The following is a 56,240-nucleotide window of genomic DNA, read 5'->3' on the forward strand; positions in this document are numbered from 1 at the left end:
GGGATGGTCATGCGCAGCTTTTCCAGCCCGCCGAAGAAGCGGTCGAGATGCAAATCGAGGCGGAAGAAGCGGCCGTTCCAGACATGCACGGTGTCGTAGGTTGCGTCGGAATGCAGAAAACCCCAGTCCAGCACCGAGATCTTGGCCTGCGACATCGGCAGGTATTGGCCGTCGAGGAAGGCGACGCCCTCGGGATAGGAGTGCGGGTCGACATGGCGGTCGCCAACCACGGGCGGTCGCTTCTCGTCCTGTGTTGCCATCGTCCGGCTCATCGGGGCCTCCTGTCACGCAGGCGAGAGGCTAGCGGCGCCGGGCAGAAGGCATAGAGCCACCCGCCCGGCGCTGTTCGGCCTCCATGACGATCTGGCCGATACATTCGATCGCGATTGCCCTATCGTTCCGGGTCTGAACGGGAGGGGAAAATGGGCAGGTTTGGGGCCGTCACAGCGGCAATGATGATGTTCGCCGCTGCGGGCGACGCCCGCGCCCAGTGCGCGCGCGAAGGCGAGGAATTGTGCCAGGGCGGGCAGACCTATCGCTGCGAGAAAACCGGCGGCGAATTGACTCCGATCTTCCAGAACCTGCCTTGCGCGGTGAACGTGCTGTCGCTGAGCGGCACCTGGGTAGGCAATGGCCACCAGAGCCCGGCGGGTGACGCCGGCGCCGACTGGGCGATCGCCATGACCATCAACGATGGCAGCGCGTCGATCGACTATCCGTCACTCGGCTGCGGCGGATCGCTGTCACAGACGTCAAGGGACGACATTTCGGCGGAATACCACGAGAACATCACCTACGGTCAGGACAAGTGCATCGACGGCGGCAACATCACCGTCAGGTTTTACAAGGGCAATCTGTCCTGGATTTGGGTCGGCCACGCCGATGGCCAGCCCTACAATGCGGTCGCCGTGCTAAAGCGGAAGTAGCCGTGGTCATTCCTCCTCGTCGTCGGCGTCGAGCAGGCGGGTTGCGCGCCAGCGGGTGAGCACGATGTTGGTCTGCTCGATGACGAAGAAACGCGCCGAGTCGCGGTCATAGCCTTCGCTCAGCAGTTTTTCGTAATCGGTGTGCATGTGGCGGATATGGGCAATCGTCGCCAGCCATACGGCGATGCCCGGCGGCAAGGTCTTCATGTGGACCGCGCCGGCGTCGGTGCGGATCTTCTCCATGTCGGCATAGGGAGCCAGCGGCAGAAGAGCGGTCAGCGCCTTGGCGATGGCGCGGCGGCGGCCGGTCGGCGCTGTCATCGCCGGGTCCGATCGGGCTCGTCGCGCCCTTCGATGGTCGCCTCGGCAATAGCGTCGGTCGAGGCGAAATAAGGTTTGATGTCGATGACCGGCGTGCCGTCGAGCACATCGATGGCGTCGAGGTCGATGCGGCCGGTGCGTTGGTCGAGCGCGACGAGCCGGACCACATGCAGCCCGATGGGGTTGGGGCGGGCAGGGGAGCGCAGCGAAAATACACCTTTCGCTTCAGCGGCATGGCGCGGTTTCTGCACAATCAGGTCCCGCGGCGCATGATGCAGCCAGGACAGGATGATGACGTGGCTGGCGCGCTCCAGCCCCTGCAGGCCACTTCGGTAGGCTGTGTCGATGGTCAGCACCGCCTTCTGCCCGGTCTCGCGCGCGGCGCGCATGTTCTTCGGGCAGGTTTCGCGCGTCGTCCATGGCGAGGCAATGCGGCCGATGAAGACGATCCCGCCATCAGGCGGCATCAAGGCCGGATCGTTCTCCAGCCTCTGCTCGCCTTCGCGCGCCTCGAACATCTCACGCGTTTCAGTCATGGTCCACGTCTCTTAAAACGCCACACAAGCGGCATTTTCTTGTCCGGAAGCGACATAGCGCTTGCAAGGTCGCTAAAATCGACATAAACATATGTTTATATCTTTTCAAAGAGAATACGCTGATGCATGTCTCGCTCGACACTATGGTGGATACGTTAAAGGCGGCGGCCGAATCCAGCCGATTGCGCATACTGGCACTTCTGTCGCGCGGTGACCTCACGGTTTCCGATCTTACCGAAATTCTCGGCCAGTCGCAGCCGCGCGTTTCGCGGCACCTGAAGCTGCTTCTGGAGGCCGGACTGATCGGCCGCTACCAGGAGGGGTCGTGGGCCTTCTTCCGCCTGTCGGATGCGGATTCCGCGCGGGACTTCGTCATGGGGCTGGTTTCCGGCATTCGCGGCGCCGATCCGCAGGTCGAGCGCGATCTTGAGCGCCTGGCCTCGGTCAAGCGCAAGCGGCAGGACCGCGCGGTCGCGTATTTTTCGGTGAATGCGGCAAGCTGGGACCATATCCGCTCGCTGCATGTGCCGGACCGCGCCGTCGAGGCCGCGATGCTGAAGCTGGTCGGTAAGCGGCCGTTCCAGTCGATGCTCGATCTCGGCACCGGCACCGGGCGGCTGCTCGAAATCTTCTCGCCGCTCTATCGGCGCGGTGTCGGCATCGACATGTCGCGCGAGATGCTGACCGTGGCACGCGCCAATCTCGACAAGGCCGGCGTTTCGAATGCGCAGGTTCGGCAGGGCGACATCTTCGCGCCGCCGGTCGAGCGCGATGCCTTCGATCTCGTCACCATCCATCAGGTGCTGCACTATCTCGACGATCCCGCCCGTGCCATCCACGAGGCGGCGCGGCTTTTGCGTCCGGCCGGACGCCTGGTCATCGTCGATTTCGCGCCGCATGCGCTGGAATTCCTGCGTGAGGAGCACGCGCATATGCGGCTCGGCTTTTCCGACCGGCAGATCGCCGACTGGTTTTCGGAAGCCGGCCTCGATCTTGAAGACAGTCAGGAATTCGAGCCGCGCGGCGGCAACGAGGCCAGGCTCACCGTAAAACTCTGGCTCGGCCGCGATCGGCGCCTGCTGATTGCCGATCCTTCCAACGACCCAAGGCAGATAAGGGAAACCGCCTGATGAACCAGTTCCGCTTTTCCCGCCGCCCCGACATCGGCGACAAGGTCCGGGTTTCCTTCGAATTCTTCCCGCCGAAGACCGACGAGATGGAAGCGAGGCTGTGGGAGACGGTGACAAGGCTGGAGCCGCTGAAGCCGAAATTCGTCTCGGTGACCTACGGCGCCGGCGGCTCGACGCGAGAGCGCACCGCGCGCACTGTAAAGCGCATCCTGACGGAAACCGCCATTCCTGCCGCGGCGCATCTGACCTGCGTCGGTGCAACACGCGACGAGGTCGACGCGGTCATCCAGGATTACAAATCGATCGGTATCAACCGGTTCGTGGCGCTGCGCGGCGACCCGGCCTCCGGCGTCGGCGGACCGTATCGGCCGCATCCCGGTGGCTACGAGAACGGCGCGGAGCTGGTCGCCGGGCTCAAGGCGATTGCTGATTTCGACATCTCCGTCGCGGCCTATCCGGAAAAACATCCGCAAAGCCCCGATTTCGCCACCGACATCGAGATGCTGAAGCGCAAAGTCGACAATGGCGCGACGCGTGCCATCACGCAGTTCTTTTTCGACAACGATCTCTACGAGCGCTATGTCGAGCGCGTCCGCCGCGCCGGCATCTACATCCCGATCGTGCCGGGTATCCAGCCGGTTCACAGTTTCAAGCAGGTCGCGAACTTTTCCGCGAGGGCGGGCGCGCATGTGCCCGGCTGGCTGGCGGAGCGTTTCGAAGGCCTCGACCGGGACCCGCAGACGCATGCGCTGGTGGCGTCGGCGGTGGCGGCCGAACAGGTGATGGACCTGGTCGAGCGCGGTGTCGGCGATTTCCACTTCTACACCATGAACCGCGCCGATCTGGTCTTTGCCATCTGTCATATGATCGGCATCCGCTCGCACGAGGCGGCGGCCGCCGGATCAGCTGCGGCATGAGAGTGGGTTGAACGACAAAAGGCCGGGAAAAACCCGGCCTTTTGAATTGGTTGGACTATTTGGGTGCTGGTCTTCCCCGCTTTGGCGGTCAGGGAAGGAAGCCCATAATAAGGGCTCCGATAAAGGCGAACGCAGCACAGATCATCAATGCGTTGATAGGCCTCGTAAGTCCCATGACATAGCCTCCTCTTAAAGAGCTATGTCACGGAGTCTAGGTTCATTTGTGCCACAGGCAAGCGGAAAATGTGCTGCATTGCGACGTGATTGTGAAATCCGCGACATGTCTTTTGCCGTTAGGCTTTGAAACTCCTAGGCAAAAACCGGCTTCAGGCCTGTGAATAAAATGTGGCCGACTCGTGTCGCTGCCGTGTCATGGCAGCGCTACCGCTGCGAAAGTCGATTCGACTTTCGCGATGCGGGGCAATTGGGTGGTTAGAGCATCCTTTGCGCGTCCAGTGAACGCGCGGCGCTCTAACGTCGGCCGAACAACCGCCCGTCAATGGTGACGAGGCCGAGCGCGATCAGCACCACGCCGCCGATTTCGAACAGTTCCAGCCGCTCGCCAAGGAACAGGAAGCCGAGCAGCATCGCGCTGGCCGGTACGACAAGCGTGACCAGCGAGGCATTGGTGGCGCCGGCCGAGGCGACGAGGTTGAAATAGAGGATGTAGGCGAAGGCGGTCGACAGCAGCGCCAGTGCCAGCACCGCCGCCCAGACCGGCGGCGAGGCCGAGAACAGGCCGGATGGACCGTAGGTGAAGAGCACGATCGGGATCATGATGATGGTCGATGCCGTCAACTGTCCGGTGGCGATGATCGGCGAGGGCACGCCCCTGAAGCGGCGGGCAACCATCAGCGCGACGGCATAGGACAGCGAAGCCCCGATCAGCGCGAATTTGGCCCAGACCGGGCCGCCGAGCCCGGCAAGCAGGCCGGGGCCGATCATGACAGCCGTGCCGGCGATGCCGAGCGCAATGCCGGCGAGCTTGTTCCAGGACAGCTTTTCGTCCGATGTCAGCGCGTTGGCGAGGATCAACGTCCAGAACGGCGTTGTCGCGTTGAGCACCGAGGCGATGCCGGCTCCGAGCTCCGTCTGGCCGGCGAAGATCAGCGAGAAGGGCACGACATTGTTGGTGAGCGCCAGCAGGAAGAACAGGCCGGCATGCGGAAGCGCGAGGCGAAAGGACGGGCCACGCAGACCGAGATAGATCTGCAGCGCAATCGCGGCAATGGCGACGCGAAACAGCACCAGCGCCAGCGGGGGGAGTTCCGCCACCGCGATGCGCGCAAAGAAGAACGAGCCGCCCCAGATCGCGCCGAGCAACAGGAGTTGCCCCCAATCCTTGAGCACCATCGGCCCGCGTGGTGCGGATGTCGCGGCCATTGCCATGTGAGTCGCCCTCCCAGACGTATGCCAGTCAGGCAGAAGCCATATCCGGTTCGGAGACAAGGGCCACCCGAAACGTGATTGATGGCAAACGCCTGCCGCCAAGACCTATCGCCCCAGCGTCAGCCGTACGAGACACAGAATTGTTTTCATTAGCCGCTAGCTTGGATTAATTGTGCGCAGGCTAGATCAAGGATTCGTCGATGCAGCGATTCGAGAATGCCCGCGAGGCGGCACTGGCGCTTCGCCCGGACGATCCGGTCTATTGCTTCCGCCCGCAGGTGCTGATGGCGGATGCCAGGCAGTTCATGGGCATGTTCCCGGGCAAGACCGCCTATGCGGTCAAGACCAATGGCGAGCAGATCGTGCTGAAGACGCTGGTCGAAGCCGGCGTCAAGGCTTTCGACGTCGCGTCGCCGGGCGAGTTCGCCGCCGTGCGTGCCGTCTCTCCCGATGCCGAGATGCTCTACATGCATCCGGTCAAGGCGCAGTCGGATATCAAGCTGGCGCTGGAGAAATACGCCATCCGCGTCATTTCGCTGGATCATGAGGACGAGATCACCAAGCTGACGCGAGTGGTGCGGGCGCTCGACATCGATCCGGGCTCGATCAGCGTGTTCGTGCGGGTGCAGACCAAGGGCCATGCCGCCTACGAACTGTCGAAGAAGTTCGGCGCCGGGCCGGCCTATGCCGTCGAACTGGCCGAGCGGCTGAACCGCACCGGCTACAAGGTTGGCCTGTGTTTCCATGTCGGCAGTCAGATCGAGGATCCCGACACCTATGAGCGGGCACTGGCTTCCGCCGATTGGGTGCGCAACCGGCTGACCTTCGATATTGCCGGGCTCGACGTCGGCGGCGGTTTCCCCGCCGAATACGGCCATGACCCCAACCGCAAGCAGATCGAGATGCCGTCGCTCGGCCAGATCATGTCGCGGCTTTCGGGCGATCTGAAAGAGTATCAGTTCGACCAGATGCCGCTGGTGGCCGAGCCGGGCCGCGTGATCGTGGCGCGCTGCCTGTCGCTGATCGTGCGGGTGCTGCTGCGCAAGGGCAAGCGGCTCTACATCAATGACGGCATCTGGGCGTCGCTGTCGGATTCATGGACCGGAAAGATCACGCTGCCGGCCCGCTTCATTCCTGATCCGGCGATCCGCTCGCGCAATGGCGAGGAAAAGAACATCGTGCCGTTCAAGGTCTGCGGCGCGACCTGCGATTCCGTCGACATCCTGTCGCGGCCATTCTGGCTGCCGGAAACGGTCGACACCGGCGACTGGATCGAGATCGGCCATATCGGCGCCTATTCGCTCTCGCTGAGGACCCGCTTCAACGGCTTTTACCCCGACACCTTCGTCGAGGTGACGACGCCGTTCGACGAGGGCGACGCGCCGCAGGGGTTTGCCAGTTTGGAGACGATGGCGGATTAGCGAATAGGGAATAGCCAGTAGCGAATAGGGAAGATTTGCCGAGACAGCAGCAAGGAAGGACTACCTTCTGTTCGCTATTCGCTATTCGCTATTCGCTAAAGCTTCCCCAAAAGCTCCGGTGTCGGCCAGCCGTCCACGGCCATGCCGAGGCGCATCTGTTCCTTGCGGATGGCTTCGCGGGTGTTGGTGCCCAGAATGCCGTCGACGGTGCCGACGTCGTAGCCCCTGGCTTCGAGCTTGGTCTGCAGAGCCTTCATCTGATCGTTGTTTAGACCGGTCTCGGGATTGCGCGGGTCGAACTGTTTTGCGCCCGCCAACCTGGCGGCGAGGTTGGCCGCGGTCAGCGCATAGGTGAAGGACTGGTTCCACTCGAGATAGACGTCGAAATTGTCATAAGCGAGGAAGGCGGGCCCCTTACGGCCCATGGGCAGCGCCAAGCCTGCCTTGAGGCCGTTGTCGACCAGCGGCGCGCCGCTGGGGTAGGTGACGCCCCATTGCGCCCACTGCGACAGCGGCAGCTTGTTGGTGCGACCGGTCTGGTCCCACGGCATGTCTTCGGGCACGCGGACTTCCTGGATCCAGGGCTGGTCGCGTTTCCAGCCGCGCGACAGCACTTTGTTGGCGGTGGTCATGATCACATCGGGCACGCTGCCGCGCAGGTCGATCTTGCCGTCGCCGTCGCCGTCGACGCCGCGTGCCAGATAGTCGGAGGGCAGGATCTGCGTCTGGCCGATCTCGCCGGCCCAGGCGCCCGTGACGTTGGCCGGCAGCACGCCGCGATCGATCAATTGCAGAAGCGGTATCAACTGAGGCCGAAACAGTTGCGGGCGGCGGCAATCATGCGACAGCGTCACCAGGGCGCTCAGCGTGTGGAAGTCGCCCTGCACGGCGCCGAAATCGGTCTCCAGCGCCCAGAAGGCGGCGATGATCGGCGCCTGAACGCCGAACTGCTGGTCGGCGCGGGCGAAGACATCCGCGTATTTCTTCATGTTCGCCGCACCTTGCTTCAGGCGATAGGCCGAGATCATGCGGTTGGAAAACTCGACAAAGGTTTGGGTGAAGACGCCCTGGGCGCGGTCGCGTGCCAACACCTTGTCGTCGAAGGTTGCCGCTTCAAGGGCGTCGAGACCGGCAGTGCCGACGCCGGCCGCCTTGGCTTCCGCGGCGACGCCCTGCTTCCACGTCTCGAAGTCGCCGCCGCATTCCTGCGCCATTGCCGGCAAGGCCGTGGCACACAGGGTCAGCGCAGCCGCGAGGACTTTGGAACGCAGTCGCATCAGCTTCCTCTCGAAACGAATAGCGGGCAGTTGTTGTGCTCCCCCGGAGGCCCAACGCCCTGAATTGCCGGCGGTTGCACTTTTCACCGCTGGCTGTGTCGAAAAGCAGGCGGCAGGCCCGGTGTCAACGGTTCTTGTGCCGCAGCCCCTTATTCCGCCGGCTTCTGTGCCGCTGCACCGGTTCAACGGAAGCTCTGCTGGAGTGATTTGGTGCAGGGCGGTGCTGCCGTTGAACCGGTGTCAACGGGTGTTCTGCCGCAGCCACTTGTTCCAGGTGGCTTCACTGCCGTTGAAGACGTTGATGTCGGCCTTGCCGGTCATGCCCGGAATGATCCCGGTTCCTGTGTACTGCCAGAATGTGAAGGGGTGGCTGCCGTATTTCTCACGTGGATGGCCGGCGACAGAACGCAGCCAGTACGGATAGCCGCGGAACCCCGCCAGGCCGTTGTCGTCGAAGAAGTCGACCGAGGTGTAGATGATCGGCTTCTTGCCGTAGTGGCGTTCGACGATCTCGAGGAAGGTGGTCATCTCTGCGCGCACCGTGGCGGCGTCGGGACGCAGCCTGCAGGTCGGCGATTGTGGGTTCCATTCCATGTCGAGGACCGGCGGCATCGCCGAGCGATCGACGGGGACGTTGCGGATGAACCAGCGCGCCTGCACGGCAGCCGGGGTGCAGAAATAGTAGAAGTGATAGGCGGCGCGGGGAACGCCCGCAGCTTTGGTCCGGGTCCAATGCTCGTTGAAGTATTCATCGAAGCGATCGCCGCCCTCGGTCGCCTTGATGAAGGCGAAGGAGATGCCGCTGGCCTTGGCCGCCGGCCAGTCGACCGAGGTCTGGTATTTGGAAACATCGGTGCCGTGGACGGCATAGTTCCAAGGCGCGCCGCTCTCCCATTCATGCGGCTTGGAATCGGCAAAGCGCGGCGCCCGGACAGTGACCGTCGGGCTGCTCGACGCCGACGGCGACAGCGGCGAGAGATCGTCTACTGTCGAGCACGCGCCAAGCAGCGCTAGCATAATGAAGCCCGCAAGACGGCGCATCGCAATTCCCGAGCCGGATTCAGCCGGTCGCTGATGGGTCTATACCTGATGGCCGGCTTGTGATTGGGCCCCCTCCGAGCGATCGCCCCACAGCATCGCTCAGCATATCCTGTGATCGCCGATCATGGTTGATAATCCGTTGATGGCGCTCGACAAGCTTTGTGATTTGCGGAAGCAATGGCGGCAAATCGATGACATAAGGGCTCGCGCAGGGCCCGGAGGAAATAAATGCGGATCGTCGTCAAGATCGTCAAATGGCTGCTTGGCCTGATCGTTTTGGCGATCGCCGCGCTTTTTGCCTGGCTTTATATCTCCCCGCCGGAGTTGATCAGGGTCGGCTCGGGTTACTCGGCCAAGATCGTCTGTTCGAACGTCTTCATTGCCGGCCGCGATCCCAATGAGGTGCTGGCCGTCGACGTGCAGGCGCCCGGGCATCCCCTGCTGCGGTTAATGCGTGTTTCGGTGGACAAGAACAGGGGAACGGTGTCTGCCGGTCTGTTCGGGTTCCTCGGCAAGAGCGTCGCCGTCGCCCGCGACGGGTTGGGCTGCGCTTCGGTTCCGGACGGCGATGTCGGCAAGGCGCGGCGGACCGCGATCCAGGCGGAGCCGTCGGCGGCCACCATGGGCGACCTGTGGCCGGAAGGCGAGCGGGTTGAGGCATCGCAGGATCCGGTTGTTGCCAAACTGCTCGACGATGCGGCGCTGACCGGCACCGGCATGCGGGCGGTGGTGGTGGTCAAGAATGGCCGCGTCGTCGCCGAGCGCTATGGCGACGGCTTTTCCGCCAAGACGCCGCTGCTCGGCTGGTCGATGACGAAGACGGTGAACGCCGCCATCGTCGGTACGTTGGTCAAGGACGGCAAGATGGCTTTCGACGACAAAAACCTGTTCGCGCCGTGGAAGGCGGACGGCCGCGCCGCCATCAGCCTTGCCGAGATGATGGCGATGTCGAGCGGGCTGGAGTTCAACGAGGATTATGGCGACGTCGCCGACGTCACGCGCATGCTCTATCTCGAACCTGACATGGCGAGCTTTGCCGAATCAAAGCCGCTGGCGGCCGAGGTCGGCAAAGTGTTTTCCTATTCGAGCGGTACGGCGGTGATGCTGTCGCGCCTCTGGCAGGACGCGGTCGGCGACAAGGCCAAGGCGCTGACATGGCCGCGCACCGCCCTGTTCGAGCCGCTTGGCATGCATAGCGCGGTGCTCGAGACGGACGAGCAGGGCACCTTCGTCGGCTCGTCCTATCTTTACGCGACCGCGCATGACTGGGCGCGCTTCGGCCAGTTCCTGCTGCAGGGCGGGGTGTGGAACGGCAACCAGATCCTGCCAACCGGTTTCGTCGACTGGATGCGCGAGCCGGCATCCGCCTCGAAGGTCTACGGCAAGGGTCAGTTGTGGATCGAGGCCCCGGGCGATGAGGAAAACCCCGGCGCCGGCGTCGCGGCAGGCCTGCCCAAGGACACGTATTGGATGGAAGGCCATGACGGGCAGACGGTCGCCATCATCCCTTCGGAGCAGTTGGTGGTGGTGCGGCTAGGGCTGACGCCTGCCAAGTTCGGCTACCGGCCGCAGACGATGGTGGGGGCGCTGATCAAGGCGCTGCATTAGCGCGGCGCAAACTCTTTGCTATGCAGCTGTCGCCAATGGCTTGGCGCGGTCAACTCGCGCCCGCTCGTCGGGCGAGTTCATGACCTGCCAAAGATCGCTGCGGCGCTGGACGTTCAACCAGAAGTCCGGGCTGTTGCCGAACACCCGCGCCAGAATAAGCGCGGTCGCCGCCGTCACGTTGCGGCGGTCGTTGCACAATTCGTTCACATGCTTGCGCTGGACCCCCATCGCCTCGGCCAAAGCCGCCTGCGTCAGGCCAAGCGGCTGCATGAATTCTTCCGTGAGAATTTCGCCAACCGTTGCCGGCTTGCGTGCGGTCATCAACATGTTCTCACCTCATCTATAGCTGTGGTCGTCGAGATAGATGTCCGACGCCTCACCGCGGCCGCCGTCCCAGCGGAAGATCAGCCGCCATTGCTTGTTGACGCGTATTGAATGGAAGCCTTCGAGAATGCCGCGCAGCTTCTCGAAATGATTGCTGGGCGGCACACGCAAATCCTGATCGATCATCGCGTCGTCAATCATCTGGAGCTTGCGGAACAAACGGCTTTCGAGATCGGACGGAATGTTGCGAGAATGGGTGTCTTCCACGAAGAAGGCCCGCAGCCATTCATCCCTGAAGCCGATGATCACCACATGCTTCCATGCATGTGAGATAGTGTACCGCTCTCGGGGTCATAAGGCAACGTTGATCCAACGGATCGTGGCTGCTTCGCCTTTATGTGCCTTTCCCACGGCAATATTCAGGAAGTGATCTTGATAACCGCCAGCCAGGCATAGCCGCGATAAAGCGTGCGGAAACGGAAGCTTGCACCGGTTCGCCGCGATTCTGATTCCAGCACCTCGCGCAACGATTCACGCGGCGTGACGTGGAACTTTTTCAGCCAGCCGCGCAGCAGCGCTCGGAACCAGCCAGGCAGGCCTTCCTGCTGGCCGAAATCGACGATGTGCAGCGAACCGTTCGGCGACAGGGCGGCAAGCGCTGCCGATACTGTTTTTTCCCAGCCGGGGATCATCGACAGTGAATAGGACACGAAGACACGGTCGAAGCTATTGCGTCCGAACAGCGCCCTGGCATCGAATGCCGTGGCGTCGCCCTGGGCGAGCGTGACACGATCGAGCAGGCCCTCGCGGGCAATCGCCGCGCTGGCCGTCTCCAGCATCTCGGCCGAAATGTCGAGGCCGAAGAAACGCGCGTCGGGATAGCGACGCGCGGCCAGGATGATGTTGCGGCCGGTGCCGCAGCCGAGTTCCAGCACGGTACCGCCGGCGGGCACATCGAGCCCCGCGATCAGCCGGTCGCGGCCGAGAAGATAGTATTTGCGTGTCAGGTCGTAGATGTGGCGCTGCCAGCGGTAGACGCCGTCCATCAGTTCGGCATGGTTGGCCTTGAATTCGGGGCTGGTCGGCAGCTCGCTGGTGCTCATGCCGCGCGCTTTAGGTAGAGGTGGAAGCCGCCATAGATGGCCGAGCGGTCGCGGGCCGAAAATTCGCGCGAAGCCTCGTCCTGATAATCCCACTGCTCAAGCAGCGAGTTGGAGACGCGGCCCGGCAACAGGCTGGGCTCGGCGGCGGTGCGGAAGATGACGCGGGCGCCGGCCGACGCGGTACGGGTGATCTCCGCCCACAGCGCGTTGAGCTGGTCATCGGTCATCCAGTCCTGTGCGTCGAGCAGGACGAAGCGGTCGACGGAGCCTGCATCCTTGCCGGCGAGGAATTCGATCAGATTGGCATGGTGGATGGCGACGCGGTCGACATTGCCGCGGATGGTCTCGTAATTCTGTTTTTCGAGATAGGCGGGCAGGGCGGCCTCGCCGGGGTTCGGATAGCGCCGGGCGAAGGCCTGCCAGGCGAAATAGTTGTTCTCCAGTGGAAAATCGCAAGCGAGCTTTTCCAGCCGGGCTTTCAGCACGCTGGCCATGGTGCCGTCGCCAGAAGTGATCAGCGAATCATACTGCGCCGGCGGGATGCCGAGGCCGAATAGCGAGGCCTTGCGCGACGTCGCCCATTTCAAAAGCTTCTTGTCGAAGACCGGCGCCAGCTCCTCGTTGAAGAATCGGCGCTGCTCGCCGATGTTCCTGGCCTGCATGATGCCGGAGGGGTCGACGCCGAAGAATTTTCCCGTGCGGTGGCCCATGGCGATGAACAGGCCGAGCAGGCCGGTCTGGTAGAAATTGCGGTCGAACACAGTGATGCGCCTGATGCCGCGCCAGTTGCGGCGCTCCCAGTAGTGACGGCTGACAGGATCGAGATGCGGCGCGATGAAACGATCATACGCTTTCGAATTGTGGCTGGTGTCGGCGGCGCCGAAGAAGCGGAACAGGTCGCCCTGCGATGGCAAATGGCGCACCGCCTCCAGCTTCATGCGGTTCAGCGCGATGTGCGCGGTGTTGAGGTCGACGGCGTCGACCCGGGCCGGCGAGCGGGTGAGGTAAGCCAGAATGTTGCAGCCGCCGGAGGCGATGGTGACGACGCGGTGGCCCTGGCCAAGCTGCATCGCCTCCATGTCGACCTCGGGGTCTTCCCAGATCTGCGGATAGACGAGGCCGGAGAACAGGAAGGCGAACAACCGCTCCGAAATGCCGGCCTTCGACAGCGGGCGGTTCTGGTAGACGGCCTTTCCAACTTCCTTGCCGCGGCGAAAAACCAGATCTGCGGAAACGTCCGTCATGGCAAGATGATTCCCCATTTGCTTTGCCGCAAGCGGGTAGCCCAGGGTCATGACAGGCCGGTGACAGCCTGTTGACGCCTCCTTACAACGGTAGCGCGTAAAATCAGTTGATACCTCCGCATCCGGCACCAACTTGCGCTGTCGAAGCCCATGAGACCGCCACGAACACGCCTCTTACCGCAAACCAGTTGCGCGCGCGTCATCCTCTCCAAGTGTGAAGCCCCATTGATACGGAGTGAGGCCGATCGGCACCTTGCTGTAGGATGGCATTGACGGGACGATCCCGGGCTTGAGTGACTGGTATCCCTCAAGATAGCCGTCGTTGAAGGTCTTGCTCGGGTAGGCAGGAATGTTCTTCACGATGGACATGGCGACTTCTCCTCAGAATGTTGCGGACATGCGCCTGCCTCTGGCTCGCCATGTCCGCGCCCGGCAAGCATCCTTCACCGCCGCCCGAATCCCCCCGGTGTCGGCGTCGTCAGGATGACGGCGTCGCCGGCCTGCAGCACGGTCTGGTCGCAGGCTTTCAGCACGTCGATTGTGCCGTCCTTGCGGCGGACTTTGGTCGAGCCGACCTCGCCATCGCCGCCGCCGTCCAGACCTTGCGGCGGGCGGTTTCGGTGCGAGGACAGGATCGCGCATTCCATCTTTTCGAGGAAGCGGATGGTGCGTTTGGTGCCGTCGCCGGCGCTCCATTTGCCCTTGCCGCCGGAATCTTCCCGAATGTGGAAATCCTCGAGCAGCACGGGAAAGCGCAGTTCCAGCACTTCGGGATCGGTGAGGCGCGAATTGGTCATGTGGGTGTGGACGCCTGAGGTGCCGGCAAAGCCGCGGCCCGAGTTCATCTGGCCGGCCGGCGAGCCGGAACAGATCGTCTCATAGTACTGGTAGATCTTGTTGCCGAAGGTCAGGTTGTTCATCGTGCCTTGCGCGTTGGCCATGGCGCCCATGGCGCCGAACAGCGCGTTGGTGACATGCTGCGAGGTCTCGACATTGCCGGCGACGACCGCGGCGGGGTAGGCGGGTTTCAGCATGCAGCCATCGGGAATGATGATGTTGATTGGCCGCAGGCACCCGGCATTCATCGGGATCATGTCCTCGACCATGACGCGGAAGGCATAGAGCACGGCCGCTCGGGCGACGGGTTCCGGCGCGTTGAAATTGTTCTTCATGACCGGTGATGTGCCGGTGAAGTCAACGGTCGCCTCGCGCTTTTGCCGGTCGACCGTGATCTTCACCTTGATGATTTGGCCGGTGTCGGTCGGGTATTCGTACTGCGAACTGTCGGGCAGCCGCTCCAGCACGCGGCGCACGCTTTCGGCCGCATTGTCCTGAACATGGCCCATATAGGCCTCGACGACATCGAGGCCGAAATGCGCGACCATCTTGCGCAGTTCCGCGACGCCCTTTTCGTTGGCGGCGATCTGCGCCTTGAGGTCGGCGATGTTCTGGTGCGGATTGCGGGCTGGATAGCGGTGGTCGGTGAGCAGCGTTTCCAGCTCCTTCTCGCGGAATTTTCCGCGGTCGACGATGCGGAAATTGTCGAACAGCACGCCTTCCTCGTCGACCGTGGTGGCGAGCGGCGTCATCGAGCCGGGTGCCGTGCCGCCGATATCGGCATGATGGCCGCGCGAGGCGGCCCAGAACAGGATTTCCTCCCCACTCGAGGGGGAGGTGGCGGCGAAGCCGCCGGAGGGGGTCGGATCGACCGGGTTCGACGCTCTTGCGGTGCCTTCTGAGAGGACCCCACCCGGCCGCTGCGCGGCCACCCTCCCCTCGAGGGGGAGGGAAAACACAGGCGTCACGACAGTGATGTCGGGCAGATGCGTGCCGCCATTGTAGGGCGCGTTGAGGGCAAAGACGTCGCCGGGGTGGATGTCGCCGGAATTCAGCCGGATGATGGTTTCGACCGACCGGTCCATCGAGCCCAGATGCACCGGCATGTGCGGCGCATTGGCGACCAGCGCGCCATGGCGGTCGAAGACGGCGCAGGAGAAATCCAGCCGTTCCTTGATGTTGACGGAATAGGCGGTGTTCTGCAGCGTCACGCCCATCTGCTCTGCGATCGACATGAAGAGGTTGTTGAAGACCTCCAGCATGACCGGATCGGCCTCGGTGCCGAGCGCTGCCTGCCGGCGCTTTTTCTCGACACGGCGCAGGAGCACGTGGTTCCTGGCGGTGATTTCGGCCTGCCAGCCCGGCTCGATGACGATCGTCTGGTTCGGCTCGATAATCAAGGCAGGTCCCGCAACCCTGTTTCCCGGCTTCAGCGCCTCGCGGCGGAAGATGGGTGAAGTGCGCCACTCTCCTTCGGTGAAGATTTCGCGGGTTTGCGAAGGGCTTACGGCAAGGTCTTCGGTTCGCGATTCAGTTTCGTCGCGCCCGGTGCCGCCGGTGTCCGCGCCTTCGACGCCGACGGTCTCGACGATCATCGGCTTGTGGTCATAAACGAAACCGAACTGCGCCTTATGGGCGATTTCAAAATCGCGCCTGGCCTGGAAAATCGAATCCGCCTCGAAATTCACCGGCAGTGTCGTGTCGGTGCCGTCATAGCGAATGTGCAGCACCGGCTTCGTGGCGACCGTATCCTCGCCGATGCCTTGCGCCGCGAGTTCGGCGATGACGGCTTCTCTCAAGATGGCAATGAGGCTGCCGATCTCCGTTCTGGACTCTTCGGCAAGCGGCTTCAGCAGCGCCTGCTGGCGCGAGGCAAAGACCGAGGACAGGCCGATACCATAGGCCGACAGCAGACCTGAGAAGGGATGGATCAGCACCGCTTCCATGCCGAGCGCATCGGCGACCAGGCAAGCGTGCTGGCCGCCCGCGCCGCCAAAACAGTTCAAAAGATATTCGGTGACGTCGTAGCCGCGCTGGACGGAGATCTTCTTGACGGCATTGGCCATGTTCTCCACGGCGATGGTGACGAACCCTTCGGCGACGGTCTCGGGCGACCGGCCATCGCCGATCTCGGCGGCGAGTGCGGAGAATTTTGCCCGCACCGTCTCGACGTCGAGCGGCTGGTCCTGGCCGGGTCCGAATATAGCCGGAAAGAAATCGGGCTGCAGCTTGCCAAGCATGACGTTGGCGTCGGTGACGGCGAGCGGGCCGCCGCGCCGGTAGGCTGCCGGGCCGGGATTGGCGCCAGCCGAATCCGGTCCGGCCCGGAAGCGGCCGGCCTCGTAATGCAGGATCGAGCCGCCGCCGGCGGCGACGGTATGAATGCGCATCATCGGCGCGCGGATGCGCACGCCGGCGACCTCGGTGTCGAAGGCGCGTTCGTATTCGCCGTCATAGTGGGCGACATCGGTGGAGGTGCCGCCCATATCGAAGCCGATGACCTTGTCGAAGCCGGCGAGCCTGGCTGTCTCGACCATGCCGACGACGCCGCCGGCCGGTCCTGACAGCAGCGCATCCTTGCCCTGGAACATGTCGGCGGCGGTGAGACCGCCCGACGACATCATGAACATGAGGCGAGGGCTTTCCCTCCCTCTCGAGGGGAGGATGGCGGCAAAGGCGCCGGGTGGGGTCGGATCGACCGGGCTCGACGTCGTGGCGGTGCCTTCCGAGAGGACCCCCTCTGGCCGCTTTGTCGACTGCCCTTCGCTATGGCTTCGGGCGTTCGTCGCTGAAAAAGCCAAATCGTTGGCTTTTTCTCGGCCTTCGGCCCATCGTTCCTCACCCCCCTCGAGGGGGGAGAGGACGCCGAGCTCTTGGCCAACCCTTTGCACATAGCGTGACAGGATCGGCGACAGATAGGCATCGACCACCGCGGTGTCGCCGCGGCCGACCAGCTTGATCAGCGGCGAGACCTCATGGCTGACGGAGACTTGGGCGAAACCAAGTTTGCGGCAGACTTTTGCCACCGCCTTCTCGTGGTCGGGGTATTTCCAGGCGTGCATGAAGACGATGGCGACCGCATCGATGCCATCGGCCCTGGCCTGTTCGATCGCCGGCCTGCAGGCGGCGATGTCGAGCAATTGTTCGACGCGGCCATCGGCGCGCACACGCTCGTTGATTTCGACGACGCGCTCGTAGAGCTGTTCGGGAAGGATGATCTCCTTGGCGAAGATGTCCGGACGCGCCTGGTAGGCGATCTTCAGCGCGTCGCGAAAGCCCTTGGTGATAAGCAAAAGCACGCGGTCGCCCTTGCGCTCCAGCAGCGCATTGGTTGCAACCGTGGTGCCCATCTTGATGTCGCCGATCAGGCCGCTCGGGATCGTGTCGCCGGCCGACAAGCCAAGAAGGTCGCGAATGCCCTGGATGGCAGCATCGTTGTAGGCTTCGGGATTTTCGGAGAGAAGCTTGCGCGGGTGCAGCCCGCCTTCCGGATCTCGGCCGATGATATCGGTGAATGTGCCGCCGCGGTCGATCCAGAAATCCCATTTTGCGGTCATGACAGCCCCTGGCGCTTTTCCGTTCGATCGGTGGTTCGGCACATTCTGTTAGTTCGCCACGGCCTGAGCGGCAATCGCAAATGAACCAGACGATGTTACATGTCGAAACGCAACGTTACGAAACTCATGGCCGTCTGACGCATTTGTCCTTCGACCGCTCACGGCAACGTGAGCGTGTGTTGAAGGAGAGACAAATGAAAAAGCTCATTCTCGCGTCCGTTTCCGCTCTGGCCTTGCTTGGCGTCGCCGCCTGCAGTGACAGCGGTACGGATAATACCACCACCCAGAGCACCAATCCGCCGGCCGCCGAGGAACCGATGAAGCCGGCTACTCCGGAAGCCACGCCGCCGGCCGCTACGCCTCCGGCAACGGATAATTCTACCACGAAGAGCATCACACCCGAGAAGCCTGCCGAGCCGGCTCCGGCAACACCAGCTCCTGCGCCCGCGCAGTAGTGAGCAAGCAGTACTTCGTGTGATGAATGAGAAAGGCCGGCTCACGCTGGCCTTTCTCATATTGTCCGAGCGCCGTGGCGTTGGAGTCCGATCGATTTGTCGCGCAAAGCCTGCGGCACTGTCCCGGCTTGATAGGAGCGGACGGTGGCTCTAAGAAGCAGGCCATGTCCATTTGGGATCGCCTCGGCGAATTCATCACCCGCGTTTCATCCTCAGCCTCGTCGGGTGTCGCCGACGTGGTCGAGGCCGTGCGCACGGTTTTCGCCGGCGATGCGGATTTGCGCCGGCGTGTCGCCTTTTCGGTGGCGATGATCGCGCTGTCGGCCAAGATGGCCAAGGCCGATGGTATCGTCACCCAGGACGAGGTGCGCGCCTTCCAGGAAATATTCGAAGTGCCGCCGAAGGAGACGCGCAATGTGGCGCGTCTGTTCGATCTCGCCCAGCGCGACGTGGCCGGTTTCGAGACCTATGCCGAGCGGATGGCGCAGATGTGCGGTTCCGGGCATTCCAATTGTGTGATGCTGGAAGACATACTCGACGGTCTGTTCCACATCGCCAAGGCCGACGGGCTGGTGCACGAGCGCGAAGGCCATTTCCTGCACCGCATCGCCGAGATTTTCCGCATCGACGAAGCGCATTACGAGACCATCATGGCGCGACATGTCAACCTGGGCGCCGGGGATCCTTATGTCGTGCTTGGCATCGAGCGCGGCAAGCCGTTCGAAGAGGTCAGGAAGCGCTATCGCAAGCTGGTTTCCGACAATCATCCGGACCGGCTGATTGCGCGCGGCCTGCCTCAGGAATTCATCAAGATCGCGACCACCAGGGTGGCGGCGATCAACGTTGCCTACGAGATGATCGAGCGGGGCCTGCGCCACGCATGAGCGGCTTTCTGCCCGACGAGCCACGTGCCGAAGTCAGGGTATCGCCGAATTTTGGCCCGCGGCGCGAGACGCCCAGGCCTGACATGATCGTGCTGCACTACACCGGTATGGCGACCGGCGCCGGGGCCGAGGCCTGGCTTTGCGATCCGGCCAGCGAGGTTTCGTCGCATTATCTCGTCCACGAGAATGGCCATATCGTGCAGATGGTCAGGGAAAGCGACCGCGCCTGGCATGCCGGCAAGAGTTCGTGGTTCGGACGGGCCGACATCAATTCCTGTTCGGTCGGCATAGAGATCGTCAATCCGGGGCATTCGCTGGGCTATCCCGGTTTCCCCCGGCGGCAGATCGATGCGGTGATCGGGCTGTGCCGCGGGATCGCCGGTCGGCATTCGATCGCCGCCGAGCGGGTACTCGCACATTCCGATGTTGCGCCTGGGCGCAAGATCGATCCCGGCGAGAAGTTTCCGTGGCGAACGCTGTTCGAGGCCGGTGTCGGCCATCTCGTGGCGGCCGCACCCGTCAGGCGAGGCGCCACTCTGACAACCGGCGATACCGGCGGCGACGTCGAAGCGTTGCAGTCGATGCTGGCCCTCTACGGCTATGGCGTTGAAATATCCGGCGTTTTCGACCGGCAGACGGAGGCGGTGGTCGAGGCCTTCCAGCGTCATTTCCGGCCGCGCAAGGTGGACGGCGTTGCCGACGGCTCGACGCTGCGGACGCTGCAAAGGCTGCTTGCTTCCGTGAGGCGCTGACCTCCGGAAAGCCTCTCCCAAGCAATTCTTTCCAATCCTTAAGTTACAAGCTGTCACTCAAAGTGACTTGCCTGGCCTTGTTTGACACCAATTCGGGCGTCAAACGGCTGACGTGTAGATGTCGGACCCCAAGCCCCCCCGGGTTGTTCCGACGTTGGTTAGGCGTTGCTGCGCGAACATCTTCGCGCGGTTCAGACAGAACAGGATCACATGCAGAAATTTACCGTTTTAACGGCAGCTCTTGCTGCCGGCGTAATGACTTTTGCCTTCAATGCCGCAGATGCCGCGCCTCTCAGCCCGCGAGCCGATCAAGGGCCTGTCGTGGTATCCGCGAAAAGCGGCAAGGCCCCACAGGCCAGAAGCGGCAAGGCAGGCCACGACGCCAAGGCGACGAAGCGGGCTTCCGCGAAAATGGAAAAAGCAAGCTGGTCCAAGCCGAAGAAGTCCGCCAGAAAGCAGACGAAGCGTGGCCGAAAAACCGTCGACATGACGGCAACGGCGTCGATCGGTGTCCGCAACGCGGCAGCCTCAGCGGCCGCGGTGGCCAGCAGCGGTCAGTATTCCGCTATCGTTGCCCGCTATGCGGCGATCGAAGGCGTTCCGGTATCGCTCGCCTCGGCGGTTATCCAGATCGAAAGCAACTACCGGCCCAACATCGTTGGCGGTGCCGGCGAGATCGGCCTGATGCAGATCAAGCCGGCCACGGCTCGGATGATGGGCTATAGCGGCTCCGCCAAGGGCCTGTTCGATCCCGACACCAACATCAAATACGGCATGAAATACCTTGCCATGGCGCGGAGCCTCGGCGGCGGCACGACCTGCGGCACCATCCTGAAATACAATGCCGGCCACGCCGCAACGCGGATGAACCCGGTGTCGGCCGCCTATTGCGGCAAGGTCAAGGTGCAGATGGCTGCGCTTGGATCGCCCGCATAAGTCTGCTTTTTCGTTTGCGTTTTCGGGCGCGAACCCCTTTATACGCTCTGCCAGCTGGCTGGGCGGCCGCACCCGCAAACGCCGAAAGGTCGTGGGTGAGGAAAGTCCGGGCTCCATGGAAACACGGTGCCGGTTAATGGCCGGCGGGGGCGACCCCAGGGAAAGTGCCACAGAAAGCAAACCGCCACGATCCGGCTTGCCGGATTCGGGGTAAGGGTGAAAGGGTGGGGTAAGAGCCCACCGCGCGACTGGCAACAGGAGCGGCACGGTAAACCCCACCGGGAGCAAGACCGAATAGGGACGGTGCGAGGGGAAACCCTCGAGGGCTGTTTCCGGCTCACCGTCCGGGTAGGTTGCGTGAGGCGCATGGCAACATGCGCCCAAGATGAATGGCCGCCACGTTCTCGCCCCGCAAGGGGCGAGGGCCATACAGAACCCGGCTTACAGGCCAGCTGGCAACTCTCTCCCCCGATATCAAGAGAAGTCTCTTGAATTCAGCAGGTTGCGCCCTCGGGCGCGCCTGTTGATTCAAGCCTGCCCGGCCGTTCATCCGTGCGAGCGAGAGTCGGCCATTGCTTGAAACCGGTGCGATTAAATCGTACCATGATCGGGAATGGTACCGGGAGCTTCTCATGGGACAGGTCGACAAACGCAGCATCACGCTGTCGCCGGAACTGGCGCAGGCGGTGGATGATGTCGTCGCCGCCGGCGAATATGCCTCCGCCAGCGAAGTGATCCGAGATGCGCTGCGGCAATGGAAGGATCGGCGCGATCTCTTCGGCTATACGCTCGATGAGTTGCGCAAGCTGGTGCAGGAAGGGATAGACAGCGGGCCGGGACGATTTGCGTCGATGGATGAAATCAAGGCCGAGGCGCGGAGGCGCTTGCGATCTGACGACGCAGCATGAATTCGCTATTCATCGTCCGGAACGCGCGCGCAGAAGACGATTTGATCGCGATCTGGCTTCATGTTGCACGCGATAGCGAGGTCGCAGCGGATAGGTTGCTCGATCGCATCGAGGCACGGTGGCAGCAACTGGAGACCTATCCCTTCTCCGGCCGCCGCGCGATGACATCGCGCCCGGCGTCCGTCATCTGCTCGTTGGCGACTATCTCACCTTGTATCGTGTAGGTGACGACGCGATCGAGATCATTCGTGTACTGCACGGCTATCGCAACATAGAAGCCGACGATCTCGGCCCGTGATCGGTCCGGTCAGCCGCCGATCTTGTCCAGCGACGTCTCGATTGCCTTCCAGAGCTCTTCCACCGGCTCGCAGCCGACCGAGAGGCGAACGAAGCCGGCGGCAACGGCATCGCCTCGCTTCAAGCGCCGCTCGGCGGAGGTGTGGACGCCGCCGAAGGATGTCGCGGCCTGCATCAAGGCGCAATTGTTGATGAAATCCTCGGCCTTGTCCTCCGAGGCGAGTTCGAAAGAGATCAGAAAGCCGAAGCGCTCCATCTGGGCACGGGCAAGGTTGTGCGACGGATCGCCTTCCAGTCCGGGATAACGCAGGCCGCTGATTGCCCGGTGGCCCTGCAGCCGCCGCGCGATGACTTCCGCCGAGGAACACATGCGATCGAAGCGCACATCCAGTGTCTCCAGGCCGCGATGCACCAGCCAGGCTTCGAATGGTCCGGGAATGCTGCCGGAAACTTCGCGCCAGCCGGTCACGGCGGCGATGATCTCGGCATTGCGGCTGGCGACATGGCCGAACAGCACATCTGAATGGCCGTTGGGTGCCTTGGTGTCGGCGGCAACGACGATATCGGCGCCATAGTCGAGCGGCCGCTGGCCGAAGGGTGTCATGGTCGTGTTGTCGACCACAAGGATCGCGCCGGCTTTGTGAACAGCATCGGCAACGGCGGCGATATCGCAGATATCCAACCCCGGATTGGCAGGGGTTTCGACAAAGGCGAGGCGATAGCCATCGAAGCCGCCGTCGAGGAAGGTCGAGGTAGGCCTGACATCGTAGGCGATGCCGAGCGGCTTGAGGAAGCGATCGGCCAGCGCTCTTGTCGTGTGGTAGCCGTCCGATGGCAGCAGGATACGGTCGCCAGTCTTGAGCACGGCAAAAAACGCCGCCGAGATTGCCGCCATTCCTGAAGGGAAGGCGACGCAAGGCGCGTCCTCCAGATGGGCCAGCATATGTTCGACCGCGTCCCAGGTCGGGTTGCTGAATCGCCCGTACTGGTTGAAACCGGTGGCGTCGCCGGGCGCATGAAAGATGGCGGCCATGGTCAGTGGCAGGGGAATGGAATCGCCCATGGCAAGCCCGCTGCGACGCAGGTGAGGAAGCGCTGCAGCGCGTGACTTTGCAGTTTCGGACATCGAATTCCAACCCTGTTTGCGACCGACGAGATGTGGCGAGACGCTATGCCCGGCAGCGGCGCTCGGCAAGGCGCGTCCGGTTGGGCCAGGCGGCTCTAAACGGTTCGTTAGGCTTAATAGACCATAAAGACGAGACGTGTCGGCGAGGCTGCTCTCATTGGTCGCGGCGCGCGTGTTTGTGAAGCCTAATCCCGTTGACGCCCATAGTGCCCCATGATATCCCATCTAGACATCAAAGCCTTCGTTCCGTGTCAGGGTAAAGCGTACGCCAATCGGGCAGCCGCGGCGGCTGCGCGTTTGCCGGTTTTTGCCCGTGCGGACGAGGCTGATACGGGGCAGGGAACGCGCCGCGGCGGCGCGGGCCACAAGATGGAGAGGGGTGCGGCGGCGCAAGCGGCTGTAGCGTTTAATGGACCGGTTTCTGTCAAACACGGTGAGCAGGATCGATGCGAAGGGACGGGTGTCCGTTCCCGCGCATTTCCGTGCGGTCGTGCAGAAGCGCGGCTATTCGGAACTTTATGCGCTGCGCTGCCTGGATCTGCCGGCGATGGATGTCGGCGGGCTCGATCTGCTCGACCGCTACGAGCAGCGCATCGCGCTCGAGGATCCCTTCCTGCAGACGGCGGACGACATGTCGTTCTTCTGCCATGGCGACGGAACCTTCTTGAAACTCGACCAGGACGGCCGCATCACGATGAGCGATTTCCTTCGCGAACACACCGGCATTTCGGCGGAAGTGGCCTTTGTCGGGCGCGGCAATTTCTTTCAGATCTGGGAGCCGGGACGGCTTGCCGCCTATGGGGCGCAGGCGCGGGCACGGCTTTTGCAGCTTCGGCAGGGGACGAAGCCTGGGGAGCGACCGGAATGACGGCAGGCCACGGCGATGACCTTCCTCGCGCCGTAGATGGGCACGCCGTTGGCGGATCGGCTCGCCACATTCCGGTCCTCCTTGCCGAGGTGCTCGAAGCGTTGGCGCCGGCGCAGGGCGACCTCATCATCGACGGCACGTTCGGCGCCGGCGGCTACACCAGGGCCATTCTGGCGACGGGCGCTTCCGTGGTGGCGATCGACCGCGATCCGGATGCCATTGCGGCCGGGCGCGATCTGGAAGTGCAGTCGGGCGGCCGGCTGCGGCTGGTGCAGGCGCCGTTCTCGACGCTGGACGAACATGTCGAGAGCGCCGACGGGATCGTGCTCGACATCGGTGTGTCCTCGATGCAGCTCGACCAGGCGGAGCGCGGGTTTTCGTTCCGCGCCGACGGGCCACTCGACATGCGCATGGCGCAATCGGGCCTCAGCGCCGCCGACGTCGTCAATTCCTTCAAGCCGGGCGATCTTGCCCGCATCTTCGGCTTCCTCGGCGAGGAGCGTCATGCCGGGCGCATCGCCCGCATGATCGAGGCTCGCCGCGAAAAGCGCCCGTTCGAGCGCACGCTGGAACTGGCCGACGCCATCGAGACGCATATCGGCCGTGCGCCGAAGGACAAGATCCATCCGGCGACGCGCGTCTTCCAGGCGCTGCGCATCTTCGTCAATGACGAGCTTGGTGAACTGGCCAAGGCCCTGTTCGCGGCCGAACGCGCGCTGAAGCCGGGCGGACGGCTCGCCGTGGTCACCTTCCATTCGCTGGAAGACCGCATCGTCAAGCGTTTCATCGCCGACCGGGCCGATGTCGCGACCGGCTCGCGGCATTTGCCCGAGGCGCATGCCCGCACCGCGACGTTCCGCAAGGCGGGTGGCGGCGTGACTGCCGGCGACGCCGAGGTGGCGGCCAATCCGCGCGCCCGTTCGGCCAGGCTGCGCGCGGCAATCCGCATGGATGCGCCAGCGCGCAGCAGCGATTTTTCGATTTTCGGCCTTCCAAAGCTTCCCGGCCCAACACTTCCTGGCACAGGCCGGCCGGGGGAGAGGTAGCTAAGTGTTTCGTACCAGCGACATTGTCCTGATCGCCGTCATGGTTGCGGTCGCGGCCCTTACCTACAAGGCCAAGCGCGAGGCCGAGGAACAATTGGCCGCGGTGCAGAAGATCCATGCGCAGATACGCTATGAGGAGGACACGATCGACCTGCTCAAGGCCGACTGGAGCCTGCTTACCCAGCCGTCGCGGCTGCAGAAGCTCGCCGAACTCTACAAGTCGCAGCTCGAACTCGAGCCGGTCAGCGCCCGCCAGATCGGCGGCATCGGCGACCTGCCGGCCAAATCCCTTGATATTCAGGACATCCTGTCGGGACGCCAGGGCGGCATGGCCGACAATTCCGACCAAGCGCCTTCGGACAGTAAGGATCCCGTCGTGACCGGAGGCATCGCCCAATGATCGGCAAACTGCTGAAGCGTCGCGCCAGGACGAGTGAAGATGGATCGATCGTGGTCGAGGGCGCCCGCAAGGCGACCGGCGGCAAGGGCAGGACGCGCATCGTCATGACCATGGCGGTGTTCTTCGGTATCTTCTCGACCATATCAGGGCGGCTGGTCTACCTCGGCTTCCAGACCCCCGACATGTCGGGCGGTCCGCAGAGCCGGGTGACGGCATCGCGGCCCGACATCGTCGACCGCAACGGCGAAGTGCTGGCCACGGATATCAAGACGGCGTCGCTGTTTGCAGAACCACGCCGGATTGTCGACGCCGACGAGGCGATCGAGAAGCTGTCGACGGTGCTTCCGGACATCGACTATGAGCAGACCTACCACAAGCTGAAGAGCGGCGCCGGTTTCGTCTGGCTGCAGCGGCAGCTGACGCCCAAGCAACAGTCCGACATCATGCAACTCGGCATTCCCGGTTTCGGCTTCCGTACCGAAAAGCGCCGCTTCTATCCGAGCGGCGAGACCTCGTCCTACATTGTCGGCCTCACCAACATCGACAACCAGGGCATCTCCGGAATGGAGAAATATGTCGACGAGCAAGGCTTGAGCGACCTGCAGGCATCGGGCCTTGCCATTGCCAAGGATCTCAAGCCGGTAAAGCTTTCGATCGATCTGCGCGTGCAGCATGTGGTGCGCGACGAGATCGCCGCCGGCCTGGAGCGCTATCGTGCCATGGGCGCCGGCGCCGTCGTGCTCAACGTCAAGACCGGCGAAGTGGTGGCCATGGCCTCGGTGCCGGATTTCGATCCGAACAATCCCTACAATGCACAGGACAAGGACCGGCTGAATCGCATGTCGGCGGGCCTCTACGAGATGGGCTCGACCTTCAAGAGCTTCACCTCAGCCATGGCGCTCGATTCCGGCAAGGCGACGATGGCGAGCCGCTTCGATGCTTCGCATCCAATCCGGGTCGGCCATCAGGCCATTCACGATTTCCACGGCAAGAACCGTGTGCTGTCGTTGCCGGAGGTGTTCCTCTATTCGTCCAACATCGGATCGGCCAGGGAAGCCGAGATGGTCGGCATCGAGGGCCATCGCGAATTCCTGCATCGCCTTGGCCTTCTGGACAGGATGCAGACCGAATTGCCGGAGACTGCCCGTCCGACTGAACCGAAGGTCTGGAAACAGGTCAATTCATTCACCATCGCCTTCGGCCATGGCGTGTCGACGACGCCGCTGCAAGCGGCTGTGGGCTGCGCGGCGTTGATGAATGGCGGCTTCCTGATGAACCCTACCTTTTTGGTGCGCACGCAGGCGGAAGCGATGGCCACCGCCAAGAAAGTGGTGAGCGAAAAGACCGTCGAAGGCATGCGCTACCTCTATTCGCTCAATGCCGAGAAGGGCTCTGCCCGAAACGCCAGAGTCCCCGGCTACCGCGTTGGTGGCAAGACCGGAACGGCCGAGAAGGTCGTCAATGGCCGCTACTCCAAGGACTTGAATTTCAACACTTTCGTCGCCGCCTTCCCGATGGACGATCCGCAGTATCTGGTGTTTACCATTGCCGATGCCCCGCACCCGGAAAAGCCTGGCATGACGGATGTCGCGGCCGCAAATGCGGGGGTCATGGCCGGCAATATCATCAGGCGTTCAGCTGCCATGCTTGGCGTGAAGCCAGATTTCAGCCATGAAAATGGTGCAACGCTGGTTTCCTATCAGTGATTCTTAGGGCGCGCCGGCAACAGCGCGCTATTTTGTTGCGGTGAACGGAACTCGATGAAGCTCAGAGATCTAGCCGGTATCCTGCCCGTCGAGGGAATAGCTTCCGTCGATCTGGAGGTTACAGGGATTTCTTCGGATTCCCGCCAGGTAAAAGCGGGTGTTGTCTTCTTTGCGCTCGCCGGAACCAAGGCCGACGGTGCCGTTTATGCCGCCGACGCCGCCGCGCGCGGTGCGGCCGCGATCGTGGCGGGCAAGGGCAGCACCATTGCCGGGATCCCTGTACCGGTGCTGGCGGTCGACGATCCGCGCCTGGCGCTGGCGCTGAGTGCGGCACGCTATTTCGGCAAGCAGCCTGAGATCATGGTCGCGGTGACCGGCACCAGCGGCAAGACTTCGGTCGCGGCTTTCACCAGGCAGATCTGGGAGCAGTCCGGTTATGCCGCCGCTTCGATCGGCACCACCGGCGTGGTGGCGCCTGGGCGCAACGATTATGGCTCGCTGACGACGCCCGATCCGGTCGCCCTGCATCAATTGCTGCGGGAATTGGCGGATGCCGGCGTTACCCACGCTTCGATGGAGGCCTCCAGCCATGGGCTCGACCAGCGCCGTCTGGACGGTGTGAAGCTGGCGGCCGGCGGCTTCACCAATCTCGGCCGCGATCATATGGATTATCATCCGACCATCGAGGACTATCACCGCGCCAAACTGCGTCTGTTCGACGCGCTGCTGCCGAAAGGCGCTCCGGCCGTCATCTTCGCCGACGATCCATGGTCGGCCCCGACGACCCTGGCGGCACAGGCCGCCGGGCTCGAAGTGCTGACGGTCGGCCGCCATGGCGATTTCCTCAGGCTGAAGCGGGTCGAGCACGAGCGCCACCGCCAGCGGGCCGAGGTCGAGGCCGATGGCGTGCTCTACGAGATCGACCTGCCGCTGGCCGGTGATTTCCAGATTTCGAATGCGCTGGTTTCGGCGGGTCTTGCCATTTCCACGGGAACACCTGTCGCCAAGGCATTGTTGGCGTTGGAGAAATTGAAGGGCGCCCCGGGCCGGCTCGACCTCGTCGGCACCACCGGCAATGGCGCGCCGGTCTATGTCGATTATGCCCACAAGCCCGACGCGCTGGAAAACGTGCTGTCCTCGGTGCGCCCATTCACCACCGGCCGCGTCATCGTCGTGTTCGGCTGCGGCGGCGACCGCGACCGCGGCAAGCGACCGATTATGGGCGAGATTGCAACGCGGCTTGCAGATGTCGTCATCGTCACCGACGACAATCCGCGCTCCGAAGTGCCGAAAACGATCCGCGCCGCTATTTTGGCCGCCGCCCCCGGTGCCATCGAGATCGGCGACCGGCGCCAGGCGATCCACGAGGCGGTTGCCATGCTGCATGCCGGCGACACGCTGATCGTGGCCGGCAAGGGGCACGAGGAAGGCCAGACGATCGGCTCCGAGACCTTGCATTTCTCCGATCACGAGGAAGTTCGCGCGGCACTTACGGAGCGTGCCGCATGAGCTTGCTGTGGACCTGCGAGGCGCTGGTTGCCGCCATGGACGGGCGGCCGTTGGGGCCGATGCCGGAAGGCATTTCCGGCATTTCGATCGACAGCCGCAGCCTGCAGCCGGGCGACGCCTTCTTCGCCATCAAGGGCGAGGCGATGGACGGCCATGACTTCGCCACCGCCGCCATCAAGGCCGGCGCCGGCGTGCTGGTGGTGGCCGAAGGCAAGCTGCCGTCGCTCGGCCGGCTGACGGCGCCGATCATCGTCGTCGAGGACGTGCTGGTCGCACTGGAAAAGCTTGGAATTGCGTCGCGCGCCCGCTCGAGCGCGAAAATCATCGCTGTGACCGGTTCGGCCGGCAAGACCACGACCAAGGAAGCGCTGCGCCATGTGCTGCAAGCCGTCGGCAAGGTGCACGCCTCGGCGCAGTCCTTCAACAATCACTGGGGCGTGCCGCTGACCTTGGCGCGCATGCCTGATGATTGCGACTATGCCGTATTCGAGATCGGCATGAACCATCCCGACGAAATCCGGCCGCTGGTAAAAATGGTGAGGCCGCATGTCGCCATCGTCACCATGATCGCGGCGGCGCATCTCGGCTTTTTCCGCAATCTCGACGAGATTGCCAAGGCCAAGGCCGAGATTTTCGAAGGGCTGGAGCCCGAGGGGGCCGCCATCCTCAACCGCGACGATGCGCGCTTCAAGCTGCTCGACAAGATGGCCCATGCCGCCGGTGTCGAGCACGTCTACGGCTTCGGCGAGAATGCGCGCTCTACCTTCAAGCTCACCAAATGCGAACTGCATGCGGATCATTCCGACATCATCGCCAGGATCGGCGGCCACGAAGTGGCGGCGCGGATCGGCGCGCCCGGCCGCCATATGGTGCAGAACGTGCTGGCGGTGCTGGGTGCTGCGCATCTGGTCGGCGCCGATCTCGACAAGGTGGCTTCAGCACTGGCCGATCTCTCTGCCGAACGCGGGCGCGGCAAGCGCCATGTGCTGCGCCATCCCGGTGGCTCGACTTCGAGCCACCCAGGTGGCTCGACTTCGAGCTACCCAGGTGGACTGATCACGCTGATCGACGAAAGCTACAACGCCAATCCGGCATCGATGGCTGCTGCCATGGCATTGCTCAACGCGACGCCTGTGACGGGCGAGGGCCGCCGCATCGCCGTGCTCGGCGACATGCTCGAACTTGGCGACCATTCGGCCAAGCTGCATGCAGCCCTTGCCGACCTCATCGTCGGCACGGGCACGCGGACCGTCTTTCTCGGCGGCCCGGAAATGCGGGCGCTGGCAGGAGCGCTGCCGGCTGAGATCAAGACGGAATACCGCGCCGGTGTCGAGGAGTTGAAGCCGGTGCTGCTTGCCGCGCTCAAGCCGGGCGACGTGGTGATGATCAAATCGTCGAAGGGCATCGGCTTTGCAAAACTGGTCGATGCGCTGCTGGGCAAATTCCCGGCTGAATCGACAGCCAGAAAACAGACCTAGGTCGGGGGACGAAAAGCGCATGTTTACACTGCTCGTCGATTTTGCGGACAAGGTCTCGGTCTTCAATGTCTTCCGCTACATCACCTTCCGCACCGGCGGGGCGCTGATCACGTCGGCGCTGATCGTCTTCATCTTCGGGCCGACCATCATCAATTCGCTGCGGCTGCGGCAAGGCAAGGGCCAGCCGATCCGCGCCGACGGACCGCAGACGCATTTCAAGAAGGCCGGCACGCCGACCATGGGCGGACTGATGATCCTGTCGGGCATCATCGGCTCGTCGCTTTTGTGGGCCAACCTGTCGAGCATCTATGTCTGGGTGGTGCTGCTGGTGACGCTGGGCTTCGGCTCGATCGGCTTCTACGACGACTATCTGAAGGTGACGAAACAGTCACATCTCGGCTTTTCCGGCAAGGCAAGGCTGGCGCTTGAATTCGTTATCGCCGGCATCGCCGCCTGGGTGATCATGCACAATGGCCAGGCGCCGTTCTCTTCGTCGCTGACGTTTCCCTTCGCCAAGGAATTCATCGTCAATCTCGGCTGGTTCTTCATTCCGTTCTCCTGCTTCGTCATCGTCGGAGCAGGCAATGCTGTGAACCTCACCGACGGTCTGGACGGGCTGGCGATCGTGCCGATCATGATCGCGGCGGCCTCCTTCGGCGTCATCGCCTATCTCTCCGGCAACGCCGTGTTCGCCGAATATCTGCAGATCCATTTCGTGCCCGGCACCGGTGAACTGGCGGTCGTGCTCGGCGCTGTCATCGGCGCTGGCCTCGGCTTCCTCTGGTTCAACGCGCCGCCTGCGGCGATCTTCATGGGCGATACCGGCTCGCTGGCCATGGGTGGCCTGATCGGCACCGTCGCGGTCGCCACCAAGCACGAGATCGTGCTGGTCATCGTCGGCGGATTGTTCGTCGTGGAAATCCTGTCAGTCATCATCCAGGTCGGCTACTTCAAGATGACCGGCAAGCGGGTGTTCCTGATGGCGCCGATCCACCATCATTTCGAAAAGCTAGGCTGGACCGAAAGCCAGGTGGTGATCCGCTTCTGGATCATCGCCGTCATCCTGGCGCTGGTCGGCCTGTCGACCCTCAAGCTGAGATAGGAAGCCCTTTGATCCCCGCCGCATCCTTTTCAGGCAAGCGCGTTTCCCTCTTCGGGCTCGGTGGCTCGGGGATTGCGACGGCGCGCGCGCTGATCGAGGGCGGCGCGGACGTGCTGGCCTGGGACGACAATCCCGAAAGCGTTGCCAAGGCCGCCGTTGCCGGTATCGCGACCGCTGATTTGCGCGGCGCCGACTGGGCGAAATTCTCGGCTTTCGTGCTGTCGCCGGGCGTCCCGCTGACGCATCCCAAGCCGCATTGGGCGGTGGAGCTGGCGCGCGGTTCAGGCGTCGAGATCATCGGCGACGTCGAGCTTTTCTGCCGCGAGCGGATGCTGAGCGCGCCGACGTCGCCCTTCATCGCCATCACCGGCACCAACGGCAAGTCGACGACGACCGCGCTGACCGCGCATATCCTGAAAGCCGCGGGACGCGACACCCAGATGGGCGGCAATATCGGCCGCGCGGTGATGACGCTCGATCCGCCCGAGCCCGATCGGCACTATGTGGTCGAATGCTCGTCTTACCAGATCGACCTCGCGCCCTCGATCAATCCGACGGCGGGCATCCTGCTTAACCTGACGCCCGATCATCTCGACCGCCACGGCACCATGCAGCACTACGCCGCGATCAAGGAGCGGCTGGTGGCCGGCAGCGAGACGGCGATCGTCGGCATCGACGATTCCTGGTGCGCGCAGATCGCCGAGCGGCTGGAGCGGGCGGGCCGGCCTGTCACCCGCATTTCCAAGCGCCTGCCACTGACGGACGGCTATTTCGCCGATGGCACCAATCTGATGGAAGCGGTGCACGGCCGTTACAGCCGCGTCGCCTTCCTCGAAGGCATCGGCTCGCTGCGCGGCCAGCACAATGCCCAGAACGCGCTGGCGGCGGTCGCCGCTTGCCTCAAGGTCGGACTGGAGCTTGGCGAAATCCAGTCGGGGCTGGAAAGCTTTCCCGGCCTCGCTCACCGCATGGAGCAGGTCGGCCGCAAGGACCATGTGCTGTTCATCAACGATTCCAAGGCGACCAATGCCGATGCGGCAGCACCCGCGCTATCCAGCTTTACGCGCATCTACTGGATCGCCGGCGGCCTGCCCAAGGAAGGCGGCATCGAGCCGTTGCGCGGCTTCTTTCCGCGCATCGCCAAGGCCTATCTGATTGGCGAGGCGGCGCCGGCCTTTTCGGCGACGCTGGGCGAGGCAGTTCCCTACGAGATCTCAGGCACGCTGGCCGCCGCGGTCGAGCACGCCGCGCATGATGCGGCCAGGGACGACAGCGGCGAGGCGGTGGTGCTGCTGTCGCCGGCCTGCGCCAGCTTCGACCAGTTCAAGAATTTCGAAGTCCGTGGCGAAGCCTTCAGGCAAGCTGCGAATGCTATCGAGGGTGTGAAACCCATCGGAGGGGCACGATAATGCAGAGCCGTCTCGACAAAAGTCCGGTTGCGACCTGGTGGTGGACGATCGATCGCTGGTTCCTGGCGGCATTCCTGTCGCTGATGGGGCTCGGCATCGTCTTGTCCTTCGCCGCCAGCCCGGCGGTGGCCGAACGCATCGGCCTCGACAGTTTCCACTTTGCCACCAGGCAGATCATCTTCACCGTGCCGGCGCTCGGCGTGATGCTGGCCGTTTCCTTCCTCGATTCCAGGCAGATCCGGCGCATGGCGCTGGTCATCCTGTGCCTGATGCTGGTGCTGATGGTGGCGGTGCTCTACATCGGCGTCGAGGTGAAGGGCGCGCGCCGCTGGGTGTCGCTTGGCGGCCTGTCGATCCAGCCGTCGGAATTCCTGAAGCCGGCCTTCGTCATCATGTGCGCCTGGCTGTTCGCCGAGCACAAGCGCCAGCCCGATATTCCGGGCAATCTGTTCGCCATGCTGCTGCTGGTGCTGGTCGTATCGCTGCTGGTGGCGCAACCGGACCTCGGCCAGACCATGCTGACGACCGGCACCTGGGGCATCATGTTCTTCATGGCCGGGCTGCCCTGGCTGTGGATCGTCGCGCTCGGCGCGGCCGGCGTCGGCGGCGTCTTTGCCGCCTATACGGTGTTCCCGCACGTTGCCCTGCGCATCGACAAGTTCCTCACCGGCGAGGGCGACACGTTCCAGGTCGACATGGGGCGCGAAGCGCTGATCAATGGCGGCTGGTTTGGCGTCGGACCGGGCGAGGGCACCGTCAAGCGGGTCATTCCCGACAGCCATGCCGACTTCGTCTTCTCGGTCGCGGGCGAAGAGTTCGGGCTGATCATGTGCTTCTTCATCATGTCGATCTTCGCCTTCATCGTTCTGCGCGGCCTCAACACGGCGCTGAAGGAGCATGACGATTTCACCCGCTATGCGGTCGGCGGTCTCGTCACCGTGTTCGGCCTGCAGGCGGTCATCAACATGTGCGTCAACCTCCAGCTCGTGCCGGCCAAGGGCATGACGCTGCCGTTCATCTCCTATGGCGGCTCCTCGCAGATCGCCATCGCCATCTCGATGGGCATGGTGCTGGCGCTGACACGCAAGCGGCCGGAAAAGCGCAAGCAGATGGGCTTTGGCCTGTCGCAACGCGCCGTGCCGGCGGAGTGATATGGCCAGAGGCGTCATCCTTCTCGCGGCAGGCGGCACCGGTGGGCATCTTTTCCCGGCCGAGGCGCTGGCGCATGAATTGAACGAGCGCGGCTGGTCGGTGCATCTGGCAACCGACGACCGTGCCGAGCGTTTCGCCGGCCATTTTCCGGCCGCCGCCGTCCACCCGATCCAGTCGGCGACGATGGGCTCGAAAAACCCTTTTGCCCTGCTTGGCGCCTTCTGGAAAATCTGGCGCGGCGTGCGCCAGGCTTCCGCCGTCATCGGCAGGATCAAGCCGGATGCCGTCGTCGGCTTCGGCGGCTATCCAACCTTGCCGCCGCTCTACGCGGCGACACGGCGCAAGGTGCCGACGCTGATCCATGAGCAGAACGCGGTGATGGGGCGCGCCAACCGGGCGCTGGCCGGCCGTGTCGACGCCATCGCCGGCGGCTTCCTGCCGCAGGACACCAGTGCTGCCGGTGTGAAGACGGTGACGACAGGCAATCCGGTCAGGCCGGCCGTGCTGGAAGCGGCCAGGATGAATTATGCGGCATCGACCGGGGAACAGCCGTTCCGCCTGCTGGTGTTCGGCGGCAGCCAGGGCGCCCAGTTCTTTTCCGATGCCGTGCCGGGAGCCATCGCGCTGCTTTCCGACGCACAGCGCAAGCGGCTGGTGATCACCCAACAAGCGCGCGCGGATGACGTGGCGCGGGTCAAGGCAGCCTATGCCGCGCTTGGCGTCGCCGTCGAGGTCTCGCCCTTCTTCACCGACATGGCGCAGCGCATGGCGGCTGCGCACCTGGTGATCTCGCGCTCCGGCGCCTCGACCGTCTCGGAGATCGCCGTCATCGGCCGGCCGGCGCTGCTGGTGCCTTACCCCTATGCGCTCGACCACGATCAGGCGGCGAACGCGGCGGCCCTTGCCGCTGCCGGCGGCGGCGAAGTGCATCCGCAATCCTCGCTCTCGTCCGAACGCATCGCAGCGCTCATCGGCGAGCTGATGGAAGACCCCGATCGGCTGACGGTGATGGCGGCGGGTGCGAAATCGGCCGGGAGGCCGGACGCGGCACGGTTGCTCGCTGATCTTACAGAGGCTATTGCGTCCAAAAAAACCGTTTCGGATTTCAGGAAGGGGACGCAAGCATGAAGATGCCGCAGACCATCGGCCTTGTGCATTTCATCGGCATTGGCGGCATCGGCATGAGCGGCATTGCCGAAGTGCTGCACAATCTCGGCTACAAGGTGCAAGGGTCCGACCAGGCCGAAAGCGCCAATGTGCAGCGGCTGCGCGACAAGGGCATCGAGTGCTTCGTCGGCCATAGGGCCGAAAATCTCGGTGACGCCGAGGTGGTGGTCGTCTCGACGGCGATCAAGAAATCCAATCCGGAGCTGAAGGCCGCGCGCGAAAAGCTGCTGCCGATCGTGCGCCGGGCCGAAATGCTGGCCGAGCTGATGCGCTTTCGCCAGGCGGTGGCGATCGGCGGCACGCATGGCAAGACAACGACGACCTCGATGGTGGCGACCTTGCTCGATGCCGGCGGGCTCGATCCGACCGTCATCAATGGCGGCATCATCAATGCCTATGGCACCAATGCCCGCATGGGCGACGGCGAATGGATGGTGGTCGAGGCCGACGAAAGCGACGGCACTTTCCTGAAACTGCCGGCCGAGATCGCGGTCGTCACCAACATCGATCCCGAGCATCTCGATCACTATGGCAGCTTCGACAAGGTGCGCGAGGCGTTCCGCCAGTTCGTCGAGAACGTGCCGTTCTATGGTTTTGGCGTGATGTGCACCGATCACCCCGAGGTGCAGGCACTGGTCAGCCGCATCGAGGACCGCCGGGTCATCACCTATGGCGAGAATGCGCAGGCCGACGTGCGCTTTACCAATCACCGCATGGCAGGTGCCATTTCGGAATTCGACGTGGTGATCCGCGACCGCAAGACAGGCGGCCAGACTGTCATAGCAGGCCTGCGCCTGCCGATGCCCGGCCGCCACAACGTCTCCAACGCGACGGCAGCGATCGCGGTCGCGCATGAGCTCGGCCTGTCGGCCGAGGCGATCAAGAAGGGCCTGTCGTCCTTCGCCGGCGTCAAGCGCCGCTTCACCCATACCGGTTCGTGGGACGGCGTCGAAATATTCGACGATTACGGCCACCATCCGGTCGAGATCTCGGCGGTGCTGAAGGCGGCGCGCAGCGCCGCCCAAGGTCGCGTCATCGCCATTGCCCAGCCGCATCGCTTCACCCGGCTGCATGATCTGTTCAACGAGTTTTCCACCTGCTTCAACGACGCCGACACAGTGATGGTGGCGCCGGTCTACGCGGCCGGCGAAGAGCCGATCGACGGCGTCAGCTCGGACGCGCTGGTGTCGCGCATCCGCGCCGGCGGCCATCGCGACGCACGCTACATCGAGGGTCCGGCGGCGATCGCGCCCGTCATCCGTGATCTGGCAAAATCAGGTGACTTCGTCGTCTTCCTGGGCGCCGGCAACATCACCCAATGGGCCTATGCATTGCCCAAGGAGCTTGGCGGGACCGTCTCATGATGCACGGCCAGGCCCTGATCGACAGACTGGGCGACCGGCTTGCCGGCCTGCGCGGCCGCCTGACGCCGAACGCCGAGATGGACAAGATCACCTGGTTCCGTGCAGGGGGGCTGGCTGAGGTGCTGTTCCAGCCGACCGACGAGGAAGATCTTGCAGCATTCCTCAAAGCCGTTCCTGAAGAGATACCACTGACCGTCGTCGGCGTCGGCTCGAACCTTCTGGTCCGCGACGGCGGCATCGAGGGCTTTGTCATCCGCCTTTCGGCCAAGGGCTTCGGCGAGGCCGAGGTGATTTCGCCGATCAGGATCAAGGCGGGAGCCGCGACCCCCGATAAGCGCGTCGCAGCGGTGGCGCTCGAGGCCGGCATTGGCGGCTTTCATTTCTACCACGGCATTCCGGGTGCAATCGGCGGTGCGCTGCGGATGAATGCCGGCGCCAATGGTGTGGAGACGCGCGAGCGGGTCGTCGAAGTGCGAGCGCTCGACCGCAAGGGCAATGTGCAGACGCTGAGCAATGCCGATATGGGTTACGCCTATCGCCATTCGGCGGCGCCTGCCGGGCTGATCTTCACCTCGGCCGTGTTCGAGGGCTTTGCCGAGGACAGAGCGGCGATCAAGGCGGCGATGGAGGCCGTGCAGAACCATCGCGAGACCGTGCAGCCGATCCGCGAGAAGACCGGCGGCTCGACCTTCAAGAATCCGGAAGGCACGTCGGCCTGGAAGGAGATCGACAGAGCGGGCTGCCGCGGCCTGATGATCGGCGGCGCCCAGATGTCGCCGATGCATTGCAACTTCATGATCAACACGGGAACCGCGACCGGCTACGACCTAGAATATCTCGGCGAGACGGTGCGCACGCGGGTGCTGGAGAATTCCGGTATCCGGCTGCAATGGGAAATCAAGCGCATCGGCAATTTCCGGCCGGGACATGCGGTTCAGGAGTTTTTGGGACAGCTTCTTTAAAGCGCAGCGTGGCGCGTGTTGAAGTTCATGTGATGCATGAACTTTAACACGGCCGACACGGTCCGCGACCGTTGCCGCAAAGACTCAACGACACGCTTTTCGCATCCATTTTCTCAGAAAGTGAATCTCTCGGAATCGTAAGCACTTGCCAGTGAATCAACTCTCTGATTCTCTGCTCGAAAGCGTTTCCTGATTTGAGTCGTTCGACGCGTTTTCAGCGTTTTCCGTCTGGGGGGCAACCTGCCGGGAGACTCTGACTCAATGTTGCGGAAAATCTGGTTTTGGTCCGCCGTGAGAGAGGGGATGCCGGGGAATGAAAAACAAGCATGTGGCCGTCCTGCTGGGTGGTTTTTCGTCCGAGCGGCCCGTGTCTCTATCGTCGGGAAAGGCTTGTGCCGATGAACTCGAGAAGGAAGGCTACCAGGTCACCCGTGTCGATGTCGGGCGCGATGTCGGCTCCGTGCTTGCCGAGCTCAAGCCCGATGTCGCCTTCAATGCGCTGCACGGCCCTTTTGGCGAGGACGGCACCATTCAGGGCATCCTTGAATATCTCGGCATTCCCTACACCCATTCCGGCGTGCTCGCCTCGGCTCTGGCCATGAACAAGGAGCAGGCCAAGCGGGTTGCCAAGTCGTTCGGCATCGTGGTCGCCGAATCGAAGGTCGCCAGCCGCTTCGCCATCCAGAGCAAGCATCCGATGAAGCCGCCCTATGTGGTCAAGCCGGTCAATGAGGGTTCGAGCTTCGGTGTCGTCATCGTACATGAAGGCCAGTCGCATCCGCCGCAGGTGATCGGCTCGTCCGAGTGGAAATATGGCGATACCGTCATGGTCGAGCGCTACATCCACGGCAGGGAGCTGACCTGCGCGGTGATGGGCGATGTGGCGCTGGGGGTCTGCGAGATCATCCCGACCGGCCATTCCTTCTACGACTATGATTCAAAATATGTCGCCGGGGGATCAAAGCACGAATGCCCCGCAAAAGTTTCACCGAATATTTACCAAAAAATACAAACACTGGCGCTCAAGGCTCACCAAGCGATCGGCTGTCGCGGCGTTTCCCGTTCGGACTTCCGTTATGACGATCGTCATTCCGAAAACGGCGAGATTGTCTGGCTCGAGGTCAACACCCAGCCGGGTATGACGCCGACGTCCTTGGTGCCTGAAATCGCCGCCCAGGCCGGGCACTCGTTTGGCGATTTGTTGAGTTGGATGGTGGAGGACGCTTCGTGCCTGCGTTGAAATGGAGACAGGGTTGGGAGAGGGGCGCGGCGGGGCCGGCGCTGTTCGGCCTGCCATTGTCGTCGGGCCATTTCGTGCTGCCGCGGATGCTGCGCCGCCCGGTGCGCATTCTGGCGCGCCTGGGCGTCGGGGAATTCCAGGCGCCGCGCTTTTCCGCGGCCATGATGTCGGCCGTGCTGATTTTCTCGAGCAGTGCCTATGGCGCCTATCTCGGCGGTCATGTCGAGGGTATCGTGCAGAGCATCACCGCCCGTACCGGCTTTGCCGTCGATCAGGTCAAGGTGGTCGGCAATCGCCAGACCTCGGAAATCGACATACTCGACAGGCTTGAACTCGACGGTTGGACGTCGCTGATCGGCTTTAATGCCGAGGCCGCGCGGGAACGAATTGCGACATTGCCGTGGATCGAGGTTGCGGCCGTCCGCAAGGTCTACCCGCATACTCTGGAAGTGCGCGTCGAGGAGCGTGAGGCTTTCGCGCTCTGGCAGCAGGGTGACGCGCTTTCGGTCATCGAGAGGAATGGCGCCATGATCGCGCCGTTCTCAGGCGGCAAGCAGGCGCTCCTGCCGCTGCTGATCGGCACCGGCGCGCCGGCGAGCGCGCCCGATTTCCTGGCCAAGGTCGAGAAATATCCCGAGCTCGCGAGCCGGATCAAAGGTTATATCCGTGTTGGCGAACGGCGCTGGGACCTGAAGCTGGACAACGGCATCACCATCAAGCTTCCCGAGGATGACGAGGAACAGGCGCTCGCCGAACTCGTCAAGATGGATCATGACAATGGCTTGCTGTCGCGCGACATCGCCGCCGTCGACATGCGCCTGACGGACCGGCTGGTCGTGCAGTTGACGGCGGAAGCGGCGACGCAGCGCGAAGCCGCCCTCAACGAGAAACCCAAGAGCCTGAAGCGCAAGCCGGAGACGAAGATATGAGCTGGCTTGGCGGTCCTGGCGATGCCGCGTCGCGCCGGTCCGGCACCCTGACGGTGCTGGATGTCGGTTCGAGCAAGGTCTGCTGCATGGTGGCCAAGCTGAAGCCATGCGATGACGGCAAGCTGCTGCGCGGCCGCTCGCACCGGATCCAGGTGATCGGCATCGGCCATCAGAAGTCGCAAGGCGTGAAGTCGGGTGTCGTGGTTGACCTCGATAGGGCGGAACATGCCATCCGCCTTTCCGTCGACGCGGCCGAGCGCATGGCCGGGCTGACGGTCGATTCTCTCATCGTCAACATGACCGCCGGCCGGCTGAAGAGCGAAGCCTTCTCCGCCACCATCAATCTTGGCGGCCACGAGGCCGACGAGGCCGACATCAAGCGCGTTCTCGGTGCCGGCGCCAAGCAGGCGCTGAAGGCCGAGCGCGAGGTGATCCATTCGCTTCCCGTCGGTTTCTCGCTGGATGCCGAACGCGGCGTGCGCGATCCGCGCGGCATGGTCGGCGACGCACTCGGCGTCGACATGCATGTGCTGACCGGCGACGCCGCGCCGATGCGCAATCTGGAGCTTTCCATCAACCGTTCGCATCTGTCGGTCGAGCGCATGGTGGCGACGCCCTATGCCAGCGGCCTGGCGGCCTTGGTCGACGACGAGCTGGAAATGGGCGCGGCCTGCATCGACATGGGCGGCGGCACGACGACAATCTCGGTGTTTTCGGAAGGCAAGTTCGTCCATGGCGACGCCATCGCCATCGGCGGCAACCACGTCACGATGGACATGGCCAAGGGGCTGTCGACCTCGCTCGATGCCGCCGAACGGCTGAAGGTGATGCATGGTTCGGCGCTGCCGGGCAGCGCAGACGACCGCGACCTGGTCTCGATCCAGCCGATCGGCGACGATGGCGACGTGCCCTTGCAGATCCCGCGCTCGGTGATGACGCGCATTGTGCGTGCCCGCATCGACGAGACGCTCGAACTGCTGCGCGACCGGCTGAACAAGTCCGGCTATGGCAATGCAGTGGGCAAGCGTGTGGTTCTTACCGGCGGCGCCAGCCAGCTTGCCGGCCTGCCGGAGGCGGCGCGCCGCATCCTGGGACGCAATGTACGCATCGGCCGTCCGCTCGGCGTGGCCGGCCTGCCGGAAGCGGCGAAGGGGCCGGCCTTCTCGGCTGCGGTGGGCCTTCTGATCTATCCGCAGATGGCGAGCTTCGAGAGCCATCCGGCGAAAGGAATTTCCGGTCTCAAAATGACCGGAACGGGCGGAAAACTGCATCGCATGAGTCAGTGGTTGAGAGACAGTTTCTAAATTGACGGGGACAGCCCCATAGGCGGCCGCGGCGGCGAAGCGGCGTGAAAGGCAAAGGACGGAGACAATGACCATCAATCTGCAGAAGCCGGACATCACCGAGCTTAAGCCGCGCATCACCGTGTTCGGTGTCGGCGGCGGCGGCGGCAATGCCGTCAACAACATGATCACCGCCGGTCTGCGCGGTGTCGAGTTCGTGGTGGCCAATACCGACGCGCAGGCGCTGACCATGTCGAAGGCCGGCCGCCTGATCCAGCTCGGCGCGCATGTCACCGAGGGCCTTGGCGCCGGCTCGCAGCCGGAAGTCGGCCGTGCGGCGGCGGAAGAGTGCATCGATGAAATCCTCGATCACCTGACCAACACCCATATGTGCTTCGTCACCGCCGGCATGGGCGGCGGCACCGGTACGGGTGCTGCTCCGGTCGTTGCCCGCGCAGCGCGCGAAAAGGGCATCCTCACGGTCGGCGTCGTCACCAAGCCGTTCCACTTCGAAGGCCAGCGCCGCATGAAGACAGCGGATTTCGGCATCGAGGAATTGCAGAAATGCGTCGATACGCTGATCGTCATCCCCAACCAGAACCTGTTCCGGCTGGCCAATGACAAGACCACCTTCGCCGATGCCTTCGCCATGGCCGACCAGGTGCTCTATTCCGGTGTCGCCTGCATCACCGACCTGATGGTCAAGGAAGGCCTGATCAATCTCGACTTCGCCGACGTCCGTTCCGTCATGCGCGAGATGGGCAAGGCGATGATGGGCACCGGCGAGGCTTCCGGCGAGGGCCGCGCGATGGCCGCCGCCGAAGCGGCGATCGCCAACCCGCTGCTCGACGAGACATCGATGAAGGGCGCCAAGGGCCTGCTGATCTCGATCACCGGCGGCCGCGACCTGACGCTGTTCGAAGTCGACGAAGCCGCGACCCGTATCCGCGAGGAAGTCGACCAGGACGCCAACATCATCCTGGGCGCCACTTTCGACGAGGAACTCGAAGGCGTCATCCGCGTCTCGGTGGTTGCCACCGGCATCGACAAGTCGGCGGCTGAAATCGCCGCCGCGCCGATCTCGATCCGCACGGCGCCTCCGAAGCCGGCCAGCCGCCCGGCGGCTCAGATCGCGGAGGTTCGTCCGGCGCCTGTCCAGCAGGCGGCATACGAGCCACGCGCTATCGACCCGGTCGCGGAAGCCATCCATCTGGCCGAAGCCAATGCCGCGGCCATGGCGCAGGCGCGCCCGGCCCCGGTCGCCCACGCTGAAGATTTCCGCCCGCAGAGCAAGATCTTCCAGGCGCCGCCCGCCCAGCCGATGCCGCAGCCGGTGGTCCAGCAGATGCAGCCGGCCCCGCAGCCGCGCGAGATGCTGCAGCGCGAGGCGCCGCAGCCGGTTGCCATGGCGCCGCAGCGCATGCCGCGCGTCGAGGACTTTCCGCCGGTCGTCAAGGCCGAGGTGGATGCCAAGAGCCGCCCGGTCGACCACGAGAACAACAGCGGACCGATGGGCCTGCTGAAGCGCCTGACCAATGGCCTGACCCGCCGCGAGGAAGAACCCGCACGGCTGCAGCCGGCGCAGCCGCGCGAGCCCAAGCTGCGCCAGGCCGCGCCCGAAGTGCGCCGTCTCGCCAGCCAGGATGCGCAGCTCTATGCGCCGCGCCGCGGCCAGCTCGACGATCAGGGCCGCCTGACGCCGCAGGTGAGGACGACTCAGGAAGACGATCAGCTGGAGATTCCGGCGTTCCTGCGCCGCCAGGCCAACTGATTGGTAAACGGACTGTAACATTTGTTAACAGGCAAGCGAGGAATCGCTTGCCTGTTAATGTTTTAAATGATGTGATTTCAACGACTTACCAAGTCGCACTCGTTCCATTTTGCGGTTACACAGAGTAAGAAACCGTGATTTGGAGTCTCCCTGACGGGACATTATCTTCGCTGCCTACCATCATCGGTTTGCCGGGATTTCGGGGGAAGTCACCCTGCCAGCCGATTCACACAAGAGCCGCGCCCTCGGGCTGGAGAAGCGGACCTAGGCATTACGGGCTTATGGGGATTGTCTTGCACGACTATCAGACGACATTGAAGACGCGCGCGTCGCTTACCGGCACCGGCGTCCACAGCGGCAAGGAAGTGTCCATCAGCTTCGTGCCCGCGGATGCCGACACCGGCATCGTTTTCCAGCTTTTCAACGGTGCGGAGCAGGGCCGCGAGTTTCGTGCCCTGGTTTCGGAAGTCGGCGCTACCGACCTGTGCACCATGCTTGGTGATCCCGCCGGCGAGCATATCGCCACGGTCGAGCACATCATGGCGGCGCTGTTTGGGCTCGGCATCGATAATGTCGCTGTCGAGATCGATGGTTCCGAGGTTCCGATCTTCGATGGCAGCGCCATGGCGTTCGTCGAAGCCATCGATCAGGCGGGTATCGAGACGCTCTCGGTCAAGCGGCGCTATATCAGGGTCATCAAGCCGGTCCGCATCGAGAACGGCGCCTCGTGGGCGGAGTTTCGGCCCTATGACGGGACCCGTTTCGAGATTGAGATCGACTTCGAAAGCCCGGCGATCGGTCGTCAGCTGTTTGCCTCCGACCTCAATGCCGATATTTTCCGTCGTGACATCGCGCGCGCCCGCACCTTTGGCTTCATGAAGGATGTCGAGCGGCTGTGGGCCGCAGGCTACGCGCTCGGTTCCTCGCTGGAGAACTCGCTGGTCATCGGCGACGACAACCGCGTCATCAATATGGGCGGCCTGCGCTACCCCAACGAATTCGTGCGACATAAGACGCTGGACGCCATGGGCGACCTGGCGCTGGCCGGCGCCCGCTTCATCGGCTGCTTCCGCTCCTATCGCGGCGGCCACAGGATGAATGCCGCGGCCCTGCGCCGTCTGCTCTCGGACCGCACGGCGTTCGAGATCGTCGAGACGACGCGCCGTGAGCGTGGCCGCAGCGCCGAGATGAACGCCGTCAATGCGCCACTCTACGCACCCTGGATGATCTGATTTCCCAGGGTTTTTTCGGGTTCCATGGGTGATAGCGAATGTTGCAGGAATGCACCACCCGCCAGTGAAATTGCATTGATGTCCAAGCGGCGTCCGGCCGCCACAAAAATGCGCGATTGGCCGGAGATAGCGTTGCCGGGCAAGGCGGTTATGGTTTATGGCTGCTGCCGTCGATTAATGCATGTCGTTCAAAAGTGGGGACCAGTTTTGAAACAATGGCATGCAACTGGCATTGAAATAGCGCCGAAAGGGCGAGATCCAATCATGTTCTTCAAGCGAGTTGGTCAATTGAAAGCACCGCAGAGGGCTGTTTTCCTGGCGCTTTCAGTAGTTGTTCCATCGCTCTTTCTGTCGGCCTGCATGTCGTCGGAGAAAGATATCGACCTGTCGACCTATGTCGAGCAGACCGAGCCGGCCGATGTTCTCTACAATCAGGGCCTTGCCAATCTCAATGCCGGGCGCCTGCAGGAGGCGAGCCGCAAGTTCGACGCCGTCGACCGTCAGCATCCCTATTCGGAATGGGCCCGCAAATCGATGGTGATGGGCGCTTTCGCCGACTATCGCCAGGGCAATTACGATGAGGCGATCGGCTCGGCCAAGCGCTATCTCACGCTTTACCCGTCGACCGATGACGCTGCCTATGCGCAGTACATCATAGGCTTGAGCTACTACCGTCAGATCAAGGACGTGACGCAGGACCAGAAGGAAGCGCGTCAGACCGTCCAGACGATGCAGGATCTGGTCACGCGCTGGCCAACATCGGAATATGTCGACGACGCCAAGGAAAAGATCCGCTTCGCCAACGACCAGTTGGCCGGCAAGGAAATGCAGATCGGCCGCTACTATCTTGAGCGGCGTGAATACATCGCTGCCGTGAAGCGCTTCCGCACCGTGGTCGAGAACTATTCCAACACCCGCCATGTCGAGGAGGCGCTCGCCCGCTTGACCGAAAGCTATTACGCGATGGGTCTGACCTCGGAGGCACAAACCGCCGCCGCCGTGCTCGGCACCAACTACCCCGACAGCCCATGGTACAAGGATTCCTACAAGCTCTTGCAGAGCAATGGGCTTGCACCGCGCGAGAATGCCGGGTCGTGGATATCCAAGGCCGGGAAGATGATCACCGGCGCCTGACGTATGAGCATCGACTGAAGCGCCACAGCGCTTTTCGGATTGATCCGGTGCTCAAACAAAAAGATAGTGCGGCGCTGCGACTGCAAATGGTCGCGTGCCGTTCTAGATTCGGGTTCTGATGCTTTCCAGACTGTCGATCCGCGATATCGTCCTGATCGAGAAGCTGGATATCGACTTCCAGCCGGGTCTTTCGGTGCTGACCGGCGAAACCGGTGCCGGCAAATCCATCCTGCTCGATGCCCTGTCGCTGGCGCTCGGAGCGCGCGGCGACGCGTCGCTGGTGCGCCATGGCGCGGCGCAAGGGCAGGTCATCGCCGTCTTCGACGTGCCTCGTAACCATCCGGCGCGCACGCTGCTTGCCGACAATGCGATCGAGGATGACGGCGACATCATCCTGCGCCGCCTGCAGACGGCGGACGGCCGCACCCGTGTCTTCGTCAATGATCAGCCTTCGAGCGTCACGCTGATGCGCGATGTCGGGCGCGCGCTGGTCGAGATCCACGGCCAGCATGACGAGCGTGCGCTGGTCGATCCCGGCGCGCACCGCGAGGTGCTCGACGCTTTCGGTGGCCATCTCGGCGCCGTCCGCTCGACCGGCGAGGCATGGCGGCACTGGCGCGCCTGCGAGCAGGAGCTGTCGCGCCACCGCGCCAAGGTGGCGGCGGCCGCGCGCGAGGCCGACTATCTGCGCGCGGCGGTGGCGGAATTGACCAAGCTCGATCCGCAGCCGGGCGAGGAGACCGACCTTGCCGAACTGCGCGCATCGATGATGCGGGCCGAAAAGATCGCTTCCGAAATCCATGACGCGCAGGATGTGCTGTCGGGCCCATCTTCGCCCCTGCCGCAACTGGCCAGCCTGTTGCGGCGGCTGCAGCGCAAGGTGTCGGAGGCGCCCGGCCTGCTCGACGATGTCGTCAAATCGCTCGACGAGGCGATGCTGTCGCTCGACGCGGCGCAATCGGGCGTCGAGGCAGCATTGCGCGCCACCGAATATGATCCGCAGCGGCTGGAGAAAGCGGAGGAGCGGCTGTTTTCGCTGCGCGCGGCCTCGCGCAAGCACAGCGTCGCGGTAGACGATCTGGCGCAGCTGCGCGACACGATGTCGGCCGATCTCGCCGATCTCGATGCCGGCGAGGAGCGCCTGCACGGGCTGGAAAAGCAAGCCACCGCCGCGCGCGAGACCTACGACATTGCCGCCGCGCAGCTGTCCTCGCTGCGTCATGCGGCGGCGGTAGGCCTGACCAAGGCCGTGATGGCCGAACTGCCGGCCCTGAAGCTCGAACGCGCCGCCTTTATCGTGGAAATGAAGAGCGAGGCCGAGAGCCGCATGGAAGAGGGGATCGACCAGATCGAGTTCTGGGTGCGCACCAATCCAGGCACGCGGCCCGGACCGATGATGAAAGTGGCCTCCGGCGGCGAGCTTTCGCGCTTCCTTCTGGCGCTGAAGGTGGCGCTGGCCGACCGCGGTTCGGCGCCGACGCTGGTGTTCGATGAAATCGACACCGGTGTGGGCGGCGCTGTCGCCGACGCCATCGGCCAGCGGCTGGCGCGACTGTCGAAGCGCGTCCAGGTGCTGTCGGTGACGCATGCGCCACAGGTGGCGGCACGCGCGGCGACGCATTTCCTGATCTCCAAATCCGGCACCACCGACCGTGTCGCCACCGGCATCGCCGAGATGGACCGGCCGGCGCGGCAGGAAGAGATCGCTCGCATGCTGGCCGGCGCCACCATCACCGATGAAGCGCGCGCGGCCGCCGAACGGTTGCTGCGCGAGAACACCACAGCTGCATAAGAACAGCTGATGTCAGGGATCGAGTCAGGATATGGCTCCATCCTGCTGTTCAGGAATGATTTTCTTAAAATCCTGATCTATTGTGTAGCGCCACCGTTCGGGGAAGAAAGCATGTCCGAAAAACCCGTTGATGCCCTGACCGAAAGCGAGGCCGAAGCCGAGCTGAAGCGGCTGGCGGAAGAGATCGCCGAGCACGACCGGCGCTACCATACCGAAGATGCGCCTGTTATCACCGATGCGGAGTATGATGCGCTGGCACGGCGCAACCTTGCCATCGAGGAGCGCTTTCCGGCGCTGGTGCGCGAGGATTCGCCATCGCTCAGGGTCGGAGCGGCACCTGCGGAAGGCTTTGCCAAGGTGCGCCATGCCGTGCCGATGCTCAGCCTTGCCAAGGCCTATACCGACGATGACGTCACGGATTTCATCGAACGCGGCCGGCGGTTCTTCGATCGCGACAAGGAGCTCGACATCGCCTTCACAGCCGAACCGAAGATCGACGGGCTGTCGGCTTCGCTGCGTTACGAAAACGGTGTGTTCGTGCAGGGCGCGACGCGTGGCAACGGCGCCGTCGGCGAAGACATCACCGCCAATTTGAAGACGATTGCCGATATTCCAGCGAAGCTGAAAGGCTCGGGCTGGCCCGAAACCATCGAGATCCGCGGCGAGGTCTACATGACCTATGCGGAATTCGAGGCGCTGAAGCAGCGGTCGGCAGCGGCCGGCGGCCAGGACTACGTCAATCCGCGTAATACGGCGGCCGGATCGCTGCGCCAGAAGGATCCATCCGTCACCGCCAGCCGCAACCTCAAATTCTTCGCCTATGCCTGGGGTTACACGACGGCTGATCCCGCTCCGACCCAATATGATTCGGTGCAGAAATTCGCCGAGTGGGGGTTCAAGATCAGTCCGCTGATGGTGCGGGCGAAATCGGCCGAGGAGCTGATCGCGCATTATCATCGGATCGAGGAGCAGCGCTCGGCGCTCGGCTACGATATCGACGGCGTCGTCTACAAGGTCGACCAGCTGGAGTTGCAGAGCCGCTGGGGTTTCGTCACCGGCGAACCGCGCTGGGCGGTCGCGCATAAATTTCCGGCCGAACAGGCGATGACGACCGTGCAGAAGATCGACATCCAGGTCGGCCGCACCGGTACGCTGGCGCCGGTTGCGCGGCTGGCGCCGGTCACAGTCGGCGGCGTCGTGGTCGAGAACGTCACGCTGCACAATGAGGATTACATCAAGGGCCTGGACTCGACCGGCCAGCCGATCCGCGACGGCATCGATGTGCGCATCGGCGATACGGTCGTGATCCAGCGGGCAGGCGATGTCATTCCGCAGATCGTCAGCGTCGTCATCGACAAGCGGCCTGCTGATGCGGTGCCTTACGAGTTCCCTCACAGTTGCCCGATCTGCGGCTCGCCGGCGACGCGCGAGATCAACGAAAAGACCGGCAAGGAAGATTCCCGCCGGCGCTGCACCGGCGAACTGATCTGCCCGGCGCAGGCGGTGGAGGGATTGCGCCACTTCGTGTCACGCGGCGCCCTGGACATCGAAGGCCTCGGCGCGGAGAACATAGACACGTTCTTCAATGCGGGATTGATCAAGACCGCCGCCGATATCTTCACGCTCAGGGATCGCCGTCCGGCCGTCACCAGGGCGCTGGCCGAACGCCGCGAGGAGCAGGCAAGGCAGCGCGAGGCCGCATCGGGCAAGACGCGCAAGAATGTGCGCAGCGTCGAGGATCGCAACTATGAGGGCCTCGACAAGCTGTTCGCCGCCATCGACTCGCGCCGCGAGCCGGAGCTCGACCGTTTCATCTTCGCGCTCGGCATCCGCCATATCGGCGAAACGACGGCCGCCGTGCTTGCCCGCACCTTCTCGACCATCGAGGAGATGATCCGGGTCGGCAAGGAGACAGCGGCAGCGGAGGATCCACACACGGTTTTCCCCTCGGTCAACGGCATCGGCGATACCGTGATCGATGCGTTGCGCGACTTCTTCGGCAATGAGCGCAATGACGACGTGCTTGACGCGTTGCTCCGCCAAGTAAAGCCGAAGCCGTATATCGTCAACGTCTCGGCCGACAGCGAGGTCGCCGGCAAGACGGTCGTGTTCACGGGCTCGCTGGAGAAGATGACACGCTCCGAAGCCAAGGCGATGGCGGAGCGCCTGGGCGCCAAGGTCGCGGGCTCGGTTTCGGCAAAGACGGATCTGGTGGTCGCCGGGCCGGGTGCCGGCTCCAAGCTCAAGCTTGCCAGCGAACTCGGCATCGAGGTGATCGACGAGGATGGCTGGCTGGTACGGATCGGCAAGGCGTGATGGAAGGCGCATTCAAGGGTTTCGGCCCGAAAGCCATTCCGTTCCTGAAGGCGCTGGATTTCCACCAGAGCCGAGAGTGGTTTTTGGAGAACCGTGACCTGTTCGAAAAGGAGCTGCGTGATCCGCTCAGTGATCTGGTCGACACGCTGACCGAGCGCTTCGCAAAGGCAGGCCTCGGCCTGCGCGGCGACCGCAAGAAGTCGCTGTTCCGCATCAATCGCGACGTGCGCTTCGCCAAAGACAAGCGGCCCTACAACAGGCATTTGTCGGCCATCCTGTCGCCCGACGGCACCAAGATGGAGCAGGGTGTGTTCTACGTGCATATCGGGCTTGAGCGCTGTTTTGCCGACATTGCCTGGTGGCAGCCGGAACCGGCGCTGCTGCTGGCGATGCGCAAAGCCATCGCGACCAAGCCGGACAATTTTCGTGGCCTGGTGGCGGCGTTGAAGAAGAACCGGCTTGAACTCGAGACCGAAGGCCGTATGAAGCGTACGCCACGCGGCTTCGAGGAAATCAGCGATCCCGATCTGGTCGCCGCCATCCGCCACCGGCATTTCTATGTCCAGCATGTCATCGATCCGGCCGGAATCCATACGGCTGATCTGGTCGACGAACTCGTCGATTTCACCTTGCGCGCCAAGCCGCTGCTCGACTGGGGCAGGGCGATCGAGGGCAAAGGTTCGCTTGACTAGCCTCCGGCTCCGGTAACCCGACGATCATTTCCGCTGATCGTTTGGCTCAAGCGAATTCGTGTGACAAGGCAGGCAGCGCTTCCTACATCAGGCCCTGATCAAGGAGAGGCCATGTCGGCGCAAGCAATTTCCGAGAGCGGCGATAGAAGCGATTTCTGGCAGGGCGTGCGGCTGTCGATGCCTGTCGTGGTGGCGTCGGCGCCGTTTGCGGTGCTGTTCGGTGCGCTAGCCGTCGACAATGGTTTCTCGGTCCTGGAAGCCTTCCTGATGAGCGCGCTGGTCTATGGCGGCGCCAGCCAGATGGTCGGCATCCAGCTGTTCGGCCAGCATGTGGCGCCGTGGCTGATCGTGCTGTCGATCTTCGCCGTCAATTTCCGCCACGTGCTCTATTCCGCAGGCATCGGCCGGCGCATCGCGCACTGGCCTGTCATCCAGCAGGCACTTGGTTATTTCATCCTCACCGATCCGCAATTCGCGGTAGCCGAAGCGCGGGCGCAATCGGGCCGGACGGTCGGCTTTGCCTGGTATCTGGGACTTGGCCTGCCGGTCTATCTGTTCTGGATCGTCGAAAGCGCGCTTGGCGCGATGTTCGGCAAGCTGATCCCCGACACGCATGCGCTCGGCATCGATTTCCTGCTGCCGATCTATTTCCTCGGTCTCGTGCTGGGCTTCCGCAAGCGGCCGCTGTGGCTGCCGGTGGTCATCGCCAGCGCCGCCGCCTCGATCATCGCCTATAAGACCGTGGGCTCGCCCTGGCATGTCTCGATCGGCGCTGTTGCCGGTGTGCTGCTGGCGGTCATCCTGCCTCCCCATCACAGCGGCGTAAAGGCGCGGCCATGAGCACGACCTTCTGGATCATCATCGCCGGCGCAATCGCGACCTATCTGACGCGCATCGGCGGGCATCTGGTCATCTCCCGCTTCGAAACCATCCATCCGCGCGTTGAGGCCGGTCTCAACGCCGTGCCGGCGGCGGTGCTGACGACGCTGGTGGCGCCGGAACTGTTGAATGCCGGGCCGGCGGAATGGGCGGCTCTGGTGGTTACGGCTGTGGTTTCGCTGCGCGGCGGGTTGATGGCGATGTTTCTGGCCGGCGCGGCCGTTCTGATTTTGGCGCGGCAGTTCGTGGGCTAGGGTCTGGGCGCGATCGACTTGAACCGTTAGCGCTGCCCCTCATCTGCCTGCCGGCATCTTCTCCCCGTATAGTGACGGGGAGAAGGGATTTGTCTCAACCTCGGCGCTTTTCTGCAACGTTGGCGGTTGGCGAAATCGTCGATGACGGCATCCTTCTCCCCGTCACTATACGGGGAGAAGTGCCCGGCAGGGCGATGAGGGGCGGCGCCGACCTTCCAAGACTGATTTCAAATCTTCGCGTCGTGCGGCAATGGCGCCGTGGCCTTTTCCAGCCAGGCCAGCGTTTCGCCGTCGAGCATCGGGCCGATCTCGGCCAGCACGCGCGTATGGTACGAGTCCAGCCAGTGCAACTCGTCGCGCGTCAGCAGGTCCGACTGCACCAGCCTGGTATCGATCGGCGCCAGCGTCAGCGTCTCGAAGCCGTGCATGGCGATGTCGCCGCCCTCGATCTCTTGCGCCGGGGTCACCAGGATCAGGTTCTCGATGCGGATACCGTAGGCGCCTTCCTTGTAGTAGCCCGGCTCGTTGGACAGCATCATGCCTTCGAGCAGCTTTTCGGTGCCGGTGCGGGCGATGCGCTGCGGCCCTTCATGCACCGCCAGATACGAGCCGACGCCATGGCCGGTGCCGTGGGCGAAGTCGCAACCGTGCTTCCACAGCGCCATGCGCGCGACGGCATCGATCTCGGAGCCGCGCGTGCCGGCGGGAAAGCGCAGCGTGGAAATGCCGATCATGCCTTTCAGCACCAGGGTGAAGCGTTCGCGCATCTCCTGCGTCGGCTGGCCGATCGGCACGGTGCGCGTGATGTCGGTGGTGCCGTCCTGATACTGCGCACCGGAGTCGAGCAGGAAAAGCTCGCCGGCCTGCAGCTTGCGGCTGGTGGCGCGCGACACGCGGTAATGCATGATGGCACCGTTCGGACCGGCGCCCGAAATGGTGTCGAAGGAGACATCGCGCAGCGGCATCTGCGTTTCCTCGCCGGTCTGCCGCCGCGTCTCCTCCAGCCGGGTGACCACCGATATCTCATCGAGCGATCCGGGTTTTTGCCGCTCCAGCCAGCACAGAAGCTTCGCCACGGCCGCACCGTCACGCCGATGCGCGGCGCGCGAGCCGTTGATCTCGGCCTGGTTCTTGGTGGCGCGCGGGATGCGGGCGGGGTCTGCTGCTGCAACGACGGCGCCGCCATTGGCCTCGACCAGCATGCGCAGCCGGTCGGCCGCCAGCACCGGGTCGAGCGCGATTTTCGCGCCACTCTTGGCAAGGGCGACGATCGCGGCTTGGAATTCGCCGGCCCCATGCGGCTCGGCGAGTTGGGTGAGATAGGCCGCGACCTGGCGCGAGAATTTGCGCTTATCCATGAAAAGCTGGTGCGACCCATCGGCGGCAAGAATGGCGAAGCCGAGCGCCAGCGGCGTGTGCGGCACGTCGCCGCCGCGGATGTTGAAGGCCCAGGCGATGGAGGAGGGGTCGGTCAGCACGGCATGGGTGGCGCCGTCCTTTGCGATCGCCGCCGCCAACCGCGCGAGCTTGTCCTTGGCGAGCTCGCCGGCAAAGCCGATCGGGTGAAGTTCGACCGGGGCCACCGGCGCGTCGGGCTGATCCTTCCAGATGATGTCAATCGGGTTCTTGTCGAGCGGCACCAGCACGGCGCCTGATTTGTCGGCCGAGGCCTGCAGCGCCTTGACCTCGCTGATCGTGTGCAGCCATGGATCGAAGCCGAGCCGTGCGCCCTTGCCAAGATTGTCTTTCAGCCAGACAGAAGGCGGATTGTCGACCAGGCTTTCGATCGAAAAGACGTCCAGGTCGACCTCGCTGCGCACCTGCAGCGTGTAGCGCCCGTCGACAAAGACGAAGGCGCGGTCGCGCAGGACGATGGCGGCGCCGGCCGAGCCGCTGAAGCCGGTCAGCCATTTCAGCCGCGCCGAGCGGTCGGCGACATACTCGCCCTGATGCTCGTCGGCACGCGGCACGATGAAGCCGTCCAGCCCGTTGGCTTCAAGCCATTGGCGCAGGAGCGCCACGCGCGGTTTGCCGACGGCCGGGTCGCCGGCGGAATCGAAGGTCTGGAACATTGTGGGCCTCCTGATATCGGCGGGACCGTAGCCTATGGACTGGGAAATCGGAATCGATTTCCGGCTGCGCGCAACCTGCTACAGCATTGCTGGACTGACAACCGGGGGAACTTGGTCCAAGCTCGGTCGGTCCCGGGCTCAATGCTTGAGGTGGATCGTCACCCAGCCCTCGCGGTGCAGGGTTCTGACATGGCGGAAGTTCTGGCCGGCATAGGCCGAGATGACCGCGTCGCGCTGGCGCTCGAGAATGCCTGACAGCACGATCGAGCCGCCAAGTGCGATGTGACCGGCCATTTGCGGCGCCAGCCGCATCAGCGGCCGTGCCAATATGTTGGCGACGATGAGATCGAAGGGCGCGCGCTTGCCGAAGACCGGGTGGTGAAAGCCCGGCGCGGTCACCGTTTCCACCAGTGCCTTGACGTGGTTGAGCCGTGCATTGGCGGCAGCCACCCGCACCGCCACCGGATCGATGTCGGTGGCCAGCACAGGAATATGCGCCAGCTTGGCGACGGCAATCGCCAGCACCGCACTGCCGGTGCCGAGATCGAGCGCATTGCGCGGGTGTTCGCGCCGGACCACTCTTTCCAGCATCTCCAGGCAGCCGGCGGTGGTGCCGTGATGGCCGGTGCCGAAGGCGAGGCCGGCCTCGATCTCGATGGCGAGTTCGCCGCTGTGGCGTTTCCTGCGGTCATGCGCGCCGTGGACGAAGAAACGTCCGGCACGCACCGGCTTCAGCTCTTCCAGCGAATGCGCCACCCAGTCGATGTCGGGCAGGGCCTCGCGCTCGATCGGCTTCGACAGGGAAAGGCCGGCAAGGATGTCGTTCAAGCGGGTCTCGACCGCATCGACGTCGCCATCGGCATAGAGCGACACTTCGTGGATGTCCTTGTCCTCGTCGACCTCCAGGACGGCGATCGGCAGCCCTTCTTCCTCGAAGGCTGCCTCAAGCGCCGCGAAAATGCTGACGGACTCGGTCTTTCCGGTGGTGAAGTAAAGGCGCGTCTGGGTCATGAAATCTGTTTCTTTTTGAGCATGATCTTGCCCGAAAACCGGTTCCCACTTTTCGGGATCAAGCTCTAGCCTTTCGCCGCCAGCCGCTTCAGCTTGGCGATGGCCGTATCGGCGCTTTCGCCGTAGGCGATGGTGCCGGCAAAGTCGCCATTGGCGTTGAGCAGCAGCACCGAGGCGGTGTGGTCCATCGTGTAGTCGCCGTCGCCGGTGTCGACCTTCTTCCAGTAGATGCCGAATGACTTGGCCATGGCATGGACCTTGTCGGGAGCGCCGGTGATGCCGACGATGCGGTCGGAGAAATTGCTGACATAGGCGTTCATCACTTCCGGCGTGTCGCGCTCGGGATCGACCGAGACGAAATAGGCATGCAGGTTCTTGCCGTCGTCGCCGAGCGTCTTCAGCCAGCCGGCCAGCTCGAACAGCGTGGTCGGGCAGACCTCGGGGCAATGGGTGAAGCCGAAGAAGACGACGCTGGGCTGCCCCCTGAAGGCAGCCTCGGTGATCGGCGCGCCTTTCTGGTCGACCAGGGTGAAGGCGGCCCCGAAGGGCTCGCCGCCATAGTGGCCGCGGTACCAGTCGAAGGTCAGCCAGCCGATGCCGGCCGCCATCAGGACGAGAATGCCGATCAGGATAGAACGCATCATCAGAAAAGTCCGTCCGCAGAAATAGCCGCGCCGGCTCAATGCCGCGCCTGTGCGACAGTCTTAGCGGTTCGGCCCGGCACAGGCAAAGTGCCGCGTTGCCGCAACCGCAGTGGTGTCGACCTATCTGCTTGCAAAGCCGGGCTGCTCGCCCCACCTGTGACCGGCAACTCGAACCGCAGGAGGCTCTTTTGCCACGACTGATTGGGCACGGATTGATTGGGCGAAAACTGATCGGCGGCGCCTTGGCCGCCTGCGTTGTCCTTGGCGCCGGTGCTGCTGTTGCCGAGGAAGTCGGCAAGGTCGGCGTCGACTGGCTCGGCAACGACATCATCGTCGAGGCGATCAAGGACCCGATAGTGGAAGGCGTGACCTGCCACGTCTCCTATTTCGATCGCGGCATCATCGATCGCCTGCACAAGGGCAACTGGTTCGAGGATCCGTCCGATTCGTCGATCTCCTGCCGCCAGACCGGCCCGATCACCATCGGTGATATCGACATGAGCGAGGGCGGCGAGGAAGTGTTCAAGCAAGGCATCAGCCTGATCTGGAAGAAGCAGGTGGTGAACCGCATCTACGACAAGGCCAACGAGACGCTGATCTATCTCTCGCATTCGCGCCAGGTGCAGAACGGCTCGGCCAAAATGTCGGTCACCACAGTGCCGCTCTACGGTCAGAACGTGGTGTGGAGCAAAGGCAAGCCGCAATAGGCGATTCAGCTCCGTCCCGGGCGCACGATTGGCCCCGCTTGCGGGACCAATCGCCTGGGGGTAAAGCCGCCGGCATGGATCGTTCCGAAAATCTCGTCCCGAAAGACCCTGAGCCACGCATCCATCCGACCGCGGAGTTGAAGGCGTGCAAGCTCGGCCGCTATGCCTCGATCGGCGAGCGGGTGGTGTTGCGCGAGGTCACCGTCGGCGACTTCTCCTATTTCGAACGCCACTGTGAAGCGATCTACACGACGATCGGCAAATTCTGTTCGATCGCCGCCAACAGCCGCATCAATGCGCTGGAGCATCCCATAGAGCGGCTGACCCAGCACAAGCTCAGCTATCGGCCGAACGAGTATTTTCGCTGGCTGGGCGTCGACGCCGCCTTCCGCGAGCGGCGGCAGGCGAAAGCCGTGACCATCGGCCATGATGTCTGGATCGGCCACGGCGCGGTGATCATGCCCGGGGTCACCATCGGCAATGGCGCGGTGGTTGGCGCCAACGCAGTGGTGACGCGTGATGTGCCGCCTTACGCGATCGTCGCCGGCGTGCCGGCGAAGGCTCTCCGGCCACGCTTCGCTCCGGATGTCGCGGCGCGGATCGAAGCTCTCGCCTGGTGGGACTGGCCGGTCGAAAAGCTCGCCAGAGCGGTTCCCGACATGCAGGCAATGCCGATCGAAGCGTTCCTCGATCGCTGGGAAAACGACGCCGTCTGAGCTTGCGCAAACATGTCGGATTGAAACCCCTTCCGCCATGCGGGGGTGGCGCGGCGGAAGGGGCTGGAGGCAAACCGCTGTGAAGCGGAAGGAACAGGCACTCTTGCCTGCACGGTTACTGTGACATTCAACCCATAAAGTGTGTTTTTCGCCCTATGCACTTTATGGGTGTATTCAATTGCGCGCGAGGTATTTGTTTGCATCGGGAACCTGAAACGGTCGCTGGTTGTTTCTCATCGCGCCGCAGCGTCGAGGGATTCGATAGATGGAAAAGCATTTCACCAAGGTTGCCAACTGGGTCGCCCGCATAGCCGGCCTGCCGCCGACATTCGCCGTCTGTTGCCTGATCGTAACCGTCTGGGCGGTGAGCGGTCCGTTCTTCGGTTTTTCGGACACCTGGCAGCTCGTCATCAACA

52 protein-coding genes, 1 other RNA gene and 1 pseudogene (2 of these 54 running past the window's edge) are annotated in these 56,240 nt (G+C 63.5%); 38 read left to right on the forward strand and 16 right to left on the reverse strand.

The features are described 5' to 3' along the window. Positions 1-272: the start of a D-amino acid aminotransferase gene (locus NP945_RS16700; RefSeq protein ID WP_256746966.1), read on the reverse strand. 691 nt of this gene lie to the left of the window's left edge; the window shows 272 of its 963 coding nt (coding positions 1-272); the start codon lies at positions 270-272; its stop codon lies off the left edge, out of view. Between the two features lie 150 nt (positions 273-422). Here NP945_RS16700 and NP945_RS16705 point away from each other — a divergent pair, with 150 nt between their 5' ends. Next, positions 423-926, forward strand: coding sequence for a hypothetical protein (locus NP945_RS16705; protein ID WP_256746967.1), 504 nt, complete (start codon positions 423-425; stop codon positions 924-926). Between the two features lie 6 nt (positions 927-932). Here the strand turns inward: NP945_RS16705 and NP945_RS16710 are convergent, their stop codons facing one another. Together NP945_RS16710 and tsaA are read right to left on the reverse strand one after the other, a co-directional pair. After that, positions 933-1,247, reverse strand: coding sequence for a DUF2293 domain-containing protein (locus tag NP945_RS16710; protein WP_127260329.1), 315 nt, complete (start codon positions 1,245-1,247; stop codon positions 933-935). Then, positions 1,244-1,783 (reverse strand): tRNA (N6-threonylcarbamoyladenosine(37)-N6)-methyltransferase TrmO, encoded by a 540-nt coding sequence (gene tsaA, locus NP945_RS16715; protein WP_023813167.1) that lies wholly within the window; start codon positions 1,781-1,783, stop codon positions 1,244-1,246. The genes NP945_RS16710 and tsaA overlap by 4 nt, the downstream gene beginning before the upstream one ends. Before the next feature lie 122 nt (positions 1,784-1,905). Here tsaA and NP945_RS16720 point away from each other — a divergent pair, with 122 nt between their 5' ends. Together NP945_RS16720 and metF are read left to right on the forward strand one after the other, a co-directional pair. Beyond that, positions 1,906-2,913, forward strand: coding sequence for a metalloregulator ArsR/SmtB family transcription factor (locus NP945_RS16720; protein WP_127321782.1), 1,008 nt, complete (start codon positions 1,906-1,908; stop codon positions 2,911-2,913). Beyond that, complete coding sequence (gene metF / locus NP945_RS16725; protein WP_127331126.1) at positions 2,913-3,830, forward strand: methylenetetrahydrofolate reductase [NAD(P)H]; 918 nt, start codon at positions 2,913-2,915, stop codon at positions 3,828-3,830. Before NP945_RS16720 ends, metF begins: the two co-directional genes overlap by 1 nt. A 471-nt stretch (positions 3,831-4,301) precedes the next feature. Here metF and NP945_RS16730 read toward each other — a convergent pair whose 3' ends face one another. Next, entirely contained in the window at positions 4,302-5,219 is a 918-nt protein-coding gene (locus NP945_RS16730; protein WP_256746968.1) for a DMT family transporter, read from the reverse strand. 200 nt (positions 5,220-5,419) lie between these two features. Between NP945_RS16730 and NP945_RS16735 the strand changes: the two genes are divergently transcribed. Then, complete coding sequence (locus NP945_RS16735; RefSeq protein WP_013530936.1) at positions 5,420-6,640, forward strand: alanine racemase; 1,221 nt, start codon at positions 5,420-5,422, stop codon at positions 6,638-6,640. Positions 6,641-6,735: 95 nt separating this feature from the next. Here the strand turns inward: NP945_RS16735 and NP945_RS16740 are convergent, their stop codons facing one another. Together NP945_RS16740 and NP945_RS16745 are read right to left on the reverse strand one after the other, a co-directional pair. Further along, positions 6,736-7,917: a lytic murein transglycosylase gene (locus NP945_RS16740; RefSeq protein WP_256746969.1), complete on the reverse strand. Its 1,182-nt coding sequence runs from the start codon at positions 7,915-7,917 to the stop codon at positions 6,736-6,738. A 240-nt stretch (positions 7,918-8,157) separates the two neighbouring features. Continuing rightward, positions 8,158-8,958, reverse strand: a complete 801-nt coding sequence (locus NP945_RS16745) for a glycoside hydrolase family 25 protein (protein WP_256746970.1) — start codon at positions 8,956-8,958, stop codon at positions 8,158-8,160. 228 nt (positions 8,959-9,186) lie between these two features. Here NP945_RS16745 and NP945_RS16750 point away from each other — a divergent pair, with 228 nt between their 5' ends. Next, positions 9,187-10,566, forward strand: a complete 1,380-nt coding sequence (locus NP945_RS16750) for a serine hydrolase (RefSeq protein WP_256746971.1) — start codon at positions 9,187-9,189, stop codon at positions 10,564-10,566. Positions 10,567-10,584: 18 nt separating this feature from the next. Here the strand turns inward: NP945_RS16750 and NP945_RS16755 are convergent, their stop codons facing one another. The 6 genes from NP945_RS16755 to NP945_RS16780 all read right to left on the reverse strand — a co-directional run bounded on the left by NP945_RS16755 (position 10,585) and on the right by NP945_RS16780 (position 17,631). Continuing rightward, a complete protein-coding gene (locus tag NP945_RS16755; RefSeq protein WP_023813159.1) occupies positions 10,585-10,893 on the reverse strand; it encodes a HigA family addiction module antitoxin in 309 nt (102 codons plus the stop codon). 9 nt (positions 10,894-10,902) lie between these two features. Then, positions 10,903-11,199 carry a type II toxin-antitoxin system RelE/ParE family toxin gene (locus NP945_RS16760; protein ID WP_127267190.1) on the reverse strand — a complete coding sequence of 99 codons (297 nt, stop codon included), beginning with the start codon at positions 11,197-11,199 and terminating at the stop codon, positions 10,903-10,905. 110 nt (positions 11,200-11,309) lie between these two features. Next, a complete protein-coding gene (locus NP945_RS16765) occupies positions 11,310-11,993 on the reverse strand; it encodes a class I SAM-dependent methyltransferase (RefSeq protein ID WP_256746972.1) in 684 nt (227 codons plus the stop codon). Then, a complete protein-coding gene (locus NP945_RS16770) occupies positions 11,990-13,288 on the reverse strand; it encodes a DUF3419 family protein (RefSeq protein WP_256746973.1) in 1,299 nt (432 codons plus the stop codon). The genes NP945_RS16765 and NP945_RS16770 overlap by 4 nt, the downstream gene beginning before the upstream one ends. A gap of 123 nt (positions 13,289-13,411) precedes the next feature. Then, complete coding sequence (locus NP945_RS16775) at positions 13,412-13,606, reverse strand: hypothetical protein (RefSeq protein WP_128308743.1); 195 nt, start codon at positions 13,604-13,606, stop codon at positions 13,412-13,414. 74 nt (positions 13,607-13,680) lie between these two features. Next, complete coding sequence (locus tag NP945_RS16780) at positions 13,681-17,631, reverse strand: hydantoinase B/oxoprolinase family protein (protein WP_256746974.1); 3,951 nt, start codon at positions 17,629-17,631, stop codon at positions 13,681-13,683. Between the two features lie 194 nt (positions 17,632-17,825). Between NP945_RS16780 and NP945_RS16785 the strand changes: the two genes are divergently transcribed. The 7 genes and pseudogenes from NP945_RS16785 (at position 17,826) to NP945_RS16815 (ending at position 21,864) form a co-directional block, all read left to right on the forward strand. Further along, positions 17,826-18,086: a hypothetical protein gene (locus tag NP945_RS16785; protein ID WP_081734943.1), complete on the forward strand. Its 261-nt coding sequence runs from the start codon at positions 17,826-17,828 to the stop codon at positions 18,084-18,086. A 164-nt stretch (positions 18,087-18,250) separates the two neighbouring features. Further along, the gene (locus NP945_RS16790; protein WP_127268668.1) at positions 18,251-18,970 is read left to right on the forward strand and encodes a DnaJ family molecular chaperone; all 720 of its coding nucleotides are present in this window, start codon (positions 18,251-18,253) and stop codon (positions 18,968-18,970) included. Beyond that, on the forward strand, positions 18,967-19,722 hold the full coding sequence (locus tag NP945_RS16795) for an N-acetylmuramoyl-L-alanine amidase (RefSeq protein ID WP_256746975.1): 756 nt from the start codon (positions 18,967-18,969) through the stop codon (positions 19,720-19,722). Before NP945_RS16790 ends, NP945_RS16795 begins: the two co-directional genes overlap by 4 nt. Positions 19,723-19,932: 210 nt before the next feature. After that, positions 19,933-20,658 (forward strand): lytic transglycosylase domain-containing protein, encoded by a 726-nt coding sequence (locus NP945_RS16800; RefSeq protein ID WP_256746976.1) that lies wholly within the window; start codon positions 19,933-19,935, stop codon positions 20,656-20,658. A 50-nt stretch (positions 20,659-20,708) separates the two neighbouring features. Then, positions 20,709-21,118, forward strand: an RNA gene (rnpB, locus tag NP945_RS16805) — RNase P RNA component class A. Positions 21,119-21,290: 172 nt separating this feature from the next. Continuing rightward, on the forward strand, positions 21,291-21,566 hold the full coding sequence (locus tag NP945_RS16810; RefSeq protein ID WP_027034949.1) for a type II toxin-antitoxin system ParD family antitoxin: 276 nt from the start codon (positions 21,291-21,293) through the stop codon (positions 21,564-21,566). Continuing rightward, a pseudogene (locus NP945_RS16815) lies at positions 21,563-21,864 on the forward strand (type II toxin-antitoxin system RelE/ParE family toxin). The gene NP945_RS16810 and the pseudogene NP945_RS16815 overlap by 4 nt, the downstream one beginning before the upstream one ends. 9 nt (positions 21,865-21,873) lie before the next feature. On the opposite strand, the gene NP945_RS16820 reads toward NP945_RS16815, so the two are convergent. Then, entirely contained in the window at positions 21,874-22,989 is a 1,116-nt protein-coding gene (locus NP945_RS16820; protein ID WP_256746977.1) for a cystathionine gamma-lyase, read from the reverse strand. A 409-nt stretch (positions 22,990-23,398) separates the two neighbouring features. On the opposite strand from NP945_RS16820, the gene mraZ reads away from it, so the two are divergent. The 23 genes from mraZ to NP945_RS16935 all read left to right on the forward strand — a co-directional run bounded on the left by mraZ (position 23,399) and on the right by NP945_RS16935 (position 50,674). Next, the gene (gene mraZ, locus NP945_RS16825) at positions 23,399-23,857 is read left to right on the forward strand and encodes a division/cell wall cluster transcriptional repressor MraZ (protein WP_013530948.1); all 459 of its coding nucleotides are present in this window, start codon (positions 23,399-23,401) and stop codon (positions 23,855-23,857) included. Continuing rightward, positions 23,854-24,903, forward strand: coding sequence for a 16S rRNA (cytosine(1402)-N(4))-methyltransferase RsmH (gene rsmH, locus NP945_RS16830; protein ID WP_256746978.1), 1,050 nt, complete (start codon positions 23,854-23,856; stop codon positions 24,901-24,903). Before mraZ ends, rsmH begins: the two co-directional genes overlap by 4 nt. 4 nt (positions 24,904-24,907) lie before the next feature. After that, positions 24,908-25,303, forward strand: coding sequence for a hypothetical protein (locus tag NP945_RS16835; RefSeq protein WP_127271473.1), 396 nt, complete (start codon positions 24,908-24,910; stop codon positions 25,301-25,303). Then, positions 25,300-27,009, forward strand: a complete 1,710-nt coding sequence (locus NP945_RS16840; protein WP_027034944.1) for a penicillin-binding protein 2 — start codon at positions 25,300-25,302, stop codon at positions 27,007-27,009. Before NP945_RS16835 ends, NP945_RS16840 begins: the two co-directional genes overlap by 4 nt. 54 nt (positions 27,010-27,063) lie before the next feature. Further along, positions 27,064-28,518 carry a UDP-N-acetylmuramoyl-L-alanyl-D-glutamate--2,6-diaminopimelate ligase gene (locus NP945_RS16845; RefSeq protein WP_256746979.1) on the forward strand — a complete coding sequence of 485 codons (1,455 nt, stop codon included), beginning with the start codon at positions 27,064-27,066 and terminating at the stop codon, positions 28,516-28,518. After that, positions 28,515-29,996 (forward strand): UDP-N-acetylmuramoylalanyl-D-glutamyl-2,6-diaminopimelate--D-alanyl-D-alanine ligase, encoded by a 1,482-nt coding sequence (locus NP945_RS16850; RefSeq protein ID WP_256746980.1) that lies wholly within the window; start codon positions 28,515-28,517, stop codon positions 29,994-29,996. Before NP945_RS16845 ends, NP945_RS16850 begins: the two co-directional genes overlap by 4 nt. Positions 29,997-30,015: 19 nt before the next feature. After that, entirely contained in the window at positions 30,016-31,098 is a 1,083-nt protein-coding gene (mraY, locus tag NP945_RS16855) for a phospho-N-acetylmuramoyl-pentapeptide-transferase (protein WP_013530954.1), read from the forward strand. An 8-nt stretch (positions 31,099-31,106) separates the two neighbouring features. After that, positions 31,107-32,507: a UDP-N-acetylmuramoyl-L-alanine--D-glutamate ligase gene (gene murD / locus NP945_RS16860; protein WP_256746981.1), complete on the forward strand. Its 1,401-nt coding sequence runs from the start codon at positions 31,107-31,109 to the stop codon at positions 32,505-32,507. After that, positions 32,507-33,658, forward strand: coding sequence for a putative lipid II flippase FtsW (gene ftsW / locus NP945_RS16865; protein WP_256746982.1), 1,152 nt, complete (start codon positions 32,507-32,509; stop codon positions 33,656-33,658). Before murD ends, ftsW begins: the two co-directional genes overlap by 1 nt. A gap of 1 nt (position 33,659) precedes the next feature. Continuing rightward, positions 33,660-34,787: an undecaprenyldiphospho-muramoylpentapeptide beta-N-acetylglucosaminyltransferase gene (gene murG, locus NP945_RS16870; RefSeq protein WP_128308279.1), complete on the forward strand. Its 1,128-nt coding sequence runs from the start codon at positions 33,660-33,662 to the stop codon at positions 34,785-34,787. Beyond that, complete coding sequence (murC, locus tag NP945_RS16875) at positions 34,784-36,190, forward strand: UDP-N-acetylmuramate--L-alanine ligase (RefSeq protein WP_256746983.1); 1,407 nt, start codon at positions 34,784-34,786, stop codon at positions 36,188-36,190. Before murG ends, murC begins: the two co-directional genes overlap by 4 nt. Beyond that, a complete protein-coding gene (gene murB, locus NP945_RS16880) occupies positions 36,187-37,152 on the forward strand; it encodes a UDP-N-acetylmuramate dehydrogenase (RefSeq protein WP_256746984.1) in 966 nt (321 codons plus the stop codon). The genes murC and murB overlap by 4 nt, the downstream gene beginning before the upstream one ends. A 313-nt stretch (positions 37,153-37,465) precedes the next feature. Continuing rightward, positions 37,466-38,392 carry a D-alanine--D-alanine ligase gene (locus NP945_RS16885; protein WP_256746985.1) on the forward strand — a complete coding sequence of 309 codons (927 nt, stop codon included), beginning with the start codon at positions 37,466-37,468 and terminating at the stop codon, positions 38,390-38,392. Beyond that, positions 38,380-39,321, forward strand: coding sequence for a cell division protein FtsQ/DivIB (locus tag NP945_RS16890; protein ID WP_256746986.1), 942 nt, complete (start codon positions 38,380-38,382; stop codon positions 39,319-39,321). The genes NP945_RS16885 and NP945_RS16890 overlap by 13 nt, the downstream gene beginning before the upstream one ends. After that, on the forward strand, positions 39,318-40,625 hold the full coding sequence (gene ftsA / locus NP945_RS16895) for a cell division protein FtsA (protein WP_027034934.1): 1,308 nt from the start codon (positions 39,318-39,320) through the stop codon (positions 40,623-40,625). The genes NP945_RS16890 and ftsA overlap by 4 nt, the downstream gene beginning before the upstream one ends. 67 nt (positions 40,626-40,692) lie before the next feature. Then, positions 40,693-42,375, forward strand: a complete 1,683-nt coding sequence (gene ftsZ / locus NP945_RS16900) for a cell division protein FtsZ (protein ID WP_127273569.1) — start codon at positions 40,693-40,695, stop codon at positions 42,373-42,375. Between the two features lie 281 nt (positions 42,376-42,656). After that, entirely contained in the window at positions 42,657-43,607 is a 951-nt protein-coding gene (lpxC, locus tag NP945_RS16905) for a UDP-3-O-acyl-N-acetylglucosamine deacetylase (protein WP_023813134.1), read from the forward strand. Between the two features lie 264 nt (positions 43,608-43,871). Continuing rightward, positions 43,872-44,741, forward strand: coding sequence for an outer membrane protein assembly factor BamD (locus NP945_RS16910; RefSeq protein WP_127328879.1), 870 nt, complete (start codon positions 43,872-43,874; stop codon positions 44,739-44,741). 118 nt (positions 44,742-44,859) lie between these two features. After that, positions 44,860-46,533, forward strand: a complete 1,674-nt coding sequence (gene recN / locus NP945_RS16915) for a DNA repair protein RecN (RefSeq protein WP_256746987.1) — start codon at positions 44,860-44,862, stop codon at positions 46,531-46,533. Positions 46,534-46,644: 111 nt separating this feature from the next. Continuing rightward, entirely contained in the window at positions 46,645-48,849 is a 2,205-nt protein-coding gene (gene ligA, locus NP945_RS16920) for an NAD-dependent DNA ligase LigA (RefSeq protein WP_256746988.1), read from the forward strand. Further along, positions 48,849-49,541: a DUF2461 domain-containing protein gene (locus tag NP945_RS16925; RefSeq protein ID WP_128364686.1), complete on the forward strand. Its 693-nt coding sequence runs from the start codon at positions 48,849-48,851 to the stop codon at positions 49,539-49,541. Before ligA ends, NP945_RS16925 begins: the two co-directional genes overlap by 1 nt. A gap of 111 nt (positions 49,542-49,652) precedes the next feature. After that, positions 49,653-50,381 carry an AzlC family ABC transporter permease gene (locus tag NP945_RS16930; RefSeq protein WP_128309642.1) on the forward strand — a complete coding sequence of 243 codons (729 nt, stop codon included), beginning with the start codon at positions 49,653-49,655 and terminating at the stop codon, positions 50,379-50,381. Further along, the gene (locus NP945_RS16935; RefSeq protein WP_127296001.1) at positions 50,378-50,674 is read left to right on the forward strand and encodes an AzlD family protein; all 297 of its coding nucleotides are present in this window, start codon (positions 50,378-50,380) and stop codon (positions 50,672-50,674) included. The genes NP945_RS16930 and NP945_RS16935 overlap by 4 nt, the downstream gene beginning before the upstream one ends. Positions 50,675-50,901: 227 nt before the next feature. Here the strand turns inward: NP945_RS16935 and NP945_RS16940 are convergent, their stop codons facing one another. The 3 genes from NP945_RS16940 to NP945_RS16950 form a co-directional block, all read right to left on the reverse strand. After that, entirely contained in the window at positions 50,902-52,746 is a 1,845-nt protein-coding gene (locus NP945_RS16940) for an aminopeptidase P family protein (RefSeq protein ID WP_256746989.1), read from the reverse strand. Positions 52,747-52,884: 138 nt separating this feature from the next. Beyond that, entirely contained in the window at positions 52,885-53,757 is an 873-nt protein-coding gene (locus NP945_RS16945; protein ID WP_256746990.1) for a 50S ribosomal protein L11 methyltransferase, read from the reverse strand. A gap of 65 nt (positions 53,758-53,822) precedes the next feature. After that, positions 53,823-54,401 (reverse strand): SCO family protein, encoded by a 579-nt coding sequence (locus NP945_RS16950; protein WP_256746991.1) that lies wholly within the window; start codon positions 54,399-54,401, stop codon positions 53,823-53,825. Between the two features lie 188 nt (positions 54,402-54,589). Here NP945_RS16950 and NP945_RS16955 point away from each other — a divergent pair, with 188 nt between their 5' ends. From NP945_RS16955 to NP945_RS16965, 3 genes are all read left to right on the forward strand, one after another. Further along, the gene (locus NP945_RS16955) at positions 54,590-55,108 is read left to right on the forward strand and encodes a CreA family protein (RefSeq protein WP_256746992.1); all 519 of its coding nucleotides are present in this window, start codon (positions 54,590-54,592) and stop codon (positions 55,106-55,108) included. A gap of 74 nt (positions 55,109-55,182) precedes the next feature. Beyond that, a complete protein-coding gene (locus NP945_RS16960; protein ID WP_024501451.1) occupies positions 55,183-55,824 on the forward strand; it encodes a DapH/DapD/GlmU-related protein in 642 nt (213 codons plus the stop codon). A 265-nt stretch (positions 55,825-56,089) separates the two neighbouring features. Then, positions 56,090-56,240 carry the 5' end (the start) of a low affinity iron permease family protein gene (locus NP945_RS16965; RefSeq protein ID WP_256746993.1) on the forward strand. Its footprint extends 275 nt past the window's final position, so only the first 151 of its 426 coding nucleotides appear in the window; it begins with the start codon at positions 56,090-56,092; the stop codon falls past the right edge of the window.

The organism is Mesorhizobium sp. LMG17149 (assembly GCF_024518695.1).
Classification (GTDB): domain Bacteria; phylum Pseudomonadota; class Alphaproteobacteria; order Rhizobiales; family Rhizobiaceae; genus Mesorhizobium.

Excerpts from the sequence above, each read along its gene's own strand:
- NP945_RS16705 (WP_256746967.1), top strand. The coding sequence starts at position 423 with ATGGGCAGGTTTGGGGCCGTCACAGCGGCAATGATGATGTTCGCCGCT.
- NP945_RS16710 (WP_127260329.1), bottom strand. The coding sequence starts at position 1,247 with ATGACAGCGCCGACCGGCCGCCGCCGCGCCATCGCCAAGGCGCTGACC.
- tsaA (WP_023813167.1), bottom strand. The coding sequence starts at position 1,783 with ATGACTGAAACGCGTGAGATGTTCGAGGCGCGCGAAGGCGAGCAGAGG.
- NP945_RS16720 (WP_127321782.1), top strand. The coding sequence starts at position 1,906 with ATGCATGTCTCGCTCGACACTATGGTGGATACGTTAAAGGCGGCGGCC.
- metF (WP_127331126.1), top strand. The coding sequence starts at position 2,913 with ATGAACCAGTTCCGCTTTTCCCGCCGCCCCGACATCGGCGACAAGGTC.
- NP945_RS16730 (WP_256746968.1), bottom strand. The coding sequence starts at position 5,219 with ATGGCAATGGCCGCGACATCCGCACCACGCGGGCCGATGGTGCTCAAG.
- NP945_RS16735 (WP_013530936.1), top strand. The coding sequence starts at position 5,420 with ATGCAGCGATTCGAGAATGCCCGCGAGGCGGCACTGGCGCTTCGCCCG.
- NP945_RS16740 (WP_256746969.1), bottom strand. The coding sequence starts at position 7,917 with ATGCGACTGCGTTCCAAAGTCCTCGCGGCTGCGCTGACCCTGTGTGCC.
- NP945_RS16745 (WP_256746970.1), bottom strand. The coding sequence starts at position 8,958 with ATGCGCCGTCTTGCGGGCTTCATTATGCTAGCGCTGCTTGGCGCGTGC.
- NP945_RS16750 (WP_256746971.1), top strand. The coding sequence starts at position 9,187 with ATGCGGATCGTCGTCAAGATCGTCAAATGGCTGCTTGGCCTGATCGTT.
- NP945_RS16755 (WP_023813159.1), bottom strand. The coding sequence starts at position 10,893 with ATGTTGATGACCGCACGCAAGCCGGCAACGGTTGGCGAAATTCTCACG.
- NP945_RS16765 (WP_256746972.1), bottom strand. The coding sequence starts at position 11,993 with ATGAGCACCAGCGAGCTGCCGACCAGCCCCGAATTCAAGGCCAACCAT.
- NP945_RS16770 (WP_256746973.1), bottom strand. The coding sequence starts at position 13,288 with ATGACCCTGGGCTACCCGCTTGCGGCAAAGCAAATGGGGAATCATCTT.
- NP945_RS16775 (WP_128308743.1), bottom strand. The coding sequence starts at position 13,606 with ATGTCCATCGTGAAGAACATTCCTGCCTACCCGAGCAAGACCTTCAAC.
- NP945_RS16780 (WP_256746974.1), bottom strand. The coding sequence starts at position 17,631 with ATGACCGCAAAATGGGATTTCTGGATCGACCGCGGCGGCACATTCACC.
- NP945_RS16785 (WP_081734943.1), top strand. The coding sequence starts at position 17,826 with ATGAAAAAGCTCATTCTCGCGTCCGTTTCCGCTCTGGCCTTGCTTGGC.
- NP945_RS16790 (WP_127268668.1), top strand. The coding sequence starts at position 18,251 with ATGTCCATTTGGGATCGCCTCGGCGAATTCATCACCCGCGTTTCATCC.
- NP945_RS16795 (WP_256746975.1), top strand. The coding sequence starts at position 18,967 with ATGAGCGGCTTTCTGCCCGACGAGCCACGTGCCGAAGTCAGGGTATCG.
- NP945_RS16800 (WP_256746976.1), top strand. The coding sequence starts at position 19,933 with ATGCAGAAATTTACCGTTTTAACGGCAGCTCTTGCTGCCGGCGTAATG.
- NP945_RS16810 (WP_027034949.1), top strand. The coding sequence starts at position 21,291 with ATGGGACAGGTCGACAAACGCAGCATCACGCTGTCGCCGGAACTGGCG.
- NP945_RS16820 (WP_256746977.1), bottom strand. The coding sequence starts at position 22,989 with ATGTCCGAAACTGCAAAGTCACGCGCTGCAGCGCTTCCTCACCTGCGT.
- mraZ (WP_013530948.1), top strand. The coding sequence starts at position 23,399 with ATGGACCGGTTTCTGTCAAACACGGTGAGCAGGATCGATGCGAAGGGA.
- rsmH (WP_256746978.1), top strand. The coding sequence starts at position 23,854 with ATGACGGCAGGCCACGGCGATGACCTTCCTCGCGCCGTAGATGGGCAC.
- NP945_RS16840 (WP_027034944.1), top strand. The coding sequence starts at position 25,300 with ATGATCGGCAAACTGCTGAAGCGTCGCGCCAGGACGAGTGAAGATGGA.
- NP945_RS16845 (WP_256746979.1), top strand. The coding sequence starts at position 27,064 with ATGAAGCTCAGAGATCTAGCCGGTATCCTGCCCGTCGAGGGAATAGCT.
- NP945_RS16850 (WP_256746980.1), top strand. The coding sequence starts at position 28,515 with ATGAGCTTGCTGTGGACCTGCGAGGCGCTGGTTGCCGCCATGGACGGG.
- mraY (WP_013530954.1), top strand. The coding sequence starts at position 30,016 with ATGTTTACACTGCTCGTCGATTTTGCGGACAAGGTCTCGGTCTTCAAT.
- ftsW (WP_256746982.1), top strand. The coding sequence starts at position 32,507 with ATGCAGAGCCGTCTCGACAAAAGTCCGGTTGCGACCTGGTGGTGGACG.
- murG (WP_128308279.1), top strand. The coding sequence starts at position 33,660 with ATGGCCAGAGGCGTCATCCTTCTCGCGGCAGGCGGCACCGGTGGGCAT.
- murC (WP_256746983.1), top strand. The coding sequence starts at position 34,784 with ATGAAGATGCCGCAGACCATCGGCCTTGTGCATTTCATCGGCATTGGC.
- murB (WP_256746984.1), top strand. The coding sequence starts at position 36,187 with ATGATGCACGGCCAGGCCCTGATCGACAGACTGGGCGACCGGCTTGCC.
- NP945_RS16885 (WP_256746985.1), top strand. The coding sequence starts at position 37,466 with ATGAAAAACAAGCATGTGGCCGTCCTGCTGGGTGGTTTTTCGTCCGAG.
- ftsA (WP_027034934.1), top strand. The coding sequence starts at position 39,318 with ATGAGCTGGCTTGGCGGTCCTGGCGATGCCGCGTCGCGCCGGTCCGGC.
- ftsZ (WP_127273569.1), top strand. The coding sequence starts at position 40,693 with ATGACCATCAATCTGCAGAAGCCGGACATCACCGAGCTTAAGCCGCGC.
- lpxC (WP_023813134.1), top strand. The coding sequence starts at position 42,657 with ATGGGGATTGTCTTGCACGACTATCAGACGACATTGAAGACGCGCGCG.
- NP945_RS16910 (WP_127328879.1), top strand. The coding sequence starts at position 43,872 with ATGTTCTTCAAGCGAGTTGGTCAATTGAAAGCACCGCAGAGGGCTGTT.
- recN (WP_256746987.1), top strand. The coding sequence starts at position 44,860 with ATGCTTTCCAGACTGTCGATCCGCGATATCGTCCTGATCGAGAAGCTG.
- ligA (WP_256746988.1), top strand. The coding sequence starts at position 46,645 with ATGTCCGAAAAACCCGTTGATGCCCTGACCGAAAGCGAGGCCGAAGCC.
- NP945_RS16925 (WP_128364686.1), top strand. The coding sequence starts at position 48,849 with ATGGAAGGCGCATTCAAGGGTTTCGGCCCGAAAGCCATTCCGTTCCTG.
- NP945_RS16930 (WP_128309642.1), top strand. The coding sequence starts at position 49,653 with ATGTCGGCGCAAGCAATTTCCGAGAGCGGCGATAGAAGCGATTTCTGG.
- NP945_RS16935 (WP_127296001.1), top strand. The coding sequence starts at position 50,378 with ATGAGCACGACCTTCTGGATCATCATCGCCGGCGCAATCGCGACCTAT.
- NP945_RS16940 (WP_256746989.1), bottom strand. The coding sequence starts at position 52,746 with ATGTTCCAGACCTTCGATTCCGCCGGCGACCCGGCCGTCGGCAAACCG.
- NP945_RS16945 (WP_256746990.1), bottom strand. The coding sequence starts at position 53,757 with ATGACCCAGACGCGCCTTTACTTCACCACCGGAAAGACCGAGTCCGTC.
- NP945_RS16950 (WP_256746991.1), bottom strand. The coding sequence starts at position 54,401 with ATGATGCGTTCTATCCTGATCGGCATTCTCGTCCTGATGGCGGCCGGC.
- NP945_RS16960 (WP_024501451.1), top strand. The coding sequence starts at position 55,183 with ATGGATCGTTCCGAAAATCTCGTCCCGAAAGACCCTGAGCCACGCATC.